The 57067-nt window shown below is 73.0% G+C and carries 49 protein-coding genes (1 of these 49 running past the window's edge); 28 read left to right on the top strand and 21 right to left on the bottom strand.

All coding sequences use genetic code 11. The features are described from left to right. Positions 1-32 precede the first annotated feature (32 nt). Positions 33-620, top strand: coding sequence for a DinB family protein (locus tag AB0H82_RS12855; RefSeq protein WP_362991824.1), 588 nt, complete (start codon positions 33-35; stop codon positions 618-620). A 24-nt stretch (positions 621-644) separates the two neighbouring features. On the opposite strand, the gene AB0H82_RS12850 is transcribed toward AB0H82_RS12855, so the two are convergent. From AB0H82_RS12850 to sph, 3 genes are read right to left on the bottom strand one after another with little or no spacing between them, the layout of a single operon-like run. Continuing rightward, the gene (locus tag AB0H82_RS12850; RefSeq protein ID WP_362991821.1) at positions 645-2207 is read right to left on the bottom strand and encodes a VWA domain-containing protein; all 1563 of its coding nucleotides are present in this window, start codon (positions 2205-2207) and stop codon (positions 645-647) included. Beyond that, on the bottom strand, positions 2200-3417 hold the full coding sequence (locus AB0H82_RS12845; protein WP_362991819.1) for an AAA family ATPase: 1218 nt from the start codon (positions 3415-3417) through the stop codon (positions 2200-2202). Before AB0H82_RS12845 ends, AB0H82_RS12850 begins: the two co-directional genes overlap by 8 nt. Positions 3418-3433: 16 nt before the next feature. After that, the gene (gene sph, locus AB0H82_RS12840) at positions 3434-4429 is read right to left on the bottom strand and encodes a sphingomyelin phosphodiesterase (protein ID WP_362991817.1); all 996 of its coding nucleotides are present in this window, start codon (positions 4427-4429) and stop codon (positions 3434-3436) included. Positions 4430-4761: 332 nt separating this feature from the next. Here sph and AB0H82_RS12835 point away from each other — a divergent pair, with 332 nt between their 5' ends. After that, positions 4762-5520, top strand: coding sequence for a methyltransferase domain-containing protein (locus AB0H82_RS12835; RefSeq protein WP_362991815.1), 759 nt, complete (start codon positions 4762-4764; stop codon positions 5518-5520). On the opposite strand, the gene AB0H82_RS12830 is transcribed toward AB0H82_RS12835, so the two are convergent. From AB0H82_RS12830 to AB0H82_RS12805, 6 genes are all read right to left on the bottom strand, one after another. Beyond that, on the bottom strand, positions 5517-6569 hold the full coding sequence (locus tag AB0H82_RS12830; RefSeq protein ID WP_362991813.1) for a cytochrome P450: 1053 nt from the start codon (positions 6567-6569) through the stop codon (positions 5517-5519). The two genes, AB0H82_RS12835 and AB0H82_RS12830, sit on opposite strands and share 4 nt — an antisense overlap. A 135-nt stretch (positions 6570-6704) precedes the next feature. Continuing rightward, positions 6705-6785, bottom strand: coding sequence for a tryptorubin family RiPP precursor (locus AB0H82_RS12825; protein WP_223828759.1), 81 nt, complete (start codon positions 6783-6785; stop codon positions 6705-6707). Between the two features lie 151 nt (positions 6786-6936). After that, on the bottom strand, positions 6937-7515 hold the full coding sequence (locus tag AB0H82_RS12820; protein WP_362991811.1) for a TetR/AcrR family transcriptional regulator: 579 nt from the start codon (positions 7513-7515) through the stop codon (positions 6937-6939). A 29-nt stretch (positions 7516-7544) separates the two neighbouring features. After that, positions 7545-8732 carry a Cmx/CmrA family chloramphenicol efflux MFS transporter gene (locus AB0H82_RS12815; protein WP_362991809.1) on the bottom strand — a complete coding sequence of 396 codons (1188 nt, stop codon included), beginning with the start codon at positions 8730-8732 and terminating at the stop codon, positions 7545-7547. Between the two features lie 155 nt (positions 8733-8887). Beyond that, positions 8888-10096 (bottom strand): class I SAM-dependent methyltransferase, encoded by a 1209-nt coding sequence (locus tag AB0H82_RS12810; protein WP_362991807.1) that lies wholly within the window; start codon positions 10094-10096, stop codon positions 8888-8890. A 173-nt stretch (positions 10097-10269) separates the two neighbouring features. Further along, the gene (locus AB0H82_RS12805; protein WP_362991805.1) at positions 10270-10788 is read right to left on the bottom strand and encodes a hypothetical protein; all 519 of its coding nucleotides are present in this window, start codon (positions 10786-10788) and stop codon (positions 10270-10272) included. A 153-nt stretch (positions 10789-10941) separates the two neighbouring features. Here AB0H82_RS12805 and AB0H82_RS12800 point away from each other — a divergent pair, with 153 nt between their 5' ends. The 10 genes from AB0H82_RS12800 to AB0H82_RS12755 all read left to right on the top strand — a co-directional run bounded on the left by AB0H82_RS12800 (position 10942) and on the right by AB0H82_RS12755 (position 20636). Next, complete coding sequence (locus tag AB0H82_RS12800) at positions 10942-11634, top strand: alpha/beta hydrolase (protein ID WP_362991803.1); 693 nt, start codon at positions 10942-10944, stop codon at positions 11632-11634. Positions 11635-11758: 124 nt separating this feature from the next. Continuing rightward, the gene (locus tag AB0H82_RS12795; protein ID WP_362991801.1) at positions 11759-12613 is read left to right on the top strand and encodes a polysaccharide deacetylase family protein; all 855 of its coding nucleotides are present in this window, start codon (positions 11759-11761) and stop codon (positions 12611-12613) included. Positions 12614-12623: 10 nt separating this feature from the next. Further along, a complete protein-coding gene (locus tag AB0H82_RS12790) occupies positions 12624-12821 on the top strand; it encodes a hypothetical protein (RefSeq protein WP_362991799.1) in 198 nt (65 codons plus the stop codon). 273 nt (positions 12822-13094) lie between these two features. Further along, the gene (locus AB0H82_RS12785) at positions 13095-13823 is read left to right on the top strand and encodes a peptidyl-tRNA hydrolase (protein WP_362991797.1); all 729 of its coding nucleotides are present in this window, start codon (positions 13095-13097) and stop codon (positions 13821-13823) included. Positions 13824-13954: 131 nt separating this feature from the next. After that, entirely contained in the window at positions 13955-14722 is a 768-nt protein-coding gene (locus AB0H82_RS12780; RefSeq protein WP_362991795.1) for a DUF4142 domain-containing protein, read from the top strand. A gap of 82 nt (positions 14723-14804) precedes the next feature. Continuing rightward, a complete protein-coding gene (locus AB0H82_RS12775) occupies positions 14805-16115 on the top strand; it encodes a DUF692 domain-containing protein (protein ID WP_362991794.1) in 1311 nt (436 codons plus the stop codon). Between the two features lie 4 nt (positions 16116-16119). Continuing rightward, the gene (locus AB0H82_RS12770; protein WP_362991792.1) at positions 16120-17196 is read left to right on the top strand and encodes a TIGR04222 domain-containing membrane protein; all 1077 of its coding nucleotides are present in this window, start codon (positions 16120-16122) and stop codon (positions 17194-17196) included. A 142-nt stretch (positions 17197-17338) separates the two neighbouring features. Then, on the top strand, positions 17339-18046 hold the full coding sequence (locus AB0H82_RS12765) for a DUF4142 domain-containing protein (protein ID WP_362991790.1): 708 nt from the start codon (positions 17339-17341) through the stop codon (positions 18044-18046). Positions 18047-18147: 101 nt separating this feature from the next. Next, the gene (locus AB0H82_RS12760) at positions 18148-19026 is read left to right on the top strand and encodes a TIGR04222 domain-containing membrane protein (protein ID WP_362991788.1); all 879 of its coding nucleotides are present in this window, start codon (positions 18148-18150) and stop codon (positions 19024-19026) included. A gap of 8 nt (positions 19027-19034) precedes the next feature. Next, a complete protein-coding gene (locus tag AB0H82_RS12755) occupies positions 19035-20636 on the top strand; it encodes an alpha/beta hydrolase (protein ID WP_362991786.1) in 1602 nt (533 codons plus the stop codon). Here AB0H82_RS12755 and hemQ read toward each other — a convergent pair. Both hemQ and hemG read right to left on the bottom strand, forming a co-directional pair. Then, entirely contained in the window at positions 20633-21361 is a 729-nt protein-coding gene (gene hemQ / locus AB0H82_RS12750; RefSeq protein WP_362991784.1) for a hydrogen peroxide-dependent heme synthase, read from the bottom strand. The two genes, AB0H82_RS12755 and hemQ, sit on opposite strands and share 4 nt — an antisense overlap. A 4-nt stretch (positions 21362-21365) precedes the next feature. Next, positions 21366-22832 (bottom strand): protoporphyrinogen oxidase, encoded by a 1467-nt coding sequence (gene hemG, locus AB0H82_RS12745; RefSeq protein WP_362991782.1) that lies wholly within the window; start codon positions 22830-22832, stop codon positions 21366-21368. 123 nt (positions 22833-22955) lie between these two features. Between hemG and AB0H82_RS12740 the strand changes: the two genes are divergently transcribed. The 9 genes from AB0H82_RS12740 to AB0H82_RS12700 all read left to right on the top strand — a co-directional run bounded on the left by AB0H82_RS12740 (position 22956) and on the right by AB0H82_RS12700 (position 34657). Then, positions 22956-23927 (top strand): DUF4349 domain-containing protein, encoded by a 972-nt coding sequence (locus tag AB0H82_RS12740; protein WP_362991780.1) that lies wholly within the window; start codon positions 22956-22958, stop codon positions 23925-23927. Positions 23928-23956: 29 nt separating this feature from the next. Next, complete coding sequence (locus AB0H82_RS12735) at positions 23957-25342, top strand: FAD-dependent oxidoreductase (protein WP_362991778.1); 1386 nt, start codon at positions 23957-23959, stop codon at positions 25340-25342. 497 nt (positions 25343-25839) lie between these two features. Continuing rightward, positions 25840-28002, top strand: coding sequence for a hypothetical protein (locus AB0H82_RS12730; RefSeq protein WP_362991776.1), 2163 nt, complete (start codon positions 25840-25842; stop codon positions 28000-28002). 217 nt (positions 28003-28219) lie between these two features. Beyond that, on the top strand, positions 28220-29743 hold the full coding sequence (pelF, locus tag AB0H82_RS12725; RefSeq protein WP_362991774.1) for a GT4 family glycosyltransferase PelF: 1524 nt from the start codon (positions 28220-28222) through the stop codon (positions 29741-29743). Then, positions 29740-31224, top strand: a complete 1485-nt coding sequence (locus AB0H82_RS12720) for a hypothetical protein (protein ID WP_362991772.1) — start codon at positions 29740-29742, stop codon at positions 31222-31224. The genes pelF and AB0H82_RS12720 overlap by 4 nt, the downstream gene beginning before the upstream one ends. 80 nt (positions 31225-31304) lie before the next feature. Beyond that, a complete protein-coding gene (locus AB0H82_RS12715; RefSeq protein ID WP_362991770.1) occupies positions 31305-32306 on the top strand; it encodes a GDP-mannose 4,6-dehydratase in 1002 nt (333 codons plus the stop codon). A gap of 47 nt (positions 32307-32353) precedes the next feature. Further along, positions 32354-33067, top strand: a complete 714-nt coding sequence (locus AB0H82_RS12710) for a sugar phosphate nucleotidyltransferase (RefSeq protein WP_362991768.1) — start codon at positions 32354-32356, stop codon at positions 33065-33067. A gap of 7 nt (positions 33068-33074) precedes the next feature. Beyond that, on the top strand, positions 33075-34001 hold the full coding sequence (locus AB0H82_RS12705) for an NAD-dependent epimerase/dehydratase family protein (protein WP_362991766.1): 927 nt from the start codon (positions 33075-33077) through the stop codon (positions 33999-34001). Further along, a complete protein-coding gene (locus AB0H82_RS12700) occupies positions 33998-34657 on the top strand; it encodes a spherulation-specific family 4 protein (RefSeq protein WP_362991764.1) in 660 nt (219 codons plus the stop codon). Before AB0H82_RS12705 ends, AB0H82_RS12700 begins: the two co-directional genes overlap by 4 nt. Before the next feature lie 60 nt (positions 34658-34717). On the opposite strand, the gene hemE is transcribed toward AB0H82_RS12700, so the two are convergent. After that, positions 34718-35791, bottom strand: coding sequence for a uroporphyrinogen decarboxylase (hemE, locus tag AB0H82_RS12695; RefSeq protein WP_362991762.1), 1074 nt, complete (start codon positions 35789-35791; stop codon positions 34718-34720). An 85-nt stretch (positions 35792-35876) separates the two neighbouring features. On the opposite strand from hemE, the gene AB0H82_RS12690 reads away from it, so the two are divergent. From AB0H82_RS12690 to AB0H82_RS12670, 5 genes are all read left to right on the top strand, one after another. Further along, positions 35877-36536, top strand: coding sequence for a DUF3000 domain-containing protein (locus tag AB0H82_RS12690; RefSeq protein ID WP_362991760.1), 660 nt, complete (start codon positions 35877-35879; stop codon positions 36534-36536). A gap of 296 nt (positions 36537-36832) precedes the next feature. Further along, positions 36833-37495, top strand: coding sequence for a response regulator transcription factor (locus AB0H82_RS12685; protein ID WP_016643199.1), 663 nt, complete (start codon positions 36833-36835; stop codon positions 37493-37495). Between the two features lie 78 nt (positions 37496-37573). Then, on the top strand, positions 37574-38851 hold the full coding sequence (locus AB0H82_RS12680; protein ID WP_362991757.1) for a ribonuclease D: 1278 nt from the start codon (positions 37574-37576) through the stop codon (positions 38849-38851). Positions 38852-39440: 589 nt separating this feature from the next. Continuing rightward, a complete protein-coding gene (locus tag AB0H82_RS12675) occupies positions 39441-40667 on the top strand; it encodes an acetyl-CoA C-acyltransferase (RefSeq protein ID WP_362991755.1) in 1227 nt (408 codons plus the stop codon). Next, the gene (locus AB0H82_RS12670) at positions 40664-42796 is read left to right on the top strand and encodes a 3-hydroxyacyl-CoA dehydrogenase NAD-binding domain-containing protein (RefSeq protein WP_362991753.1); all 2133 of its coding nucleotides are present in this window, start codon (positions 40664-40666) and stop codon (positions 42794-42796) included. The genes AB0H82_RS12675 and AB0H82_RS12670 overlap by 4 nt, the downstream gene beginning before the upstream one ends. An 87-nt stretch (positions 42797-42883) precedes the next feature. On the opposite strand, the gene AB0H82_RS12665 is transcribed toward AB0H82_RS12670, so the two are convergent. Continuing rightward, positions 42884-43954, bottom strand: coding sequence for a hypothetical protein (locus AB0H82_RS12665; protein WP_362991751.1), 1071 nt, complete (start codon positions 43952-43954; stop codon positions 42884-42886). A 67-nt stretch (positions 43955-44021) separates the two neighbouring features. Between AB0H82_RS12665 and AB0H82_RS12660 the strand changes: the two genes are divergently transcribed. Further along, a complete protein-coding gene (locus tag AB0H82_RS12660) occupies positions 44022-44393 on the top strand; it encodes an NTP pyrophosphohydrolase (RefSeq protein WP_362991749.1) in 372 nt (123 codons plus the stop codon). A gap of 65 nt (positions 44394-44458) precedes the next feature. Here the strand turns inward: AB0H82_RS12660 and AB0H82_RS12655 are convergent, their stop codons facing one another. The 5 genes from AB0H82_RS12655 to AB0H82_RS12635 form a co-directional block, all read right to left on the bottom strand. Next, positions 44459-45535: an NlpC/P60 family protein gene (locus AB0H82_RS12655; protein WP_362991747.1), complete on the bottom strand. Its 1077-nt coding sequence runs from the start codon at positions 45533-45535 to the stop codon at positions 44459-44461. A gap of 15 nt (positions 45536-45550) precedes the next feature. Beyond that, positions 45551-46033 (bottom strand): poly-gamma-glutamate biosynthesis protein PgsC/CapC, encoded by a 483-nt coding sequence (locus AB0H82_RS12650; protein WP_362991745.1) that lies wholly within the window; start codon positions 46031-46033, stop codon positions 45551-45553. Next, positions 46030-47625 (bottom strand): poly-gamma-glutamate synthase PgsB, encoded by a 1596-nt coding sequence (gene pgsB, locus AB0H82_RS12645; protein ID WP_362991743.1) that lies wholly within the window; start codon positions 47623-47625, stop codon positions 46030-46032. Before pgsB ends, AB0H82_RS12650 begins: the two co-directional genes overlap by 4 nt. A 6-nt stretch (positions 47626-47631) precedes the next feature. Beyond that, positions 47632-49869, bottom strand: a complete 2238-nt coding sequence (locus tag AB0H82_RS12640; protein ID WP_362991741.1) for a HAMP domain-containing protein — start codon at positions 49867-49869, stop codon at positions 47632-47634. 215 nt (positions 49870-50084) lie between these two features. Continuing rightward, entirely contained in the window at positions 50085-51287 is a 1203-nt protein-coding gene (locus AB0H82_RS12635) for a CapA family protein (protein WP_362991739.1), read from the bottom strand. Positions 51288-51310: 23 nt separating this feature from the next. Between AB0H82_RS12635 and AB0H82_RS12630 the strand changes: the two genes are divergently transcribed. After that, on the top strand, positions 51311-52306 hold the full coding sequence (locus AB0H82_RS12630; protein WP_362991737.1) for a hypothetical protein: 996 nt from the start codon (positions 51311-51313) through the stop codon (positions 52304-52306). On the opposite strand, the gene AB0H82_RS12625 is transcribed toward AB0H82_RS12630, so the two are convergent. The 3 genes from AB0H82_RS12625 to dxs form a co-directional block, all read right to left on the bottom strand. Further along, complete coding sequence (locus tag AB0H82_RS12625; protein ID WP_362991735.1) at positions 52303-53796, bottom strand: glycosyltransferase family 39 protein; 1494 nt, start codon at positions 53794-53796, stop codon at positions 52303-52305. The genes AB0H82_RS12630 and AB0H82_RS12625 overlap by 4 nt on opposite strands. A gap of 21 nt (positions 53797-53817) precedes the next feature. Further along, positions 53818-55347: an amino acid permease gene (locus AB0H82_RS12620; RefSeq protein WP_362991733.1), complete on the bottom strand. Its 1530-nt coding sequence runs from the start codon at positions 55345-55347 to the stop codon at positions 53818-53820. A gap of 128 nt (positions 55348-55475) precedes the next feature. Beyond that, a protein-coding gene (gene dxs / locus AB0H82_RS12615; RefSeq protein WP_362991731.1) for a 1-deoxy-D-xylulose-5-phosphate synthase crosses the window boundary here: on the bottom strand, positions 55476-57067 show its 3' portion. 340 nt of this gene lie beyond the right edge of the window; only the last 1592 of its 1932 coding nucleotides appear in the window; the start codon falls outside the window, past its right edge; it ends in the stop codon at positions 55476-55478.

Genomic DNA, 57067 nt, shown 5'->3' with positions numbered 1-57067 from the left:
GACCGGGCTCCGCACGGACGAACATGACCCGCATGAGTGACCAGAGCGGCGAGAGCGACCAGAGCGGGCAACCCGCGCGGTGGACCCGGGCGACCACCTACCCCGACATGTGGGCCGACCCGGACGACGACCCCCGCGACAGCGAGGGCGGCAGCCCGGACGGCGAGCTGCCGACCCTGCTCGACTTCCTGACGCACTACCGCATGACCCTGCGCATGAAGTGCGAGGGCCTGGACCCGGAGCAGCTGGCCCGCCGGTCGGTGCCGCCCTCGACGATGTCGCTCCTCGGTCTGGTCCGGCACCTCGCCGAGGTGGAGCGGGACTGGCGCAACTGGATCAGCGACGGCGACCCGACGCCCAAGCTGTACGGCGAGCGCGACGCGGACTTCCACGGAGCCGTCGCCGAACAGGCCGTGGTCGACGCCGCCTTCGCCGACCTGGCACGCGAACAGGCGGCCACCGACGCCGCGCTCGCCGGCCACTGCGACCTGGGCGAGCGGCTGGGGAAGGACAGGACGTCGGTCCGGGAGCTGCTGGTGCACCGCATCGAGGAGTACGCCAGGCACTGCGGCCACGCCGACCTGCTGCGCGAGTGCGTCGACGGCAGGGTCGGCCAGTGACGGGCCGCCAACGGCCGCGCCGCGTCAGATCAAGCGGAAGAGGTCGGCGGCGGCCCGGACGTCGGTGAAGTCCTCGACGGAGCGCAGGTTGTCGCAGAGGGCGTCCAGGACCGAGCCCTCCTCGGCGGTGGGCGGGGCGCCGATGGCCACGCCGAAGACGCGGAAGCCCAGCCGGCGTTTGGCGTCGTTCCAGCCGCGCGTCCACTCCTCGGTCACGCCGCATTCGTCGTCGGTGAGCAGCACGATGTCGCCGCGCCTGCGGGCGGCGTCGTCGAACTCCTCCGCCAGCAGGTCGCCCGCCGTCGACAGAGGTGTCTGGTAGCTGGTGCCGCCGCCGAGGAAGGTCTCCGCGAAGTCGAGCACCCGGGCGATGCCGGCGGGCCGGTCGGCCGGGAAGCGGAAGACCTGGATCTTGTCGGCGGCGGAGAACAGGATGCCGACGAAGTCCCGCCGGGCGTGCCGGGCCTGGTCCAGCAGGGCGAGGGCGCACGCCTTGGCCCAGGCCTCCCGGGTGACTCCGCCGGGCCCTTCCCTGTACATGGAGTGCGAGGTGTCGACGCACGCGATGACCGCGCCCCGGCCGGTGGCCTGCTCTCCCCGGCTGTCGTAGAGCATCAGCTCCCCGGCGGCGTAGCGCGCGGCGAACACGGCGCGCAGTTCGGGCAGGCCGAGGTTGGCCAGCTCGGAGGGGACGACGCGGGAGAGGTCGTCGCCGAGCGTGACGCCGACGAGTTCGCCGGTGGCGTTCTCCACCTTGCGGGCGCGTTCGCCGTCGGCCATCTGCCGGAAGCGGCCGATGAGTTCGGCCCACCGGGCGAGGCGGCCGGTGCGCAGCCGCTCGGCGAGCCGGGCGCGTTCTTCGTACGGCATCCGCTCCAGCTCGCCGGGGCCGACTCCCCATGCCCGCGTCAGCGTCGCCTCCTGCCGCGCGGCCCGTGCCGCTTTCGCCACCGCGTTCCGCGCGGCGGCACGGTTGCCGGGGGCCGCCGCGGCGAGGGCCTGCGCGGCGCCCCGGGCGGCCCGCCGGGCGTCGGCCGCCGCGCTCTCGGCGGCCTGGCCGGCGGTCTGCCGGAGTGCTTCGGCGGTGGCGGTCGCCGCGGCTTCGGCGGCCTGCCGGGCGCTGTTCGCCTGTTCGGCCTGGCGCAGGGCGTCCCGGGAGTGCTCAAGGATCTGGCGCAGCGCGGTGGCCTGGGCGAGTACGGCCACGGCGGCGGCGTAGGGGTCACCGGCCGTCTCGCGGCGCAGGTCGGCGAAGTCGGGTGAGTCCACCAGCGCGGTGATGATCTGGTGGTGGACCAGTCGGCAGGGGTCCATCTCCGCGGGCTCGCGCAGTCGCGGGGCGACTTTGTAGGCGGCGAGGAACGCGTCGGCCAGCAGGTCGGCGGTGTGGCCGTGGCGCTGGTGCAACTCGTCGGCCAGCTCGCGCAGTCCGGCCGACTGCTCGTAGGTGTCGCGCCAGGCGATCCGGTCGAACCGGTCCGCGACCACGGCCGTGGTGTGCCGCTCGGAAGCGGCGGCGGCGGCCGGGCTCGGCCACGTCCCGGCGCGGCTCGCCAGCTCGTCGTGCGTGCCCGGTGCCTCACTCACTGCCCTGCTCCCCCGGCCCGCCGAGCTGGTCCCGCACGGTGCTCGCGTCCAGTCCCAGGGCCTCGGTGAGGACGCGTGCGCGGACGGCCCGCTGGCGTCCCGTGACCCGTTCGACGGTGGCGGTGGAGCGGCCCGCGGCGGCCGCCTCCGCGCGCAGCCTCTCCAGCCGCTTGCCCGCCAGGGCGAGCTTGCCGTGGGCCTTCGTGATGACCCACTCGCTCAGCGCCTCGCGGGACTGCCCGGCCATGGCGTCGAGCTGGGCCTCCAGCTCGTCGATGGTGTCGGCCAGGTCGAGCGCCTCCTTGGCGTCGGGGCTGACCAGGTGCAGCACCTCGCGCTCGACGGTCGGGCGCTGGGCGGGTGAGTCCCACAGCACATGGGTCAGCACCGACAGGTCGGTCTCGGCGACCGCCGGGCGCCCTGCCAGGTACGCGGATGCCTGGAGCAGGCCCACCGCCTGCCGCCAGCGCCGGTCGGAGGCGATGAGTTCCTTGCGGCGCAGGGCGGCCCGGAGCGTGCACACCGCGTCCACGATCCCGTCGGGGACCTCCACGGCCGGGACGGCCCCGGTCACGGCGTGCCGCAGATCGGCCAGCTCGACCGTGGTCCGCGCCGGCGTCCGCGGGCGGCGGACGGCGGAGCGGACCAGCGCGGCGAAGTTCGCCGGGTCCTCCAGATATCCGACTTCGAGGCGGACGAGGAGCCGGTCGTAGATCGCGGCCGTACCGTCCCCTTCGGGCAGTTCGTTGCTCGCCGTGATGGCCCCGATGAGGGGGCAGCGGATGGGCTCACCGCCGCTCTCGGGGTGGTAGATCCGCTCGTTGAGGTAGCCCAGCGTCTCGTTCAGCGCCGCCGTGGAGCACTTGAAGATCTCGTCGATGAACGCGATGTGCGCGGTCGTGGCGCGGCCGTCGTAGACCTGGCGGTACTCGCCCCTGGCCAGCGCGGCGACGTCGACGGGGCCGAACATCCTGGTGGGCGCGGTGAACTTGGAGAGGAGTATCTCCCAGTAGGACGCGCCCACGACCCTGCCCGTGAGCTCCCGGGCCAGCTCGGACTTGGCTGTTCCCGGTGGGCCGAGCAGCAGCGAGTGCTGGCCGGCCAGCAGCGTCGCCAGCAGGGTCCGCACCACGTCGTCCCGCTCGTAGAAGCGGTCCGACAGCTCGTCGCCGATCGCCCGCAGTGTCGTGGCGGTGTCCTCCGCGCCCATCCAGGTCGTGCCTCCCCTAGTACCCCTGGTACGCCGTCACGGGGTAGTGGTCCGACAGGTTCGTGTACCTGTACTCCTTGCCCCAGCTGGAGACCGTCCAGGGCGCGCTCTGCTCCTTGATCACGTTGTTGTGCCAGGTGGCGGGCCGGGCATGGCCCTTGCGGTGGAGGATGTGATCGAGATCCTCGCGCGGGTCGTCAGGGTAACGCTCGGCGGCGATGGAGTTGTCGCGGGTGTCGAAGGAGTACGGGTGGCCGGTGCGGGTGTCGGCGGCGGCGAGGCCGCCGTCGGCGAGCATCGAGGCGTACTCGGAGCTGCGCGAGTCGACGTTGAAGTCGCCCGCGACGATGACCTGTTCGCCCGCGGGGATGTTCTTGGCGTCCAGGAAGGCGTCCATCTCCTTGAACTGCTTCGCACGGGTGGCCGCGGCCTCCCCGCTGCCGCAGCCGGGGTCGGTGGACTGGGCGTGGGTGCCGACGACGTGCGTCCTGGTGCCGTTCACGTCCAGCACGGCATAGACGAAGCCCTTGTTGGAGTGGGCGTCGGAGCCGCAGGCGTCTTTGTAGACGTACTGCTCCTTGCGCACGACGGGCCACTTGCTCAGGACCGTCACGCCGCCGTCCTCCGGCGTCACGGAGGAGTACGCGCCGCCGGTGGCGTCCCAGCCGCTCTTGCTGCGGCCCATCACGGGGGTCTGGTGCGGGTACTGGGCCGCCGCGTTGGCCTTCAGCGCGTCGGACGAGGAGTTGTCGAACGCCTCTTGCAGCACGACGACGTCCTGGCCCCGGAAGAAGCCGGCGGCCGGTATCGCCTTGGCGCGGTGGTCCTGGCCCCAGTTCGGGTAGAGCGACTTGCTGAACAGGAAGGCGTTGTACGTGAGCACCTTGAGCGAGGGAGGAGCGGCGGAGGCGTCGGCGGCGGTCGCGGACGGGGCGACGGCGGCGAGCGTGGCGGCGGCGAGCACGGTGGTGATCGCGGCCGCGTGGGTCCTGCGCAGCGCTGTGTGCGACACGGTAACTCCTGTTGGCGTGGGGGTGGTTGCTGTCGTTACGGCTGGTGCGGGTGCTGCCCTTGTCCGGGTGCTCGGACATCCAAGCAGCTGGGATTACTTCTGGGGATACGTCGCGTGAACAAGTGGCCCCGCCGCGGCGCCGGAAGGGCCGCCTGGGGCCTCCCGAGGGTGCGCGGACGCCTTTTGGGGCGGCGGGCGGGGGCGCGTACACCGCCCGCGCACGGGCTCCGCAGGCACCCGCCCACGCCCTCCGACGAGACCCCACTGGCCCCCGCTGACCTGCGGTTTCGTCAGGTCGACACCTACAATTGCCGTCTCGGGAAGGGGACTTGATGGACCGCAGCATCCGCACGATCGACGACGTGATGAAACTCCTGGACAGCCTGTTCGAGCCCGCGGCCGACCGCTGGACGGCCGACGGGGCCTCGTGGTGGGACGGCTTCTACGCGGACCGCGACAAGCCCGTGCCGTTCTTCGCGGCCAAGCCGGACGAGAACCTCGTCTCGTACGCCGAGCGGGGCCTCCTCACCCCGGGCCGCGCCCTCGACCTCGGCTGCGGCCCCGGGCGCAACGCGCTGCACCTCGCCGCCCTCGGCCACGAGGTGGATGCCGTCGACCTGTCGCCCGCCGCCCTCGACTGGGCCGCGGAGCGCGCCCGCGAGGCGGGGGCCGACATCCGGTTCCACCACGGTGACGCCTTCGCGCTCGCGGAGACCGCGCTGGCGGGGCCGTACGACCTGATCTACGACTCGGGATGCTTCCACCACCTGCCGCCGCACCGCCGCGTCAGCTACCTCGCCCTCCTGGACCGTGCCCTGGCCCCCGGCGGCCACCTGGCCCTCACCTGCTTCGCGGCCGGCGACGCGGGCATGGGGTCCGAGCTGCCCGACGCGGACTTCTACCGGCAGGCCCGGCTGCACGGCGGCCTCGCGTACACGCCGGACGCGCTGCGCGGGATCTTCTCCGGCCTGACGGAGGTCGAGCTGCGCAGGATGCGGGACGAGCCGTCCGAGTCGGAGCTCTTCGGCGAGCCCTTTCTCTGGACGGCCCTGTTCCGCCGCGAGGGCGGGGGTTCAAAGACAGGCTCTTAGGGCCTGGCGCGGACGAGCCGTACCTTGTCGACGCCGAGCAGGCCCGCAAGCGGGACCTTCGCGGTGGTCTGCCGGGGGTCGACCGTCACCCCGTCGGCGCGCAGGACGTCGAGCAGCATCCCGGCCAGCGGCATCACCATGTGCCGCCCCCAGCAGCGTTCGGAGGCGTGGCCGAAGGGGAGGTAGCCGGGGTGGTCGTCGGGGTCGAGGGCGGCCCAGCGCTCGGGGCGGAACGTGTCCGGGTCGTCCCAGAGCTCCGGGTCCCGGTGGCTGAGCAGCGGCAGCAGCAGGACGTCGTCGCCGGTGCCGATGCGGTCGTCGAGGGCGGGGTACTCGGGGGACGCGTTCCGCAGGATGTTCCAGGACGGGGGCAGCAGGCGCATGGACTCGTACAAAATGTGCTCGTTCGGCGTCCCGTCGTCGAAGGGCGCCCCGAGCCAGTACGCGTTGGCGACGAGCGTGGAGACGGTGAAGCAGACGGGTGCGGCGGCGCGCCGGTACAGGCCCATGGCGTAGCGGCGGTCGCTGTAGGTGGTGGCGTCCGCGGTCAGGCCCGCGATGCTCGTGACGGGTGCGCCCGGGCGGAGCCGGCGGGGCAGGGCGGCGCCGGTGGCGATGACCGTCCAGGTCAGTTTGGGCGTCAGTTCCAGGGTGCGGTCCATGAGGATGCGCAGCCGGTACGGGTCGGCGCCGAGGATCAGGTCGCGCAGGTGGACGTGGCCGACGTGCGGCCACTCCCCGGTGAGGTCGGTGTCCCCCGGCAGCGGCTTCTTCAGCGCCGCCCGCACGTCGCGGCCGATGGCCCGCATGACGGTGGACGCCTCGGTGCGCGGAATGGAGCGCCCGTGGAGCGGCTTGAAGGTGGGGCGTTCGCGTTCGGTTGCGGGTCGCGCGGCGAGGATCTGGTCGGTGAGGGCGGGCCCGGCGACGCCGACGGTGTCGGCGTCGAGGCGGAACACGTCCTGGCCGCGGTGGTCGCGCAGCAGGGCGTGGAGTCGCGGCGTGAAGAGGGTGGTCCGCGCGAGCCGGTCGGTACCGGGCATGGGCATCGGGGATCTCCAGGAGCGGGAGCCCCGGGCCCGGCGGGCCGGTTGGGGGCGGCCTGCCGGGCACGGGTCTCAACGGCGCATTACGTCCCTACGGGATGCGCATCCGCGCGGGATGCGCGCGGTGACCGGTCCGACCTAGTACCAGTGGTACCAGGCGTAGGCCTTGAGGCTCTTCTCGCCGGTGATCTTCTTCTTGAGGGAGCGGACAACCTTCATGTGCGTACCTCCGGTGGGTTCCGTCGGGCCATGCCGTACATGGGCGACATGGACCCGTGGAGCGTCGCGCCACCCGATCAACACCCGATAAACGGACAGCCGGAGCGCGTGAGCGGAACGTGAGCGCGCCGCGAGACCGCCCGCCCGGGGGTCACAGGTCGGCGAGCGCCCCGTCCACCGTGGCGAGCAGCGTCCCGCGGTCGTCCTGTACGCGGCTGAGGACGCGCAGGCCGTAGTACGTGCTCTGCACCCGGCGGGCCACGGTCCTCGCGTCACCGGTGGACCGGATCTCGCCCGCGCGCCGCCCCTCCTCCACGACGGCGCACAGCTCGTCCTCGACCCGGTCGAAGCTGCGCCGCACCGCCTCCCTGACGTCGGGGTCGAGCCCGGCGACCTCGATGGCCGCGTTGATCGCGAAGCAGCCGCGCACGCCCGACTCGTCGAGGTCGGCGTCGACGGCGTGGACCATCATGGCGCGCAGCCGCTCCTTCGCAGGTCCTTCCCCGCGCAGGATCTCGACCTGCTCGGCGGTGGCGGTGTCGTAGTACCGCCGGAGGGCGCGGAGGTAGAGCTGCCGCTTCCCGCCGAAGGTGTTGTAGAGACTCGAAGGGCCGAGACCCGTGCTGTCGCACAGATCGCGCGTCGAGGTGCCCTCGTACCCGTGGCGCCAGAACGTCTCCATGGCCGCGGTGACGACCCGGTCCTCGTTGAACTCTCGTGGTCTGGCCATGCGCCCACGGTAAACGTTTTGGAACGCGCTTACAAAACAGCCACCTCCGGGGTGCGGTCCCGGTGTCCGGGGGTGGTCCTCTGCAGGCGCGCCGCCCACAGCACGCCCGCCGATCCGGTGGCGGCCAGCGCGGCGCCGACCCAGGCGACCGAGGCGTAGCCGTGCCCTGCGTCGATGGTCATGCCGCCGAGCAGCGGGGCGACGGTGTTGCCGACGTTGAACGCGGCCGTGTTGGTCGCGCCGACGAGCGTCGGCGCGCCCGGTGCGAGGGTGAACACCCGGGACTGCAGGGCCGGGTTGGTGACGTACCCGGCGAGGCCGAGCAGGAAGACGAGGGCGATCACCACGGCCGTCACGTGCGCCGTCAGCGCGAGCAGCGCGGAGAAGACGGCGAGTGCGCCGAGCCCGAGGCCGAGCGTGCCGAGGGGACGCGTCTGGCCGGTGCGGCCGCCGATCACGATGCCCGCCATTCCGCCGGCGCCGAACAGCGCGAGGACGGCGGGCACCCACCCCTCGGACACCCCGCTCACCTCGGTGAGCAGCGCCCCCAGATAGCTGAAGGTGACGATGACCGCCCCGAAGGCGAAGGCGGTGACGGCGTACGAGAGCCACAGCTGCGGTCGCGCCATGGCCCGCAGTTCGTCCCGGACCGAGGGGCGGGGGCCCTCGCCGCGGCCGCCGGGGACGAGGAGCAGCGTGCCGATCAGGCTCACCACGGTGGCCGCGGCCACCGCCCAGAACGCGGCGCGCCAGCTGGAGAACTGGCTCAGCACCGTACCCGCGGGCACGCCCACGATGGTGGCGAGCGTGAGCCCGCCCGCGACCACGGCGACGGCCCGCGCCTTGGCGTCGGCCGGTACGAGCGCCACCGCGGTGGCCACGGCGACGCCCCAGTACCCGGCGTAGGCGAGGGCGCTGACCACGCGCGTCACGAACAGGACGGCGTAGCCGGGGGCGAGGGCGCCGATGACGTGGGCCACGACGAAGGCCGCCTGCAAGGAGACGAGCGCCGTGCGGCGCGGCCAACGGAGCGTGGCGACGGCGAGCAGGGGCGCGCCGACGACCATGCCGACCGCGAAGGCCGAGATGAGCAGTCCGGCGTCGGGGACGGACACGCCCAGGTCGTCGGCCATGCCCGGCAACAGGCCGGACAGCATGAACTCCGAGGTTCCCTGGGTGAAGATGCCCAGCCCGACGATGTACACCGCAAGCGGCATGCAGCGGCCCTCCCGGTCGCATGCGGCCGCCCCCGATTTTGGAGCGGCCGCTTCAGAACTGACGAGCAACGACGCTAGCATGTTCTGAAACGGTTGCTTCAAAAAGGGTCGGCCCACTCGGCGCACTCGGCCGACCCGGTCAGGTCACGCCCAGGTCACGCCGGGGCAAGCCGCCACAGCGAGGTCACCTCGGCCGCGCGGGCGGCGTGCAGCGGGTCGGTGGCGTCCGCGGCACGCGGATGGCGCGGCGCGATGTCGTGGCGGTCGACCACCCGCAGCCCGGCCGCGTCGAAGGACGCCAACAGCTCTTCCCGCGTGCGGAGTTCGAGGTGTTCGGCCAGGTCGGAGAGGATGAGCCAGCCCTCCCCCGCGGGCTCCAGGTGCTCGCTGAGCCCGTCCAGGAAGCCGTGCAGCATCGCGCCGCCCGGGTCGTACACGCCCTGCTCGACGGCGGAGGTCGGCCGGGCGGGCAGCCACGGCGGGTTGCACACCACGACCGTGGCGCGGCCCGCCGGGAAGAGGCCCGTGTCGACGACCTCCACCCGCCCTTCGAGCCCGAGCCGTTCGACGTTCTCCCGCGCGCAGGCGAGGGCGCGCGGGTTGATGTCGGTGGCCACCACCCGGTCGACGCCCCGGCGGGCGAGGACGGCCGCGAGCACGCCGGTGCCGGTGCCGATGTCGAACGCCGTACGCCGCGGGGCCGCGCCCCGCCCGGCCGCGTCCGGCAGCGGAGCCTGCGCCACCAGGTCGACGTACTCGCCCCTGACCGGGGAGAACACGCCGTAGTGCGGGTGGATCCGGTCGTCGAGAGCGGGCACGTGCACGCCCTTGGACCGCCACTCGTGGGCGCCGATCACGCCCAGGAGTTCGCGCAGGGAGACCACCATCGGCCCGTCGGGCGGTCCGTACGCCTCATGGCAGGCGGCGCGCACGTCGGGCGCCCGGCGCAGCGCCAGGCCGTGGTCGTCCTCCAGGCGTACGAGCAGCATGCCGAGCACGCGGGCGCGGTGGCCGCGGGCGCGACGGTACAGGTGGAAGGAGTCGGCGGCCGTAGCGCCGGACGCGGCCGCCCTGCCCGAAGCGGACGCCTTGCGCGGCGCGGCCGCCTTCCGGTCCACGCGGCGGCCCAGGGCGCTCAGCAGCTGCCGGGCGCCGTGGAAGTCACCGCGCCACAGCAGAGCGGTGCCCTCGCAGACGAGCCGGTAGGCCACGTCGGCCTTGGTCCGGTCGTCGGCGACGACGACGCGGCGGGGCGCCGGGGCACCGCTCTCGGAGTGCCAGGTGGCCCCCTGAACGGGAGCGTCCGGGCCGGCGCCCGCGTCGGGGCCGGTGGGGTCGTTCTCGGTCCACTCGATGCGGGGCATCAAGGACTCCTTGTGGTCGCGGGGCGCTGGGGCACGTAGAGAGCACGTAGAGCGCTGCGACGCGGGAGACCCTCACGGTCTACCGGGCGTACCGACGTACCGGATGGACTGGACGTACCGGAGACGAGGATATCCCGGGCCAAGGCTCGACCCGGGCCCCGGACCGCCTGGACCTACACCAGATAGAGGCCTGCGAAGTTGTTCCACCCCTCCGGCACCCAGTCGTCGGACGTGCGCGAGGGGTCGTAGTCGAGGAGGCGGGCCAGCAGCATCAGCTCGTGCCAGGCCGCGTCGGTCTCGCGGGCCCAGGCCGCTCCGGCGTTCTCCACCAGGTCGAGCGCCATGGCCACGCGCAGCTCGATGGTGGCGAGTTGTTCGCGGGCCCCCTCGGGCAGCAGCTCGCCGCGCCGGTCCATCATCGCGCGCAGCTGCCCGGCGCAGTCCGCGAGGTGCCCGCGCATGGCCCGGATGTTCGCCTCGGAGGGGCGGGGCGGCACGGACTGCTCCAGGAAGAGGCCGGACGCGAGCGTGTGCCAGTAGTGCGCCTCGCGGAACAGGGGGGCGCGCTGCTCGTCGGGCACGCTGCGGAACTCGGGCGGCGGCTCCTCGCCCCTCTCCAGCGCGTCGGCCCTGGCCTGGTCCACCCATCTCTTCGCCAACTGCCGTACGTCGTCGCGGAGTACCGGACGCATCGTGGTTCCTTCCGTCGTCTTCGGCCCCAGTCGGCCGGGGCCCGTTGCGTGCGTCACATCGCGGAGCCCGCCGCCGGAGCGCGCGGGTCCACCCCAGAAGATCTAGGTGTACCGCCCGCCTCTCCCGCCCCGCACCAGAAAGGCACCACCTCGATGAAGCTGCACACCCATGAGTGGGGCACCGGCGACCGCGTGGCGCTCCTGGTGCACGGAATCATGTCGGACCACCGGACGTGGCGTCGCGTGGGCCCCGCCCTCGCCGACAAGGGCTACCGCGTGATCGGCGTGGACCTGCGCGGGCACGGGGCGAGCGGGCGCGGCGCGTACGGCGCGGAGGTCTTCGCGGACGACCTGGTCGACACGCTGCCGACCGGCGCGGAACTCGCGCTCGGGCACTCGCTCGGCGGTCTGGCGCTCGCCCTCGCGGCCGAGCGGCTCGCGCCCGCGCGGGCCGTGTACGCCGACCCCGCGTGGGCGCTCGGCGGCGAGAACGCGGTCGATCCCGCGGTGTTCGTGGAGTTCCAGCGGGTCCCACGCGACGTCATAGCGAAGTTCAATCCGCGCTGGGAGCCGATCGACGTGGACATCGAGGCCGCCACCCTCGCCGTGTGGGATCCGGAGACCGCACTGTCGCTGTCCGGCGCCGGCGCGGTCGACCGCACTCCGGCAGCGCCCGTCGTGCCCTCGCTCGTACAGGTCGCCGACCCGAGCCCCGTCGTCGGGGACCCGCTCAAGGAGGAGCTGGCGCGGCGCGGTTTTGAGGTGCGCACGGTCCGGGGCGCCGGGCACACCATGCACCGGGACGACTTCGACGCGTTCATGGCGTCCCTGGACGGGTGGATCTAGCGGGACCATCTGGATCCAGCCGCACTCAGGGGGTGGACGCCGGACGGGTGGCGGCACGGAGCATTCGGTGCACGCCACACCCCATTTTTCCTATTTTCCGGTTTTACCCCCATATCGTCATCGGGTGATCACTCTCGTACGGAGATGCGCCGCGCTCTGCGCCCTCGGCACCCTGGCCACCGTCCTCGCCGGATGCGCCGGCGACACCGTCGCACCCGGTCACCCGGAGCGCCCCGCCCGGCCCCCGGCGACCGCCCCGCCCACGCTCGCGCCGGGGCCCTCCGGCCTCACCCCCGTGTTCACGAACGGGTCCCGGACGCGCGGCCGTACCGTCGCCCTCACCTTCGACGCCGACATGACCGCGAACCAGGGCCCCCGCGCGGCGGCCGGCGAACGCTTCGACAACCCGGAGCTCGTCGCCACGCTGCGACGCCTCAAAGTGCCCGCGACGTTCTTCATGACGGGGCGGTGGGCCGAGCAGTACCCGGCCCAGGCCAAGGACATCGGCCGCGACCCCCTCTTCGAGGTCGCCAACCACTCGTACAGCCACCACGCCTTCACCGGCAGCTGCTACGGCCTGCCCGCGGTCCCCGCGGCCCGGATGCGCGCCGACATGGAGCGCGCCTTCACCGCCTTCCGCGCGGCGGGCGTCGAGCGCCCTGTGCCGTACTTCCGCTTCCCGGGCGGCTGTTACGACCGGCGGGCCCTGCGCGCGCTCGCGCCCGGCGGCGTCACCGCGGTGCAGTGGGACGTGGTCAGCGGCGACGCCTTCGCGACGGACCCGGCGGCGGTGGCCCGGCAGGTGCTCGACGGGGTGCGGCCCGGCTCGGTGGTCGTCATGCACTGCACGCGCAGCGCGGCGCCCGCGACGGAGCGTGCCCTGCGCACGATCGTCCCCGAACTGCGGGAACGCGGGTTCCGGTTCGTCCGGGTCTCGGAGCAGATCGGGACGGCGGGAGCCGCGAGGGCGCGGAGCTAGGCTGGCCCGTATGGCGGATGAGGACTACTGCGGGACGGACGGCACGGAGGGCCCGGCTCCGGTGGGCGGCTCGGCGGCGCCGGACGAGCCGCGCGCCGAGTGCGTGCTGTGCCGCGAGCCCACCGAGCACCCGGCGTCCCGCAAGGGCAGCACGCTCTGCCCGGCGTGCGAGTGGCAGGAGGCACAACGGTCGGCCTGCTCCGGCTGAAGGCCCGCCGGGCGGCAGCGGTACCGTGCCCTCCCTCGAACCCGGCAGCGCCTGCGCCACGGCGGCCCCTCCAGCGACGCCGTGGCCCGCGCGCGAAGCCATGGACGCGGCCTCCGTGCGTGCGGCAGCCCACCGCGGTGAACGGCGCGGCGGCCGGGAAGCGTATGGGCACGAAGCACGAACACCGGGCGGGCCGCCCGGCGGCCTTGCCCCCTGCCCCCTGCCCCCTGCCCCCTGCGGGCCGTCCTCCCCCTCGCTGGCAGACTGGTGGCCGTGACCAGTGACGAGACGACCACGCCCGACGTGCGGGACAGCCCGTTCCGCCACGAGAGCACCTCGCGCGACGAGGCCCCGCAGTATGTGCTGCCCCTCGTCGCCCGCATCGAGCGCGCCGCTCCCCCGGCCCGCACGGACGCCCTGGAGACCGCGGCCCGCGCCGTCCTGGTGATGCTGAGCGACGAGCGGTCCCTCGGCGACGGGGAGTGGGCGCAGGCGATGCGCGACTGGCAGGACGCCCGCATCCGCAAGGTGGTGCGCAGGGCGCGCGGCGCCGAGTGGCGCAGGGCGGAGGCGCTGCCCGGCATCACGGTCACCGGCAAGTCGGCGGAGGTCCGGGTCTTCCCGCCGGTCCCCCTGGACGGCTGGCCCAAGGACCTGGCGCGCCTCCAGGTGTCGGGCACGGACCTGGACGACCCGGAGCCCCCGGCCGGCGCCGACCCGGCGCACCCGGTCCTGTGGATGAGCCCCGAGGTCGACATGTCGGCGGGCAAGGCGATGGCCCAGGCCGGCCACGGCGCGCAGCTGGCCTGGTGGGAGCTGCCGGCCGAGGAGCGCACGGCCTGGCGCGATGCGGGCTTCCCCCTCTCCGTCCGCACCCCGGAGGCCGGGCACTGGCGCACTCTGACCACGAGCGGCCTCCCTGTGGTGCGCGACGCGGGTTTCACCGAGATCGCCCCGGGCTCCTGCACCGTGGTGGCCGACCACCCGGCCCTGCGCCGCTGAAAGCCTGTCTTTGAACCCCGCGCCGGAAGGCGACTCCGCCCCGTCCGACATCTCGCGCGGTTGAACGCCCCGCCCGTATCTTCCGTACTCCCCGGTATCACCGGCGACACGGGAGCACCTCGGGAGGCACCTTGCGGCGCGTCAACGGCACGGCTCTGATCATCGCGGCACTCGTCGCCACACTGGGCGCGATCGCGTTCCCCGTGTGGTCGTACGCCGACCGCTCCAGTACCGGGCCCGCCAATCTGGCCGCCGGGTCCGTGGCGACCCAGTGGGGGCCGCTCTCCGCGGCCGACCGGGATCTGCTCGTGAAGGTGCGGCTCGCCGGGCTGTGGGAGATACCCGCGGGGCAGCAGGCCGTCGAGCGCGCGCCGACCGAGGCGATCAAGGAGGCGGGCGACCACCTCATCGTCGGGCACACCGACCTCGACCAGCGGGCCAGGACCGTCGCCGCCCAGCTCGGCGTGGAGCTGCCCAACCAGCCGACCGAGCAGCAGCAGGGGTGGCTGGAGGAGCTGTCGGCGGCGAGCGGTGAGACGTATCAGCGGAAGTTCGCGAACCTGCTGCGCGTCGCGCACGGGAAGGTCTTCAGCGTCGTCGCGCAGGTGCGCGACAGCACCCGCAACTCCCTGATCCGGCAGCTCGCCACGGACGCCAACCAGACCGTCCTCGACCACATCACGATGCTGGAGGCCACCGGGCTCGTCGACTTCGACGGGATCGCGAACGGCGCCGCGTCGACCGCGACCGCCAGCCCCACCGGGCCTCCCCCGCCCTCCGGGGCCGCTCCCCCCGAGCCCGCGCCCGCCGGACCGAGCGGCGACGTCTCCACCACGTCCCGTCCCTCGCCCGCGCCGCCCGGCCGGGTCAACACCGCTCGGCCGGAACCTCAAATGTAGCTCTGAACGTCTTCACCCGAGGGTTCGCCCGCTCCCGGCAGGGCCATGACCTGGGGACGCAGGGGGACGAAGGGGGAACGACATGGAGCGACTTGAGGAGCCGGGGCGGCTGGGGACCGGGATCGGCTGGCGGCCCGAGATCGCGGACGCCGTGGAGGCGATGCCCGGCATCGACTGGGTGGAGGCCGTCGCGGAGAACGTCTGCCCGGGGCATCTGCCGGACTCCCTGGTGCGGCTGCGCGAGCGCGGTGTGACCGTCGTGCCGCACGGTGTCTCGCTCGGGCTCGGCGGCGCGGACCGCCCCGACGAGGGGCGCCTGACCGCGCTCGCCGAGCGGGCCGTCGCGCTCGGCTCGCCGCTGGTCACCGAGCACATCGCGTTCGTGCGCGCGGGCGGCGCACTCACCGCCACGCAGCCGCTGGAGGCCGGTCATCTGCTGCCGGTGCCGCGCACCCGCGACGCGCTCGACGTGCTCTGTGAGAACGTCCGCGTCGCGCAGGACGCGCTGCCCGTGCCGCTCGCCGTGGAGAACATCGCGGCGCTCGTCTCCTGGCCCGGCGAGGAGATGACGGAGGGGCAGTTCCTGTACGAGCTGGTCGAGCGCACGGGCGTACGGCTCCTCATCGACGTCGCCAATCTCCACACGAACCACGTCAACCGCGGCGAGGACCCGGCCAAGGCCCTCGACGAACTGCCCGTCGAGGCCATCGCGTACGTCCATGTGGCGGGCGGCTTCGAGCGGGACGGCGTCTGGCACGACAGCCACGCGCACCCGGTGCCGGAGCCGGTGCTCGCGATCCTCGCCGACCTCGCGTCCCGCGTCGCCCCGCCCGGCGTCCTCCTGGAGCGGGACGAGAACTTCCCCGAACCGGCGGAGCTGGAAAGGGAGTTGGACGCCATCCGGGCCACCGTGAAGGCGTCCGGCGAGCTGCCCGCCGAGGACACGGCCGGCCGCCGCGCGGTCCCGCCCGCCGCCGCGGCCGCCCGGCAGCGCACCGCCGTCGCCCAGGCCGCCCTGCTCTCCGCGCTCGTCGCGGGCACCCCGGCGCCCGAGGGCTTCGACCGCGCGCGCCTGAAGGTGCAGAGCCACGCGCTGGCCGCCAAGCGGGCCGACGTCGTCGCGAAGGTCGCGCCGGAACTGCCGGAGATCCTCGGCACGGCGTACCGCGCCGAGTTCCTCGCGTACGCCAGGGCCCGGCCCATGACCGGCGGCTACCGTCACGACGCCCTGGACTTCGCCGAGCACCTGCTGCTCGTCCGGCGCCCCGAGGGCGCGGAGGCCCGGCGGCGGCTGAGCGACTGGTGGCTGGAGCGGTCGGGTCCGGCACCGCTGTCGCGGCGGCCCGCCGCCAGACTGCTGCACGCCACCCGCCGCGTCCTGCTGGGGCGGTGACGGCATGAGCATCATCGTCACGGTGTACACGGTCGTCGTCTCGCTCGCCGCCGCCGAGCTGATCCGGGGCGTGGTGGCGGCCCGCCGCGCCAGGTCCCCGCACGCGGCGAGGCAGCCGCTCGACGCCGAGCACGGCGCTTTCGTCCGGGGCACCCTGGAGGCCGCCTTCCTCTCCGGCGGGCCCGCGCGCGCCGCGGACTCGCTGATCGCGGGCCTGCACGAGGACGGCCGCCTCGTCGTCGCGGGGCCCGGCGTCGTCGGCATCACCCGCCCGGTGGCCAGGAACACCGGTGAACAGGCCGTCATCGACGCCCACACCGCGGCGCCCAGTGGGGCGCTGCACTGGCTGCGGGTGGCGGCGATGCGGAGCGCGCCGGTGCAGGAGACGGGCGAGGCGCTCGCCCGGCGCGGTCTCCTCGTGCGGCCCGGGCGGCAGCGGAAGTGGCGGCGCTGGGCCGGGGCGCAGATCTTCCTGACCTTCCTCGGGTTCATCGTGTGCGCCATCCTGACCGTGGCGAGCTTCGCGGACAGCTATCCGGAGCCGGGAAGCGCCGACTCGCCGTTCGGCGACGTCGTGGCGCTGCTGCCCGCCACCGCCTTCGGCATGGTCAGCGGATTCGTCTGCCTCGCGGTCACTTCGCGGCAGCTCACCGTCGCCGGGCGGTACGCGCTGCGCGAGTACGTCGCCTCGTCGGGCCACCTCACGGGCGCGGCGCACCTGGTGGCGACGCGCGGCCTCGCGGCGGCCCACCCGGATCTGCGGGACCAGCTGATGGCCGCCGCCCGCGTCCGAGTCCCTGCGCTGTCTCCCGCCGGCCCGCACCCGGCCCCGTACACGCACTCGAACACGTGGAACGCGGGGAGCGGCACGCCCGTGTGGTGCGGGTCGGGCAGCAGCGGCGGGGGTGGCGGCTTCTGCTGCTCGGGCGGCGGGGGCGGGGGCGGCGGCGGGTCGTCCTGTTCCGGTGGCGGGTCCTCCTGTTCCAGCGGCGGAGGCTCGTCCTGTTCGAGCGGGGGCGGCTCGTCCTGCGGTGGCGGGGGCGGCGGCTCCTCCTGCGGCGGGGGCGGTGGGTCGTGTTGAGCAGCCCGCACTCCTTCGTCTGAGGGCGCACGCCGCGACGGTCGGCTCATGGTCCCGGTACGGCAGGTGACGTACTCCCGGCCGTATCGGGCCGTGCCCCGTCCGGGGCGCACTAACGTGCGGTGCCGCAACAGGAGGCACCATGCGACTGCGAACCGTCAACGGCACCGGCCTCATCGTCGCGGGGCTCGTCGCGACCCTGGCCGCGCTGATCTTCCCCCTCTGGTCGTACGAGGACCGCTCGGGCACCGCACTCGACAGACTCCGCGCGGACACCGTGTCCACCGACTTCGGGCCGCTGTCCGCGCTGGACCGGGACTTCATCAGCAAGGTGCGCCTCGCGGGCCTGTGGGAGCTGCCCGCAGGACAGCAGGCCGAGGAGCGCGGCACCACCGAGGCCGTGCGGACCGCGGGCGAGCATCTCGTCGAGGGCCACACGTTCCTGGACGCGCGCGTACGCGAGGTCGCGACCCGGCTCGGCCTCGCACTGCCCAGCCGGCCGAACCGCCAACAGCGCGACTGGCTGGCGGAGTTGAGCGGCGCGCGCGGCGGGACGTACGACGAGAAGTTCGCGAACGTCCTGCGCCGGGCCCACGGCAAGGTCTTCTCCGTGGTGGCCGAGGTGCGCGCGAACACCCGCAACTCCCTGGTGCGCGCCCTGGCCGACGACGCGAACACGACCGTCCTCGACCACATCAAGGTCCTGGAGGCCACCGGCCTCGTCGACTTCGACGGGCTCGCCCGGGACGCGGCGACGACCGGCCCGGCCGAGCCGGTCGCGCCGTCGCCCACGTTCCCGCTGCCGCCCGCGGCCTCCCGGCCGAACCCCGCGACGGAGAGCGAGAGATGACATCCGGCGCCAGAGAAACGGAACGTTATCCACCCGTCACCGAGTGTCCACATAGTGAATAAGGCGTGGCGCCATGCGACGCCTTCGCATAGAAAACCGCCATGTTCTGGGTACCCCTGCTCCTCCTCGCCTGGGCCGCGGCCGGTCTCTCCTGCGGTCGGCTCTGCGTCGCCGCGAGCCGCGCCGCCGCGCAGGAGAAGGCCGTGACGCCCGGGCACGAACTCACCGTCTACGAGGCGGCGTTCCTGTCCGGCGGCCCCGCGCGCGTCGCCGACGTGACGCTGGTCGCGATGGCCAGGGCGCGGCGGCTGCTGATCGCGCACACCGGCTGGACGACCGTCGTCGACCCGGTCGGCCGCGACGACATGGAGCGTTCGGTGCTCGGCGCGATCGGCCCGGCCGGGCAGTCGCGGATAGCGCCGGTACGCCGGGGCGCGGCCGCCGCCGACCCCGTGCGGGCGCTCGCGGACCGGCTCGTCGCGGCGGGCCTCGCCGTCCCGGACGGCATCGCCTCGGGGGTCGCGGCCGCGGTGCGCCAGGTGCGGGCCGCGACTGCCGTGGTCCTCGGCCTCGGCGCCGTCGCGGCGCTGATGCCGGCGCAGGAGCGCGGGGCCGCCGGGCAGGGGGTGCCGGTCGCGGTCTGGTTCGGGCTGCCGCTGCTGCTGTGCACGGCCTGCCTGCTCATCGCCCGCATGGAGATCCACCCGTACACGCGCTGGGCGCCCCCCCGCGGGCCAGCGGCTCCTCGGCGCGCTGCCGGCGCGCGGCGAGGAGCTCGTCGCCGTCGCCGTGCGCGGGGTGCGCGCGGCGGGCGATCCGGGGCTGCGGGCCGCCTTCTCCGAGCGGCCGCACCGCGGGGCGACGCAACGGGGTCATTGAGCCGACACCGGCAGGCCGGTGCTTTACTTCGCAAATTACCGGACGAATCATCACTTTTGTTCGAGCAGTACCCGGAACGCACGGCCGGACAAAAGAGGTAAAGAGCGCGATGAGAGCAGCAGCCGCCCGCTACGGAACCGCCGGATCCCTGGTCCTGACCGCCCTCGTCGCCACCCCCGCGGGCAGCGCGAGCGGCAGCCCGCCCTCCCCCGAGATGTCCGGCACCACCGTCGCCGCGCAGCGCGCCGAGGCCGCAGGCATCCGCTGGGGCGCCTGCGCCGAGGCCGAGGGCCTTCCCCCGTCCGTCCGGTGCGGCACGGTCTCCGTACCGCTCGACTACGCCCGCCCCGAGGGCAAGCAGATCAAGCTGACCGTCAGCCGCGCCAAGGCCACAGGGAAAGCGGCGAAGAGGGCGGTCGGCCGGCAGGGCGCGCTGGTCTACAACCCGGGCGGGCCCGGCGCGTCCGGCACGTACTTCCCGCTCGTGGGCGCCCTACCCGAGTGGAAGCGCATCGCGGCGGCGTACGACCTGGTCGGCTACGCCCCGCGCGGGGTCGACCGCTCGGCGCGGCTGTCCTGCCAGGACCCGAAGCGGTTCGGCAAGGCGCCCTCGCAGGCGCCGACCCACCCCGACGCCTCGTACAAGCGGGAGCGCGTCGCGCGGGCCAAGGCGTACGCGCGGGGGTGCGCGGACCGCAACCCGGGGCTGCGCCACTACACGTCGCTGAACAACGCGCGGGACCTGGAGGTGCTGCGCGCGGCGCTCGGTGAGCGGAGGCTGACGTTCATGGGTGCCTCGTACGGCACCTACTTCGGTGCCGTCTACGCGACGCTGTTCCCTTCGCACGTGCGCCGCATGGTCTTCGACTCGGCGGTCAACCCCGATCCGACGCAGGTCTGGTACGGCAACAACCTCGAACAGTCGCTGGCGTTCGAGCGGCGGTGGGCCGACTTCCGCACCTGGGTGGCCAAGCACGACAAGACGTACCACCTCGGCAAGACACCGGAAGCCGTCCAGCGCAGCTACGAGAAGGTGCGCGCCGAGCTGGCCCACGAGCCCGCGGGCGGCAAGGTCGGCCCCGGCCAGCTGCAGGGCGCGTTCCTGCAGGCCGGTTACTACGACGACTACTGGCCGATGCGCGCGTCGGCGCTCTCCGCGTATCTGAAGGGCGACCCGAAGCCGCTGATCGAGCAGGCCGCTCCGGAACCGAGGGCGGCCGCAGAGAACGAGAACGGCAACGCCGTCTACACCGCCGTCGAGTGCAACGACGCCCCTTGGCCCACCGACTTCGAGACCTGGGACCGCGACAACTCACGGCTCGCGCGCGTGGCCCCCTTCGAGACCTGGGACAACGCCTGGATGAACCTGCCGTGCGCCTACTGGCCGGCGCCGCGGCAGCGGCCCGTCGACGTGCGCACGGCCCCGGGCGAGCTGCCGCCGACGCTGATCCTGGCGGCCGAGCGGGACGCGGCGACCCCGTACGAGGGCGCTCTGGAGCTGAACCGGCGGCTCTCCGGCTCGGCCCTGGTGACCGAGGAGAACGCGGGCACACACGGCATCGCGGGCGGTCCCAACAAATGCGTCAACGCCCACTTCGAGGCGTACCTCCTGGAGGGCAGGCTCCCTGTGCGGCACGCGTCGTGCGCGCCGCACAAGGAGCCCGCGCCGTCGTCCGGAGCACGGGCGGCGGAGCTGCCGCGCGAGCGTTAGGCGAGGCCGGCCACGAGCTCCGCCACGGACTTGCGGCGGCCGGTGAAGAACGGCACCTCTTCGCGGACGTGCATGCGGGCCTCGGAGGCGCGCAGGTGACGCATGAGGTCGACGATGCGGTACAGCTCGTCGGCCTCGAAGGCGAGCAGCCATTCGTAGTCCCCGAGGGAGAACGAGGCGACCGTGTTGGCGCGCACGTCGGGGTAGCCGCGGGCCATCTTGCCATGGTCGGCGAGCATGCGGCGGCGGTCCTCGTCGGGCAGCAGGTACCAGTCGTAGGAGCGCACGAAGGGGTAGACCGAGACGTAGTTGCGGGGCGTCTCGTCGGCGAGGAACGCCGGGATGTGCGACTTGTTGAACTCGGCGGGGCGGTGCAGCGCCATGTTCGACCAGACCGGCTCCAGGGAGCGGCCCAGCTTGGTGCGGCGGAAGAGGTTGTAGGCCTCCTGCAGCTCGTCGGCGGTCTCGGCGTGCCACCAGATCATGACGTCGGCGTCGGCGCGCAGCCCCGAGACGTCGTAGGTGCCGCGGACGGTGATGTCCTTGGCGGCGAGCTGGTCGAAGAGGTCCTGGACCTCTTCGGCGTAGCCCGCGCGGTTCTCGGGGAGCACGTCGCGCAGCTTGAAGACGGACCACAGCGTGTAGCGGATGACCTCGTTGAGGTCCTTCGCCTTCTTGCCGGCGTTCGGGGTCTTGCCGATGACTTCGGCGGGAGCGTCACTCATGCGGCTATTCTCCTCCGCCGCCGTGCAGGCTCTGCACCGGGTTGCGGGTGAGCTCCTGCACACCCGCCGCGTCGCCTGCCAGCTGGTCGACGGCGGCGTTGGCGCTCGCGACGCAGGCCGGGATGCCCACGCCGTCGTACGCCGCCCCGCAGACCGCGAGGCCGGGCAGCTCCGCGACGTGGGAGCGGATGCGGGCCACGCGCGCGTGGTGGCCCACCGGGTACTGCGGGAGGCCGTCGTCCCAACGGGTGACGCGGGTGGCGACGGGGGCGGCGGTCAGGCCGGTGGCCTCGCGCAGGTCGTGCCGGGACAGCTCGACGAGCTCGGCGTCGTCCCGCTGCAGGATCTCCGTCTCGCCGCACCGCCCGACGGAGGTGCGGAGCACCAGCAGGTCGGGGTCCTGGCGGTCGATCCAGCCCCACTTGCGGCTGGCGAAGGTCGACGCCTTGATGGTGTGCCCGTCGACGGGCGGCACGAGGAAACCGCTGCCTTCGGGGAGGTCGGTCTCGCTCCGGCGGTAGACGAGGGTCATGAGGGCCATGGAGGCGTACTCGACGGTGCGCAGCTCGGCGGCGGCCGCGGGCGACTCGGCGTCCAGGAGCTTCGCGGCGGCGGGCGCGGGGAGCGCGAGGACGACGGCGTCGGCTTCGAGGACCCCGCCCCCGGTGACCACGTGCCATCCTTCGGCCGTCCGCCGCAGCTCCGTGACCGGCGTGTCCGTCAGGATTTCGGCGCCACGCGCGCGTACCGCGTCGGCGACGGCGAGCGGCAGCCCGCCGACGCCGCCGTCGATGCCCATGAAGACGGGCCCGGCCTGCGGGCCCTTCGCGGCGGCGCGCGCCTGGATGGCGCGGACGCCCTCGGTGAGGGAGGCGTGGGTGCGGGCCGCCTCGAAGAGCTGCGGGACGGCCGAGCGCATCGAGATGCGGTACGCGTCTCCCGCGTACACCCCGCCGAGCAGCGGTTCCACGAGGCGGTCGACGACCTCACGGCCCAGGCGCGCGGCGACGTACTGGCCGACGGCGACGTCGTCGCCGACTTCGGTGGGCGGCAGCTCGCGGTCCCGCCCGATGCGGCGCAGGCCCTCTTCGGAGAGGACGCCCGCCAGGGCGGACGCGTCACCGGGCACGCCCATGACGTGGCCCTTGGGCATGGGGCGCAGGGCGCCGCGGGTCCAGATGGCGGCGGTCGCGGTGGCGGGCGGCTGGAGCCGGTCGGCGAGACCGACCTCGCGGGCGAGGGCGACGGCCTCGGGGCGGCGGGCGAGCATCGACTCGGCGCCGAGGTCGACGCGGACCCCGGCGATCTCGGCGGCGTGCAGCTTGCCGCCGAGCCGGCCGGACGCCTCCAGGACGGTCACCCGCCGGTCCGGGCCGGTGGCGAGCAATCGGTGCGCGGCGGCCAGCCCTGCGATACCGCCCCCGATGACGACGACATGGCCGTTCCCCGTACGTGTGTCCGTTTCGCGCATGCCTCCACTCTCTCAGACAGGCGAGTCCCGACCGTGACCGCATCGGAACCGGTCGGCAACCATCGTTCCTGCCCTCTCCGGCGTCGAAGGAGCATCAGTTCACCGTCCCCGGGGGGTACGCCGATGCACGCGTCAGGGAAGTCCGCTCACCGCACCGTCCAGGCCCTCGCGGGCCTTCTGCTCGCGATCGCGCTGGCGCTCACGGGGTGCACCGCGGGCAGTGGCGGCGACAGTGACAGCGGCGGCGACGGCAAGGCCGCGGGTCTCGCTCCCGAAGGGCAGGAGAAGGGTGTCGGCGGCGGGCAGGCCGACCAGTCCGGGAACTCCGCATCCGGCGCCCGCGACGGCGGCAGGCGCAAGCCGCCGAAGCCGACCGGCACCCACGTCATCCGCACCGCGAAGCTCACCGTCCGCGTCAAGGACGTGCCCGAGGCGCTCGACGAGGCCCGGCGGGTCGCCGAGGAGGCCGGCGGCATCGTGGGGGACGAGAACACCTCCCGCGACGGCGAGGGGCGCGAGCGCTCCCGTGTCGTCCTGCGCGTGCCGCAGGACGAGTACGCGGACACCCTCGCTGCCCTCGAAGGCACCGGCAAGCTCGTCGGCCGGGACGCGAAGGCGCGGGACGTCACCGACCAGGTCGTCGACGTGGAGAGCCGCATCAAGTCGCAGCGCGCCAGCGTGGCACGGGTGCGGGAGCTGATGGACAAGGCCACGAAACTGAGCGATGTCGTCACCCTGGAGGGGGAGTTGAGCACGCGTCAGTCCGACCTGGAGGCGCTGCTCGCCCAGCAGGCCTCGCTGAAGGACCGGACGAGCATGGCCACGATCACGCTCTCGCTCACCGAGAGCCACGCGAAGCCCGAGGCCAAGGACGACGACCCGTCGTTCGTGGACGCGCTCGCGGGCGGCTGGGACGCGTTCGTGACGGCGCTGCGCTGGGTCGGGATCGTCCTCGCCGCGGTGCTGCCGTTCGCGGCGGTGGCCGCGCTGCTGCTCGCCCTGTGGCTGTGGGTCGTGCGTCCGCTGCGCTCCCGCCGCCCGGCCACGGCTCCCGCGGGTCCGGGTGTCCCGGCGCGTGAGGGGGACGACGACTGAAAGACTGCCGCGCGTCGTAGCGTGTCCGTATGAGCAGCACACGTGAGCGACTTGTGGTCATCGGGGGCGACGCGGCCGGCATGTCGGCGGCGTCGCAGGCGCGCAGACTCAAGGGCCCCGACGAGCTGGAGATCGTCGCGTTCGAGCGCGGCCACTTCACGTCGTACTCCGCCTGCGGCATCCCCTACTGGGTGGGCGGCGCCGTCGGAGAGCGGGACGAGCTGATCGCGCGGACGCCCGAGCAGCACAGGGAGCGCGCCATCGACCTGCGGATGCGCACGGAGGTGGTGCGGCTCGACGTGCCGGGCCGCCGCGTCCTGGCCCGCGACCTGGCGGCGGGCGAGGAGTACTGGACGTCGTACGACAAGCTCGTCATCGCCACCGGCGCCCGGCCCGTCCGCCCGCCGCTGCCCGGCATCGACGCCCCCGGGGTGCACGGCGTGCAGACCCTCGACGACGGGCAGGCCCTGCTCGACACGCTGACGGGGACGCCGGGCCGCCGCGCTGTCGTCATCGGCGCGGGCTACATCGGCGTGGAGATGGCGGAGGCGCTGGTCGGCCGCGGCTACGAGGTGACGGTCGTCAACCGGGGCGAGGAGCCCATGTCGACGCTCGACCCGGACATGGGCCGCCTCGTGCACGACGCGATGACTGGCATGGGCATCGGGATGGTGAACGACGCCGAGGTCACCAAGGTCCTGACGGGCGACGACGGGCGGGTCAGGGCGGTGGCGACGGAGGACGCCGAGTACCCGGCGGACGTGGTGGTGCTCGGCCTGGGCGTACGTCCCGAGACGACGCTGGCCCGCGAGGCGGGGCTGCCGCTGGGCGAGCACGGCGGACTGCTGACCGACCTGTCGATGCGGGTGCGCGGGCACGACGACATCTGGGCGGGCGGGGACTGCGTGGAGGTCCTGGACCTGGTGTCGGGGCGCGAGCGGCACATCGCGCTCGGCACGCACGCCAACAAGCACGGGCAGGTCATCGGCTCGAACGCGGGTGGCGGTTACGCGACGTTCCCCGGTGTCGTCGGCACGGCCGTCAGCAAGGTCTGCGACCTGGAGATCGCCCGTACCGGACTGCGCGAGAAGGACGCGCGGGCCGCCGGGTTCCGGTTCGTGACGGTGACCGTCGAGTCGACGAGCAGGGCCGGTTACTACCCGGGCGCGGCCCTCATGACGGTGAAGATGCTGGCCGAGCGGCGCACCGGGCGGCTCCTCGGTGTGCAGATCGTCGGCCGGGAGGGCGCGGGCAAGCGCGTCGACGTGGCGGCCGTCGCGCTGACGGCGCAGATGACGGTGGAGCAGATGACGGCGCTCGACCTGGGGTACGCGCCGCCATTCTCCCCGGTGTGGGACCCGGTCCTCGTCGCGGCGCGCAAGGCGGTGGCGGCGGTGCGGGCGGACCGGAGCTGAGCGCCCCCGGCGCGCCCCGAACGCGCCCCCCTTTCGCGCCCCCCTGCCGAGCCGGAACACACTTGCCGCGCAGGTCAGAACGCGCTTGCTACGAAAGAAGGGCGGCAGGGCGCCGCGCTCCGCATGGCCGATTCAGGAGGTTCGGGCCGTTCGGACTTCGCGCTCCCCGGGAGCGCGCCCACGGCCACCACATGTAACCAGCACCCAACGGCGCCGCCGAGGACCGCAACCCCCCTGAGCGGCCACAGCTCTCCCAAGCAGCCACTTCCAAGGGGCGCCACCCGCCCCACTCCCTCCCCGCACGCACCTCTAACGGAACGCCGTCTCTTTTCCGCCACCTTTCACAGAACCGGCACAGACCCCACAGGTGGGCCGCACTATGTGACGCGTCAGAGCGGCACGGACACACACGGCGACGTGTGAACCTGCCGTTGGGGGGCGGGCCTCGGGGTGGGACACACCCCCGCGGCCCGACCGTGGAGGGGACCACACACCGCATGAACCACACCGCACGAGCGGCGGCTCTCGGCGCCGCCGCTCTGCTTCTCGCGCTCTCGCTGCCCGGCGCCTCACCAGCCGCGGCAGCCGGTGCGCCCCGCGTGGACCTACGCGTCCTCGTGGTGACCGACGGTGGCCCCGCCACCACCGCGATCACCGCCGAACTGGACGGCCAGGGCACGCCGTACACCACGGTCGACCTGCGCCGGAGCGAGCGCCCGGCGATCGACGACGCGTTCCTCGCGGACACGGTGAACGGCCGGGCGCGGGCCAGGTTCCAAGCCGTCGTCCTGCCCAACGACAACCCGTTCGGGGCGGGCTCGGCGGAGATGGCCGCCCTCGCCTCGTACGAGCAGACGTATGCCATCCCGCAGGTGGACGCGTACACCTACGCCCGGCCCGAAGCGGGCCTGCGGGCACCGAAGTTCAGCGGATCGCTCGACGGCGTGCGGGCGCAGGTGACCGCGGCGGGCAGGGGAGGCCCGTTCGGCTACCTCGCGGACCAGGTGCCCTTCGAGAACAACTCGCCCTCCACCAGCGAGAGTTACGGCTTCCTCGCCGATCCTGCGCCCGGGGCGGACTTCACCAGTTACGTGGACGCACCGGTCCCCGGCGGCTCCGGGCGCGGCTCGCTCGTCGGCGAGTACCGCCACGACGGCCGGCGCGAACTGGTGGTCACCTTCGTCTACAACGAGCACCAGCAGCAGTTCCGGCTGCTCGCCCGCGGCATCGTCGACTGGCTGACCCAGGGCGTCCACCTCGGCTCGTCCCGCAACTACTTCGCCGTCCACGTCGACGACGTCCTCGGCGCCGACGACCGCTGGGACGAGGACCTGAACTGCACGCCGGGCGACGTGGACTGCCCGCGGGACCAGGGCACGCCGGACCCGATCCGGATGACGGCGGACGACGCGGCCCACGCCACGCAGTGGTCCAAGGACCGAGGCTTCCCGCTCGACATGGCCTTCAACGGCGGCGGCAGCGAGCTCCACCGCGAGCAGAACGGCGGCTCGGACCCGCTCGCCGACCGGCTGATCGCCGACCGGGCCGGCCACCGCTGGATCAACCACACGTACAACCATCCATTCCTCGGCTGCGTCCAGGACGTCGCCACCGTGCCGTGGACGTGCGCGAAGAACACGGACGGCAGCACCCGGTACGTCTCGCGCGCCGACATCTCCCAGCAGATCTCCGACAACCGCGCCTGGGGCCAACGGGCCGGACTCCCCCTGGACAACGGCGAGTTGGTCACGGGCGAACACTCGGGCCTGAAGCTCCTGCCGCAACAGCCCGACGACAACCCGAACCTGGGCCCGGCACTGCGGGACAACGGCATCGACCGGCTCGGCTCGGACAACTCCCGGGACAGGAACCAGCGCCCGGTGGGCCCCGCCCTGACCGTGCCGCGCTTCCCGATGAACGTCTTCTACAACGCGGGCCGCACCGCCGAGCAGATCGACGAGTACAACTGGATCTACACCCGCAAGGCCGACGGCGGCAGCGGCACCTGCGAGAACTCCTCCGTCGCCACCTGCCTGGACGAGCCCCTCGACCTCACGACCGGCTACGAGGACCACATCGTGCCGGTGGAGTCGACGATCGCCCTCGGCCACACCCTGGCGAACGACCCACGACCGCACTTCATCCACCAGTCGAACCTCGCCGAGGACCGCATCGCGTACCCCGTCCTGGACCGCGTCCTCGACACGTACGACGCGCTGTACGCGGAGAACACACCCGTGGTCAACCTGCGGATGTCCGACATCGGCGACGAGCTGCGCTCCCGCGCCGCCTGGGACACGGCGGTCCGGGCGGGCCGCGTGACCGCGTACCGGATCGGCGACACCGTGACGGTCCAGGCACCCGCGGGCGTCACCACCCGCGCCACCATGCCGACCGGCACGGTGCAGCAACAGCTCATCGGCACGGCCAAGTTCGGCACGGCCTACGCGGGCAGAACCTCCGGCTGGACCGCACCGCCCCTGCTCCAGGACAGGGTCACGCTCACCCTGCCGACCACTCCGGCAGCGGCGGCCACGCGAGACGGAAGCCCCGCCCGCACCGCACCCGCACAGAAACAGCCGGTACCTCCCGGCACGACGCAGCACGTGAAACCGGGCACGGCGGGCCACACCCCGAACACAGTCCCGACGCACGGCTGACAGCAACTCGCACCGCATACGCCCCACCGGTGGTCGGAGGCCGACGAGACCGGAGGGGACGTGGGGGTATGTGCGAACGGAGCACCGAGCGCACATCGGCGTCTTTGTCCGTGTGCCGCGGCGCAGGGATGGCGAGTACGCACATACCCCCGCGGCCCCGCCCCACCACGCACCTCAAGCCACCCGGCCGCAAGCATCTCACCCGCGGAGCCCACCGATGCTCGACCCAGCCATACCCCCACCCCACCGCCACCCGCACTCCCGCCCCCGCGTGACCCTCCTGACCGAAGGCACCTACCCGCACAGCCACGGAGGCGTCAGCGTCTGGTGCGACCAGCTCGTCCGCGGCATGCCCGACGTGGACTTCGGCGTGCTCGCCGTCACCGGCACCGGCGCCGAGAGCCCCGCCTGGGAACTCCCGCCGCACGTCGCCGAGCCCGTCTGCCTGCCCATGTGGGGCCCACCCCCGCCAGGCGCCGTCCCGCACGGCCGCCGCAGACGCCAACTCCTCGCTTCCTACGAGCAGTTCCTCACCGCTCTGCTCGACCCGGCCGCAGAGGACGGCTTCGCGCCCGCTCTGCACGAACTCGCCCGGCACGCCCGCGACGGCGCCCTGAGCCCGGCCCTGCGCACGGACCGGGCGGTGCGGGTCCTCTCCTCCGTGTGGAACGCGCCGGGCCGCGCCACCGCCGGGGCGCGACCGACGATGCACGACGCCGTCACCGCGACGGCCCTGCTCGAACACGCGCTGCGCCCGCTCGCCGCCCGACCGCCCGAGCACGGCGTGTGCCACGCGGTCAGCGGCGGCATCGCGGCACTGCCGGGCCTCATCGCCCGCGAACTCCACGGCGTTCCGCTCCTGTTGACCGAGCACGGCGTCTACCTGCGCGAGCGCTACCTCGGCTACCGCACCGGCCCGTACAGCCGGCCGGTCAAGACCGTGCTGCTCGGCTTCTACCGGCTGCTCGCCGAGGAGACGTACCGCAGCGCCGCCCTGATCACCCCCGGCAACCGCTACAACCGCCTCTGGGAGGAGCGCGGCGGCGCCGACCCCGCCCTCATCCGCACCGTCTACAACGGCGTGGACCCCGCGGCGTTCCCGCCCGCGGGCCCCGAGCCGGAGACCCCGACCCTCAGCTGGGCGGGCCGGGTCGACCCGATCAAGGACCTGGAGACGCTGATACGTTGCTTCGCCCGGGTCAGACGGGAGTTGCCGGCCGCCAGGCTGCGCCTGTTCGGCGGCACACCGCGCGGCGGCGAGGCCTACCGCGAGCGCTGCGAGGCGCTGGCCGCCGAGCTCGGCCACGGCGACGCGGTGGTCTTCGAGGGCCGCGTCGAGCACATCAAGGACGCCTACGCGGCGGGCAGCGTCGTCATGCTGTCCAGCATCAGCGAGGGCTTCCCCTTCACGCTGATCGAGGCGATGTCCTGCGGCCGGGCCACGGTCTCCACCGACGTCGGCGGGGTGCGGGAGGCGGTGGGGCCGACCGGGCTCGTGGTGCCGCCGCGCGCGCCGGACGCCATGGCGCGGGCGGTGCTCGAACTGCTCCGCGACCCGGCGCGCCGCGCGGCGATGGGCGAGGCGGCGAGACTCCGCGTGATCGAGCAGTTCACGCTCCGCCAGACGGTGGACACCTTCCGCGCGATCTACGAGGAACTCACCACCGCACACCACCGACGCAGCCCCCACATACCCGAGTTGTCCGAGCGCGGCGACCTCCGAAGCGAGGTGGCGGGATGAGCGGCCCCCTCCCCCTGAGACCCCATAGCCCCCTGAGCCCTCCGAGGCCCCTGAGGCCCCGCACTCATGACCCCAGGCACACCGACGACACCCTCACCCTGCGCCTGGCCCGCCCGCCGCGCCCCGCCACGGGCGACGACGCCCGGTCACGGCCGCGTCCACGCGCCTCGCTGCGCCCGGCCAGGGCGGACGACCCCGTCGACCGGCTCGCCGCCGAGCTCGCGGAGGACGCCGGGGCGGCCGTACACCCCTATGAGGTCGCGGCGCTCCTGGAGTCGCAGGGCATGACCGGCGACCGCATCCAGGAGACGTACGGGCACCCCGATCTGTTCTCGCTGGCCGACGCCGTCTTCCGGCGCGTGCCGCGCAGCCACCCGGAGCCGCCGGCGCCGCCGGACGCGTGGCGGCCGGACCACCTGCGCTGCGCGCTGCGCGGCCTGCTCTTCGCGCTGCCCGGCGCGGCGTACCTGCTGATGGCGGGCGCCGGACACACGGGCGCCGGGCAGCCGGGCGCCTGGCAGTCGGGGGCCGGGCTGCGCGGCCTCGTCGCCGCCGCCCTGGTGTCCTGGGCCTGGTCCCAGGCGCTGAGCCACCGGGCGTACGTACGGTTCGCCGCGGGCCCGCACGAGGCCGGGCGCGCGCTGCTGCTTGGCGCGCCCGCGGGCGCCGCGGCCGCTTCGGGGGCGGGGCTGCTGGCCGCGGGCCCCGGCGCCGCCGCGCTGTTCGCCGTGGGGCAGTCCTGCTATCTGGCGGCGGCCGGGGTGCTGCTGGTGCTCGGCCGCGAGAAGGTGCTGGCCGCCACGCTGCTGCCGGTGGCGGCGGGCGCCGCCGCGCTGCCCTGGTGGGCGCCCCCGGGGCTCCTGCGCACCGGCCTGCCGCTGCTCTCCGTCCTGCTCGCGGTGGCCGCCGCGGGGCTCGCCCTGCGCTCGGCGCTGCGGGCCGCCCCGGTGCCGGGCCCCGTCCCGGGTCCGGCGAGTTCGGTCCCGTACGGCCTGTTCGGACTCGCGGCCGGACTGCTGACTCTGGTGTCGGGCCGTCAGGACCCGTACGGGGTGGTGGTGTTGACGCTGAGCATGGGCCCCGCCGAGTGGCTGCTCTACCGCTTCCGCGGGCTCGCCGTGACCGCCCTCCACGCCTCGGCCACCCCACGGGGTTTCCTGCTGCGCGTCTCCCGCGCGCTGACCGTGTGCGGTACGGCCTATCTCGTCGCGCTCGCCCTGGGCGCGGCCCTCGTCGGCGCCGAAGTCTCCCAACTCATCCTGCTCGGTGCGGTGTTGTGGCTGGCGTTGCTGCTTCAGGCGTTCGGTGTGGGGTGGCCGTCCGCCGCGCCCTGCCTGGCCGCCGCGGCCGCCGCCACGGCGCTCCCCCTGACCGGCGCCCTGTCCGCGCCCACCGCACAGCTCATCGGCTGCACGGCCGCCACCCTCGCCCTCGCGGCCGTCACCGTCCACCACCTGGGCAGGCCGACGGCGCACGCCTGAGCCTCCCCCCTACGCCGCGCGACACCGGACCACCGCACCACGCCGCCCCGCACCACGCCGTCCCCGCACCAGGAGGAACCATGACATCCGCACCACTCGTCGCCGTCACCGGAGCCGAGGGCTTCATCGGCTCGCACCTCACCGAGGCCCTCGTCGCCGCCGGGCACCGGGTCCGCGCGATGGCGCAGTACAACTCCTTCTCGTCCTACGGCTGGCTGGAGACCCTGAGCCCGGACGTGCTCGCCGAGGTCGACGTCGTCCTCGGCGACGTCCGCGACCCCGGCTCGGTGCGCGGACTCGTCGAAGGCACCGAGGCGGTCTACCACCTGGCCGCCCTGATAGCGATCCCGTACTCGTACCAGGCCCCGCACAGCTACGTGGACACGAACGTGACCGGCACGCTCAACGTCCTCGAAGCCGTTCGCCACCTGGAGACCCCCCGCCTGGTGCACACCTCCACCAGCGAGACGTACGGCACCGCGCAGACCGTGCCGATCACCGAGGACCACCCGATCAACACCCAGTCCCCGTACGCCGCTTCGAAGGCGGGCGGCGACCGGCTCGCCGACAGCTACCACGCGAGCTTCGAGACGCCCGTGGTCACCCTGCGACCCTTCAACACCTTCGGGCCGCGCCAGTCGATGCGCGCCGTCATCCCGACCGTCATCGGCCAAGTGGCGGCCGGATCACGGGAGATCACCCTCGGCGACCTGCGGCCGACCCGCGACTTCACGTACGTCGCGGACACCGCGCAGGCCTTCCTCGCCGTGGGCACCGCGCCCGCCGAGGCCGTCGTGGGCCGCACCTTCAACGCGGGCACCGGCGGCGAGATCTCGGTGGGCGACCTGGTGCGGCTCATCGGCAAGGTGATGGAGGCCGACCTCGACGTGTGCGAGGACGAGCGGCGCATCCGGCCCCCCGCCTCGGAGGTGATGCGCCTGGTCGCCGACGCGACCCGGTTGCGCGCGGCCACCGGCTGGGCGCCCGGCCACGACCTGGAGCAGGGCCTGGCCCGCACCGTCGAGTTCTTCCGCGACCCGGTCAACCTGGCCCGCTACAAGACCGACATCTACAACATCTGACGCCCCGACACCTCGCCACCCCCCTCTCCACACAAGGGAGTTCTGCCATGCACGCAGTCATCCTCGCCGGCGGCAAGGGCGTCCGGCTCCGCCCCTACACCACCGCGCTGCCCAAGCCGCTCGTCCCGATCGGCGACCAGCACGCCATCCTGGAGATCGTCCTGCGCCAGCTGGCGAGCGCCGGCTTCACCAGCTGCACCATCGCCATCGGCCACCTCGGCCACATCATCCGCGCCTACGTCGGCAACGGCTCCCGCTGGGGCCTGCGCGTCGGCTACTCCACGGAGGACAGCCCGCTCGGCACCATGGGCCCGCTCCTGACGATGATGGACCGGCTGCCCGAGCACTTCCTCGTGATGAACGGCGACGTCCTCACCGACCTCGACTACGCGGACGTCCTCACCACCCACAGCGGCTCCGGGGCGCCGCTGACCATAGCGACGTACGCGCGCGAGGTGCGCATCGACTTCGGCGTGCTCACCACCGACTCGGAGCGCGTGGTCGCCTTCACCGAGAAGCCGAGCATCGACTACCGCGTCTCGATGGGCGTCTACGGCGTGTCACGCGACACCCTCGCCTCCTACACGCCGGGCCTGCCGCTCGGCTTCGACGAGCTCGTCCTCGACCTCCTCAAGTCCGGAACACCGCCGCACGCCTACGACTTCGACGGCTACTGGCTCGACATCGGACGCCCGGACGACTACGACCGCGCGAACGCGGAGTTCACCACGCACCGCTCGCTGCTCCTCAAGGGAGCGTGACGGGGCCGTGCGCATTCTCGTCCTTGGCTCCACCGGGTACCTGGGCGGCGCCGTCACCGAGCGGCTGCGCGCCCTGCCGGGCCTCCGGCTGCTCCGCGGCGGCCGTGCCCCCGTGGACGACCTCCGGATCGACCTCGCCACCGTCACGCGGGGCGCGCTCGCCGAGCAGCTGACGCGGGCCGCGCCCGACGCCGTGGTCAACTGCGCGGGCGCGGTCGGCGGCAGCGCCCTGACCCTCGCCGAGGTCAACGCCCGCGGCCCCGCGGTGCTCTGCGAGGCTCTGTGCGCGGCGGTGCCGACCGCGCGCCTCGTCCACCTCGGCTCGGCGGCCGAGTACGGGCCGACCGGCATCGGCGAGCGGACTTCGGAGGACTCCCCCGCCCGCCCGGTCGCGCCGTACGGAGCCACGAAACTCGCCGGCACGCTGGCCGTCGTGGACTCCGGGCTCGACGCGATCGTGCTGCGGGTCACCAACCCGGTGGGCCCCGGGGCGTCCCCGGCCGGGCTGCCGGGCCGTCTCACCGCCGAGCTGGGCCGGGCGGTCGCCCGGACCCCGCACGGCACGGTGCGGGTCGGCGACCTGTCCGCGCACCGGGACTTCGTCGACACGCGCGATGTGGCGCAGGCCGTGGCGCAGGCGCTCACCCTGCCGGGGCGGCTGCCGCGCCTGATCAACATCGGCAGCGGCCGGGCGGTCCCGGCCCGCAACCTGGCGCACGGCCTCGTCGTCGAGGCGGGCTTCACCGGGCGCGTCGAGGAGTCCCTCGGCAACGTGGGGCGTTCGACGGCGGTGCCCTGGCAGTGCGCCGACGTCGGCGCCGCGGAGTGGGAGCTGGGCTGGCGGCCGCGGTTCACCCTGCGGGAATCGCTCGCCGCGCTCTGGGCGTCGGACGGCGCCCCGCACCCGGCGCGGGCCGTCGGGGAGCCCGGGTGACCCTGCTGGTGCCGCTGTACGTCCACCCGGCCGTGGACCCCGCGGCCTGGCGGGCGCTCGTGGCGGCCGCGCCCCGGCTGTACGGCGTCGTCCTGAACGCCGCCGACGGCCCGGGCGCGGCCCGCGACCCCGCGTTCGCCGACGCCGCGCGGGCGCTGCGGGATGCGGGGGTGCGGGTCCTCGGGTACGTCGACACGGCGTACGGGGAGCGGTCGCCGGACGCCGTCGCGGAGGATCTGGCACACCATCGCGCCTGGTACGACGTGGACGGCTGCTTCTTCGACCGGGTGGCCCCGGGCCGGCGCGAGCTGCGGCAGTGCCGGCGCCTGGTCCGCACGGCGCGCGGCAGGGGCGCGCGGACGGTGGTGCTCAACCCGGGCGTGCACCCGGCGCCGGGGTACGCCCGCGTCGCCGACCTGCTCGTCACCTTCGAGGGGCACTGGTCGACGTATCTGCGGTCGTTCGAGGCCCCGCCCTGGACGGCCCGGTACTCCCCCGAGCGCTTCTGCCACCTCGTCTACGGCGTGCCGCCCGCGCTGGCGCGCCTCGCCGGGCGCACCGCCGTGCGGCGCGGCGCGGGGGTGCACTGCGCGGTACCGGGCTCGGGGCCCAATCCCTGGATGCTGCCGCCGCTGCCCCCGCTGTCGCTGCCGTAGAACAGTCCCTGCCCGGGCAGGCAGGGACCGTTTTCGGACTTTCTCGGACGGCAGACTTTCTCAGACAGCGGTGCGCGTGTGCACGTACTCCACGAGGCGGGTCAGCGCCTCGGGGTCCGTGGTCGGCAGGACGCCGTGGCCGAGGTTGAAGATGTGGCCCTCCAGGTCCTTCGCGGCGGCGAGCACCTCGTCGGTCTTCGTCTCGACGGCCTCGCGGGTGGAGAAGAGGACGGCCGGGTCGAGGTTGCCCTGGATCGCCTTGCCGGGGCCGACGCGGCGCGCGGCCTCGTCCAGCGGCACCCGCCAGTCGGCGCCGACGACGTCCGCGCCCGCCTCGCCCATCGCCCCGAGCAGCTCGCCCGTGCCGACGCCGAAGTGGATGCGGGGCACGCCGTACGACGCGACGGCGTCGAAGACCTTCGCGGAGGCGGGCATCACCGAGCGGCGGTAGTCGGCGGGCGACAGCGCGCCCACCCACGAGTCGAAGAGCTGCACGGCGCTGGCGCCCGCCTCGATCTGCACCTTCAGGAAGGCGCTCGTGATCTCCGCGAGCCGGTCGAGGAGGTCCGCCCAGAGCTGCGGGTCGCCGTACATGAGCGCCTTGGTGTGCTCGTGGTTGCGGCTCGGGCCGCCCTCCACGAGGTAACTCGCGAGAGTGAAAGGCGCGCCCGCGAATCCGATGAGCGGCGTCGGGCCGAGCTCGGCGGTGAGCATGCCGATCGCCTCGGTGACGTAGTGGACGTCGTCGGGCGTCAGGTCCCGCAGCTGCGCGAGGTCGGCGCGCGAGCGGATGGGGTTCTCGACGACGGGTCCGACGCCCGGCTTGATGTCGAGGTCGACGCCGATCGCCTTGAGCGGAACGACGATGTCGCTGAAGTAGATCGCCGCGTCGACGCGGTGGCGGCGGACCGGCTGCAGCGTGATCTCGGTGACGAGGTCGGGGCGCATGCAGGACTCCAGCATGGCCGTGCCCTCGCGCACCTTGCGGTACTCGGGAAGTGAGCGCCCCGCCTGCCGCATGAACCAGACCGGCGTGTGCGGCACGGCCTCGCGCCTGCACGCCTTCATGAAGGGGGAGTCGTACGTCGCTGTGTTCTGCCGGCCCTCGGGGCGACGGCTGTCATTGGCACTCACGCGGAAAGTCTCGCACGTTGACCGGGGACCCCCTCACGGGTGTCTCTCCCTGCGCGAAGGCGCCGTTCCCCTTAACCTTCCCCGCATGGCTGCGGCTCAGGGACAACGGTCGGACGGCGCTGGCGAGATGGAGAGTTCGGAGGGGAAGGTGGCGGATTCGGCTCCGTTGCCCTTCCGCGCGGCGGTCGACGCGCTGCGGGGGGCCCGGCTGCGGCCGGAGATCGAGATCGATCCGACGCGGCCGCCGCAGCGGCTCGCGCCGTACGCGTACGCGTTGGAGGCGGCGGTCGTGGACGGCGAGGAGGACCTCGCGGACGGGCGGCTCGTCCTCCTCCACGATCCGTCCGGGCACGACGCGTGGCAGGGCACCTTCCGGCTCGTCACGCTCGTCCGGGCGGAGCTCGAACCGGAGATGGCGGCGGATCCGCTGCTGCCGGAGGTGTGCTGGTCGTGGCTGACCGGGGCGCTGCACGCGCGCGGGCTCACCGCGGGCGAGGCGAGCGGCACGGTGACGCGGGCGGCCTCGCACTACTTCGGGGGCCTTTCGGAGCGCCCGCCCGCCTCGCAGATCGAGATCCGGGCGTCGTGGACCCCTCGGGAGGGCTCCGGCGGGGTGCCGGACACGGGGGCGCACCTGGCGGCCTGGTGCGATCTGCTCTGCCAGGTCGCGGGGCTGCCGCCCGCCGGAACCGGTGACGGGTCCGTGGTCTCGCTGCCGCAGCGGCGGGGCCCGCTCTCCCCTTGACCGGTCGAGACCCCTCCTACTGTCGAATATTCACTGAACCGTCGAACACCCCTTCCCCCCGCGGCCGCGCGCCGTGGGGGTTTGCGCTGCTGGGGTCACCCGGAAGGGGGCGCGTTCGGTTTGATCTTCGGATGATCGAGTGCGTGTCCGAATTGCCCGAATTATTGCTCACCAAATCGTGATCATCCCCTAAAGGCGGCAGGGATTGGTGCCGAAGAGGTTTGTGACCTTGAAAGCACGGATTCGTCCCGGCTTCACCCCCGAGCCGGCCCCGTCCCGCCACCCCAGGAGGCCTGGTGTCCGTTCTCCTCGAGCAGCCCGCAAGCCTGGTCGCCTACCGCCCGAACAAGCCGACCGCCATGGTCGTCGTGGCCGACCCCCGCGTCCGTTCCACCGTCACCCGCCACCTGTGGGCGCTCGGTGTACGCGACGTCATCGAGGCCTCGTCCATCGCGGAGGCTCGTCCCCGCATCGGCAACCCCCGGGACATCTGCGTCGCAGACGTCCACCTCCCCGACGGCTCCGGCCTGACGCTCCTCTCCGAAACCCGTGCCGCGGGCTGGCCCAACGGCCTCGCCCTCTCCGCCGCCGACGACATCGGCGCCGTGCGCAACGCCCTCGCGGGCGGCGTCAAGGGCTACGTCGTCACCGGCACCCGTACGAACGTCGGACTCCCCACCCGTCCCGGCGCCGCCCCCATCGGCTCGGCCGCCGCCCGTATGCACCGCCGCCCTCCGGGCACCCCGAGCCACCCCGGCGGCTACCGCGAGCTGTCGGGCCGTGAGGTCGAGGTGCTGCGCCTGGTCGCGGAGGGCCAGTCCAACAAGGCCATCGGCGTCTCGATGGGCCTGTCCGCCCTGACCGTGAAGAGCCACCTCGCCCGGATCGCCCGCAAGCTCGGCACGGGCGACCGGGCCGGGATGGTGGCGGTCGCCCTGCGCACCGGCATCATCCACTGACTGATTTACACCCCCCGCGCGCCCGTCGACGGAACGTTCCGTCGACGGGCGCTGTCCATACACAGATACCCTTGACAGGTGACCGACGCCCAAGAGACCGCAGCAGACAGCTCACTGCGAACCACCGGAGGCGGCCCTCCGGACGACGACGGCCTCGCACCCGAAGGGCTGCCGATCCCCCTGCTCGAACCGCGTGACGGCATTCCGCCGGTGATCGAGGACGAGGAGTCCCTCGCCGCGACCGTCGCCGCCTTCGCCGCGGGCACCGGACCCGTCGCCGTCGACGCCGAGCGCGCGTCCGGCTACCGGTACGGCCAGCGGGCCTATCTCGTCCAGCTCCGCCGCGAGGGCGCGGGCACCGCCCTCGTCGACCCCGTCGCCTGCCCCGACCTCTCCGGCCTCGGCGAGGCCCTCGGCGACACCGAGTGGGTGCTGCACGCCGCCACCCAGGACCTGCCGTGCCTGCGGGAAATAGGCATGGTCCCGTCGAGCCTCTTCGACACGGAGCTCGCGGGCCGGCTCGCCGGGTTCCCGCGGGTCGGGCTCGGCGCGATGGTCGAGAGCGTCCTCGGCTACGTCCTGGAGAAGGGGCACTCCGCCGTCGACTGGTCGACACGGCCGCTCCCCGAACCCTGGCTGCGGTACGCGGCACTCGACGTGGAGCTCCTCGTCGACCTCCGCGACGCCCTGGAGAAGGAGCTCGACCGGCAGGGCAAGCTGGAGTGGGCCCGCGAGGAGTTCGACGCCATCGCCTCCGCCCCGCCCGCGCCGCCCCGCAAGGACCCCTGGCGCCGCACCTCCGGCATGCACAAGGTGCGCCGACGCCGGCAGATGGCGGTCGTACGAGAGCTGTGGACCGCCCGCGACCGCATCGCGCAGCGCCGCGACGTGTCACCGGGCAAGGTGCTCAGCGACGGGGCGATCGTCGAGGCGGCGCTCGGCCTGCCGCCCAACGTGCACGCGCTCGCGGGCCTGACCGGCTTCGGGCACCGCATGGGGCGGCGCCAGCTGGAGCAGTGGCAGGCCGCGGTGGACCGCGCCAAGGCGCTGCCCGACTCCGAGCTGCCGCAGCCCGGCCAGACGGTGAGCGGTCCGCCGCCGCCGCGCTCCTGGGCGGACCGGGACCCCGCCGCGGCGGCACGCCTCTCCGCCGCGCGCGCGGCGATCTCCACGCTCGCCGAGCAGCTGAACATGCCCCAGGAGAACCTGATCACTCCGGACACGGTCCGGCGCGTCTGCTGGGAGCCGCCGGCTCAGGTCACCGAAGAATCCGTGGCGACGGCTCTCGCCGGCCACGGGGCGCGGCGCTGGCAGATCACCCAGGTAACCCCGGCCCTGGTCACCGCCCTCTCCTGACCCCCGCTCCCCACCTCGCCCCACCCACTCACCCCACCGCACGGCGGACGGGGCGGGTGGGTGCTTGCGTTCACCTGCGGGCCCCTGCCCTGCCCCTGTCCCGCCGCTGCGCGGCGGATACCTTCCCACCCACCCGCCCGTGCACCCCGCACCGCCCAGTGGCCGCGACGGCCGGATGGGGCGCGCGCCCCGGCCGCCCCTACCTCGCCCACTCGGTGCGGGGCAAACGGGTGGGCGGGTGGGGACATTCCGCCGCGCAGCGGCGGGCCTGCTCCTACCGAGCCTCGCGGTGCGGGGTAAACGGGCGGGTGGGTGGGAGGCATCCGCCGCGCAGCGGCGGGCCTGCTCCTACGGTGCTTCGCGGTGCGGGGTAAACGGGTGGGCGGGTGGGAGGCATCCGCCGCGGAGCGGCGGGTCTGTTCCTACTGCACAGCTACGTGCGGGGTGCTCAGGCGACCGGGCAAGAGCCCCCGCGGGCAAGTGTGACCTTCGCCTCCCCGAGGCGGCCCTTGGCCGCATAGTTACCGGCAAGTAGGGTGGAGTCGGAAACGCGCCGCGCAGGCGCCCCGCACCCTGGAGGAGAGCCATCGTGCCTCGTACCGTCAGGGACGTCGTCTTCGTGGACGGCGTCCGCACCCCGTTCGGCAAGGCGGGTCCGAAGGGCATCTACCACGAGACCCGTGCCGATGACCTCGTCGTGAAGGCCATCCGGGAGCTGCTGCGCCGCAACCCGGACCTCGACCCCGCCAAGATCGACGAGGTCGCCATCGCGGCGACCACGCAGATCGGCGACCAGGGCCTGACGATCGGCCGCACCGCCGGCATCCTCGCCGGGCTGCCGCAGTCCGTGCCCGGCTACTCCATCGACCGCATGTGTGCGGGCGCCCTGACCGCCGTGACCTCGGTCGCGGGCAGCGTCGCCTTCGGTGCGTACGACATCGCCGTCGCCGGCGGTGTCGAGCACATGGGCCGCCACCCCATGGGCGAGGGCGTCGACCCGAACCCGCGGTTCGTGAGCGAGAAGCTCGTCGACGAGTCGGCCCTGTTCATGGGCATGACCGCGGAGAACCTGCACGACCGCTACCCGACCATCACCAAGCTGCGCGCCGACGAATACGCCGTGCGCTCGCAGGAGAAGGCCGCCAAGGCGTACGCCGACGGCAAGATCCAGGCCGACCTCGTGCCGATCTCCGTACGGCGGACGAACGCGGAGGCCGGTGAGACCGGCTGGGGCCTCGCCACCGCCGACGAGCCGATGCGCCCGGGCACCACCCTGGAGAACCTCGCCGGGCTGAAGACGCCGTTCCGTACGCACGGCCGCGTCACCGCGGGCAACGCCGCCGGTCTCAACGACGGCGCCACCGCCTCCCTCATCGCGTCCGAGGAGTTCGCGCGGGAGAACGGGCTGCCGGTCAAGATGCGGCTCGTGTCCTACGCCTTCGCGGGTGTCGAGCCGGAGGTCATGGGCTACGGCCCGATCCCGGCCACGGAGAAGGCCCTCGCCAAGGCCGGCCTCGGCATCGGCGACATCGGCCTCTTCGAGATCAACGAGGCCTTCGCCGTGCAGGTGCTCGCCTTCCTGGAGCACTACGGCATCGCGGACGACGACGCCCGCGTCAACCAGTACGGCGGCGCCATCGCGTTCGGCCACCCGCTCGCCTCCTCCGGCGTACGCCTGATGACGCAGCTGGCGCGGCAGTTCGAGGAGCAGCCCGAGGTGCGTTACGGCCTCACGACCATGTGCGTCGGCTTCGGCATGGGCGCGACGGTCATCTGGGAGAACCCGAACCACAAGGACGCCGGAGGCGACAAGTGAGCACCACGACCACTGAGCTTCTGAAGGGTGCGGCCGAGCTGTTCCCGGACGAGGTCGTCACGCAGGCGCACGTACGCCACCTCGACCTGCCCCAGGGCGCCGGGCGCTTCGCGCTCATCACGCTGGACAACGGCTTCGACCACACCAAGCCGACCACCTTCGGCCCGCAGTCCCTCGCCAACCTGAACACGGCGATCGACCAGGTCGAGAAGGAGGCGGCCGAGGGCGGCATCGTCGGCGTCGGCATCACCGGCAAGCCGTTCATCTTCGCCGTCGGCGCCGACCTCAAGGGCGTCGAGCTGCTCAAGCACCACGAGGACGCGCTCGCCATCGGCAAGGGCGGCCACGAGGTCTTCAAGCGGCTCTCCGGGCTCGCCGTGCCGACCTTCGCGTACTACAACGGCGCCGCGATGGGCGGTGGCGTCGAGGTCGGTCTGCACTGCTCCTACCGCACCGTCTCCAAGGCGCTGCCCGCCTTCTCGCTGCCCGAGGTCTTCCTCGGCCTGGTCCCGGGCTGGGGCGGCTGCGCGCTGCTCCCGAACCTGATCGGCGCCGACAAGGCCGTCTCGGTCATCATCGAGAACTCGCTGAACCAGAACCGTCAGCTCAAGGGCAAGCAGGTCTTCGAGCTCGGCATCGCCGACGCCCTCTTCGAGGGCGCGGACTTCCTGGAGCAGTCGCTGATCTGGACGGCCTCCGTCCTGAACGGTTCGGTCGAGGTCGTGCGGCCCGAGATCGACCGCGGTGAGGGCTGGGACGCCGCCGTCGCGCGCGGCCGTGCCATCGCCGACTCCAAGGTGCACGGCGCCGCTCCGGCCGCCTACCGCGCCCTGGAGATCATCGCGGCCGCCAAGGACGGCGACCTGCAGCAGGGCTTCGACGCCGAGGACGTGGCGCTCGCCGACCTCATCATGGGCGGCGAACTGCGCGCGGGCATCTACTCGTTCAACCTCGTGCAGAAGCGCGCGAAGCGGCCTGCCGGTGCGCCCGACAAGAATCTAGCGCGCCCGGTCACCAAGGTCGGCGTCGTCGGCGCCGGTCTGATGGCCTCGCAGCTCGCGCTGCTCTTCCTGCGCCGCCTTGAGGTGCCGGTCGTGCTGACCGACATCGACCAGGAGCGCGTCGACAAGGGCGTCTCGTACGTCAAGGAGGAGATCGACAAGCTGCTCCTCAAGGGCCGCGTCAACCAGGACAAGGCGAACCGCCTGAAGGCGCTCGTCTCCGGTGTCCTGGACAAGGCCGAGGGCTTCTCCGACGCGGACTTCATCATCGAGGCCGTCTTCGAGGAGATCGGCGTCAAGCAGCAGGTGTTCGCCGAGGTCGAGGCGGTCGCCCCGGCGCACGCGATCCTCGCCACCAACACCTCCTCGCTGTCGGTCACCGAGATGGCGTCGAAGCTGAAGCACCCCGAGCGGGTCGTCGGCTTCCACTTCTTCAACCCGGTCGCGATCCTGCCGCTCCTTGAGATCGTGCGCGGCGAGCGGACGGACGACGCGTCGCTGGCCACGGCCTTCGGTGTCGCCAAGAAGCTGAAGAAGACCGCGGTGCTCGTGAAGGACGCCCCGGCGTTCGTCGTGAACCGCATCCTCACCCGCTTCATGGGCGAGATCCAGAACGTCATCGACGAGGGCACCCCGGTCGCCGTCGCCGAGAAGGCCGTCGAGCCGCTCGGTCTGCCGATGTCGCCGCTGGTCCTCCTGGAGCTGGTCGGCCCGGCCATCGGTCTGCACGTCTCCGAGACCCTGAACCGCGCCTTCCCGGAGCGCTTCACCGTCTCGCCGAACCTCGCGGCCGTCGTCAAGGCGGGCAAGCGCGGCTTCTACGTGTACGACAGCGGGAAGCCGGAGCTCGACCCCGAGGTCGCCGCGCTCCTGAAGCAGGGCGACAAGGTCCTGACCGAGGAGCAGGTGCGGGACCGCGTGCTCGACGCGGTGGCGCAGGAGATCGGGCTCATGCTCGACGAGGGCGTCGTCGCCGAGGCGCAGGACATCGACCTCTGCCTGATCACCGGCGCGGGCTGGCCCTTCCACCTGGGCGGCATCACGCCGTACCTGGACCGTGAGGGCGTCAGCGAGCGCGTGAACGGGAAGCGGTTCCTGGCGCAGGGCGTGGCGAGCGTCCCCGCGTAACACGGAACGCGCGGCGCGCACAGCAACGGCGGTGGGCCGTACGGGAGTTTTCCCGTACGGCCCACCGCCGTTCGTTCTGGATCCGGCTCACACCCGGGTCCACGCCGCCAGCGCGAGGCCCGGCTCCGCCTTCTGCCGCGCGAGCCGCAGCGTGCCGTCGAGGCCGATCGCCGCCATCACCACGCGGTCGCGCGCGTCGAGCGCCAACGCCGGGGCGCCCAGGCACGGTTCGCCGGTCTCGGCCCACCACAGGCCCGCCCCCTCGTCCTCCGTGGGGAACGCGGCGAGCGCGGGGCGGCCCGTGCCCGTGCGGTGCGCGAGCACGGTGCAGTCGTGGCCTTCTATGGTCGTCCGCAGCGCCGCCGTGGGCCCCGGGCCCGGGGCGCCGCCGAGGGGCAGCGCCGGGCCGCCGCTCTCCGGGCGGTGGCCGAGGACGCCGTCGCCGAGCGCGTCGGCCGCGTAGTACGTGAGGCGGTCGGGCGCGGTCTCCAGGGCGGTGCCGGAGCCGGGGGCGGCGACGACCGGCACGTCGTCGGCGCGCTCCAGTTCGCCGCCCCGCTTCTCCTGGGCCCAGCGCAGGGTGGCCTTGCCCGCGGGGGCGAGGACCTCGACCCGACCGGTGGACGTGGCGACCGCGGCCATGCCGTCCAGGGTGTCGCGGACCTTGAAGTCCTTCCACCCCTCCCACTTGCCGCCCTTGCCCTCACGGCGCATCCGTACGCTGCCGACCGCGTCCCGCACGAAGACGTGGACGGTGCCGGCGGTGTCCACGGCGGCGGCGGGCGCGCCGAGGTGCGGGGCGCGCTCGACGAGCTTGGTGTGCGGGTTGCCGAGCGTGCGCCAGTCCATGAGCGGCCGGCCCGGCTGGTACTGGATGGAGTGCACGAGGTCGACGACGGCCTTCCCGTCGTCCCCCGGCCGCTCCCGCCGCCCCACGAAGTGCACGTAGCCGTCGACGCCCTGGGCGAGGGTGAGATAGGTGAGGTCGGGCGCCTCGAAGAAGTCGGGGCCGCTCCACTCCGGTCCGCCGGGCCTCGTCTCCGTCCAGCGCAGGAGGCCGCCCTCGGCGCGGGCGTACGCCGTGAGGCGGCCGTCGTGACCGCGCAGCAGCCAGCGGGCGGTATCCGGCGCACCGGTGCTGGTGGTCCTCGACGGCATGACTCGGCGCCAACCCTTCCACGTTCACGGACGCACAGCGTTTTGCCTATTAGTTTACGTTTGCCTCATGAGAACTCTCGTCGTCGTCGATGCCGCGAACGTCGTCGGATCCGTGCCCGACGGGTGGTGGAAGGACCGCCGCGGGGCCGCGGAACGGCTGCGGGACGCGCTCGTCGCGTACGCACAAGAAGGTGTCGCGGGGCGTCCGGGGCCGGTGGAGATCGTCCTCGTCGTCGAGGGGGCGGCCCGGGGTGTGGAGTCCGTGCCGGGCGTGCGCGTGGAGAGCGCGCCGGGCAGCGGCGACGACCGCATCGTGGAGCTGGCCGCCGAGGCGGCGGGCCGGCCGTGCCTGGTGATCACGGCCGACCGCGAACTGCGCCGCAGGGTGGGCGAGGTCGGCGCCGAGTGCGCGGGCCCAAGGACGGTCCGCGCCCCGTAAGGGGCGCGGGGAACTGCGCGACCAGCCCCCACCGACCCGCAGGTCGCATAACCAACCCAGCGAAGCTAGAGCCGCTTCGCGCTGCGCAGCGTCGACGCGTAGTACCCGTTGCCGTCGAGGCGCGACGTACCGCCCTTGTCGCCGATCGTCGGGCCGTTGACCTCTTCGCGGCTGGAGATGAAGATCTTGTGGCCGTCGGCGTCGTGGCCGAGGAAGATGCCGACGTGGTCAAGGCGCTGCTTGGTGCGGGCGTCGAGCTTGAAGAAGACCAGGTCGCCCGGCTGGACGACGTCGATGGACTTGGGCCGGTCGGCGGCGCCGACGCCCTTGAGCTCGATGACGTCCGTGCCGACCTTGCCGCGCGCCATGCCGTTGGCGGTGCGGGGCAGGCCGTCGCCGGCGCCGTCGGCGGCCATCAGGGGGTAGCGGGCGCGGTAGCCGAAGACCGTGCGGATGAAGCCGGAGCAGTCCATGGAGCGGGCGCGTGCCTTCTCCGGCTGGAGGGTGGTGCCGTTGCGGAACGTGTACGGGATGCCGAGGTAGTCGAAGAAGTCGGACTGTTCGAGGCGCAGGTCGTTGCCCGCGCTGCCGTCCGGGTTGAGCGGCCCGAAGTTGGCGTCGCCCGCGTAGGCGATGCCCTCGTCGTCCTTCTTGACCGGGGCGCCCTCGACGTACTGGAAGGCCATCGCGAAGATGTCGTCCTCCTCGCTGCCGGAGAACTCCTTGTACCAGTCCTTGAACCACTTCTCCTTCTCCGCGCCCTCGCGCCAGATCTCCGGCATCAGCCGCACCCAGTCGTTGGTCACGACCCGCGACTTGGTGTTGGCGGGCTCGGTGAAGGTGCGGCTGGGGCCGGTGAGGGTCGCGGTGCGGGCGCCGTCCGTGAAGGTGGCGAGGACCTTGCCGCCGTCGGTGCGCAGGACGGAGCGCTCGGGGTTCTTCAGGCGCTCCCACTTCTGCTTGCCGCTCGACTCCTGGCCGGTGCTGCTGTGCAGCCCGCCCGGGGTGTCGGTGACGGCCTGCACCTTGGGCGCCTTGGCCTCCTCGTCCTTGCGCAGCTCGACGGTCAGGTACGCGCTGCCCGCGAGGAGGGCGAGCACGGTCGCCGCGTGCAGGACGGGGCGCTTCTTCTTGGGCGGCATGAATGGCTCCTGGAATCAGGCGGACGGCATGAAGCCGAGGAGGATCCCGGCGGTGAGGACGACGTAGGCCATGAGCGTCACCGAGCCCGTGGCGAGGAGGGTGGGGCCCTTGGGCTGGCGCACCAGCTGGTAGGCGATCAGGCCCGGCACGATGAAGCCGAGGGTCTGGTTCGCGTACATCAGCGGGAACTCGATCGACAGGATGATCATCACGGTGGCCTGCAGCGTCACGCCGAGCAGCACGACCGCGGCGAAGAGCCGCTTGCCGTAGAGGATCACGAACTTCTGCATGAGCAGCGTGCCGGCGTACGTCAGCACGGTCACGCCGACCACCATGGCGGCGCGCTGGAGGTCCTCGACGAGGGTGAGCGCCAGCCAGCCCGGGGTGATCATGCCGCCGGGCGAGAGGTTGGTCGTCAGATAGCAGACCAGCGAGAAGAGCAGCCCGAGTGCGATGCCGACCGCGGCGATCTCGGGGGTGAGGACGGAGGGAATCAACGGTGCTCTCCTGGGCTGTGCCACTGCTGGGTGTCGTCTGCGGCGGGCGGTGCGGGCGGCACCCGCGGCTCGAACAGGCCGCGGGGGGCGGGGGGCTGCTGCGTGGGAACGTGGGGCTGCTGGGGGATGTACGGCTGCTGGGGCGCGTAGGTCTCCTGCGGCGCGTACGTCTCCTGCGGCGCATAGGTTTCCTGCGGCGCGTACGACCCGTACGTCTCCTGGGGTGCGTACTCCTGGTGCTGTACGTACTCCTGGTGGGGCGCGTACGCCTCGTACTGCTGGACCGGGGCGTGCTGGACGGGGGCGTGCTGGGCCGCGTACCGCGTCTCGTACGCCTCCGGGTAGTGCTGGTACGGGTCGACGTGCGGCTCGTAGAACGGAGCGGGCTCCTCGGGGGCCTGCTCCTCGCTCTCGTCGGGCGGGAGCTCCGCGAGGTGTTCGAGGAGCAGCTCGCCCTGGCCGTGGATGTTGCCGATCGCGACGAGCGAGGAGTCGGCGCCGAGCTGCCCGAGCATCTCGCGCATGAACTCCTCCGGGTCGCGCCGGTCGCCGCCGAGGTCGACGGCGCGCGAGCGCCACTCGGCGGGGATGGCGTCGATGGCGGACTTCGCGGGGTGGCCGATGACGAAGACCTTGTCCGGCTGCAGGTCCGGGATGATCTCGCCCATCTGGCCGTTGCGCTCGACGCGGTCGGGGCGGCAGTTGATGACGACGTTGAGCGGGCGGTGGATGGCGCCGAGGTCGAGCAGCTGGTTGATGTTCATCAGCGTCGACTCGGGGTCGTTGGCCGCGAAGACGTTGGCGAAGCGGAGCTTCTTGCCGTCCTCGGTGGCGTACCGCTCGACGGAGAGGACACCGGGGTCCGGCGGGGCGTCGTACATGCCCTGGAGGGCGACCTCGCGGCCGACGCCGAGGAGTTCGGCGACCTTCAGCGCGATCGCCACGTTCTCCTTGAAGGTGAACCAGCTGAAGCCGCGCAGCTCGTCGTCGGTGACCGTCTCGGGGTCGGCGTAGATCAGCCGGCAGTTCCGCGCGTCGGCCTCCTCCTTGAGGATGTCGAAGCGGTCCTTCTCCGCGGTGACGCAGATGCCGCCCTCCGGCATGGAGCGGGACAGCGAGCGCGCCACGTCGTCGAGGGTGGGGCCCATCTCGGCGAGGTGGTCCTCACGGACGTTGCAGAGCACGCCGATGGTGGAGCGGATCAGCTTGGACTGGTTGATCTCCTGGAGCGCCGGCATGACCGCCATGCACTCGATGACCAGGGCGTCCGGGTCGTACGCGGCGGCGCGCCGCACGATGCCGATCTGCTCGACGACGTTGGCGATGCCGAACTTGCGGTAGACGGGCTCCTCGGTGGCGTCCGGGTGGATGAACCGGGCCGCGGTGCCGGTGGTCTTGGCGACCGTGGTGAGCCCGCCGCCGCGCAGCGCGCCCGCGCACAGGCGGGTGATGGAGGACTTGCCGCGGATGCCGTTGACGAGGACCCGCGAGGGTATGTGCTCCAGGCTGGCGAAGTGCCGCCGCTGTTCGACGACGCCGGCCGCCAGCAGGATGGCACCGCACACCACGAGCACGGTGTAGAGGAAGAGCACGGGGGTTCAGTTCCTTCCGGCGAGGCCGGCCGTGACGCCGTCCCGCTTGCGCTGGGTGCCCGTCGGCAGTTGCTGCCTGATGAGTTCCAGGCTGCGGGTGACGGCGCCGACCTCGTCGTGGTGGCGCGGGTAGAGGACGGTCTTGCGGTCCCCGTCGGCGAGCGCCTCGGCCTGGTCGGCGAGGTGCCGCAGCGGTCGGACGACGACGATGTGCAGCCAGCCGAGGCAGGCGGCGGCCGCCGTGATGCCGAGCATGCCCGCGAGGACCGTGCGGTTCTGGTACGTGTACTCGGGGATGGCGAGGCCCGAGGCGGGCTGCCAGCTGAGCACGGACCAGCCGAGCGATCCGGCGGCGCCGCCGCCGACGAACGGTGCCGCCGCGGCGATCTGGATGTCGTCGCCGTCGCGGTAGAGGACACCGCTGGGGCGCGGGCTGAGGCCGACCTTCTGGCCCGTGCCCTCGGCGAGCGCGTCGAGGCGGCCGCTGGGCAGCCCCTCGAACTCGCGGTAGCCGGTGTTGGCGCCGATCACCTTGCGCTGGTCGTCGACGACACGGACCTCGCCGAGGCCGGGGCGCTTGAGCAGCGAGTTGAGGAAGTCGATGCGGAACTCGCCGACCACGGCGGCGCCCGCGCGGCCCGGCACCTCGGCGGTGCCGAGGATGACGGGCTCCTTGCCGCCCTCGTCGAGGACGCGGATCGGCTTGTCGGAGGGGCCCTTGCCGGACGGGCTGCGGGGATCGTCGCCCGCCTCGGCGACGATCTTGCCCTTGGCGTCCAGGACGTACAGGGACTGGTAGCGGGCGTGCTGGTTCAGGGTGCTTTCGAGGACCCTGGCCATGTCCGACGGCTCGGTGCGGTCGCCCATGAGGGAGGCGACCGAGGTGAGGTCGGCGTGGCCTTCGTTGAGGGCGCGGCGGACCCGGTCGGTGAGGGTGTCGGTGCGCTCGCGCTGGTCGTTGACCATCTGCTGCGGTACGACGACGGTGTCGCCGGCGCGGTTGAGCAGCAGCATGAGCGGCGCGGACCAGGCGAGCAGCAGGACCGCGCAGACCGCGATGAGGGTGCGGCTGCCGAACCTGCGGCGGCGGGCGGGGGCCGCCGCCGTGTCCGCGGGCGCGCCGAGCAGCTGGCGGCGCAGCCGTTCGAGGGCGGCGCCGATGCGGGCGGCCTCGCCGGACTTCGGCACCGAGACGGGCCGTTCGAAGTCGCCGCGGCTCAGCCGGCGGCCCTCCAGGAAGAGCCGGATCAGCGGGCGCTGCACGGTCCGCAGGAGCAGGAAGATCGTGACGCCGCCGATGACGAGCAGGGCGGCCGCGGCGAGCAGTCCGAAGGCGGAGCTGCTGGTGGCCGTGGGGTCCTCGGCGACCGGGACCATCGCGACGACGGTCAGGCCGAGCCGGGTGGCCACGGTGGGCTCGCCCGCCTCGGGCCCTGCGAGGCCCGCGTAGCCGGCGACGGCGCGCTCACCGAGGTAGCGCTCGCCGGTGAGGTGCCCGCTGACGCCGAGGAAGCCGCCGGAGCCGGGCTCCTTGGACATGAGCGGGTGGGTGCGGGCCCTCTTCGCAGCGGACCTGGCGAACGACTTGAGCTGCTTGTTGGACTGCTTGACTTCCTCGCGCTGCAGGTCGGTGAGGACCTGCTCGGGCTCGGGGATGCCGTCGGTGCTCAGGACGTGCCCGTCCTGGCCGACGACGGCGATGGAGCGGAACTTGCCGAGGCTGATGCCGGGGAAGCGCAGGCTGCTGGAGGCGACCAGGAGCTGCTGCGGCTGGCCCTTCCAGGTGAGCAGGGAGAAGGAGAGCAGCCGGGTCTCGCCGTTCTCCAGGCGCACCATGCGCGGCGCGAGACCGTCCTTGTCCGCGAGCTTGCCGCGGTCGATGGCGGTGAGCGGCAGGTTCTCGCCCCGGGCGGCGAGGAGCTTGCCCGAGGAGATCTCGACGACGGCGGTGCCCATCCACTTCTGGTAGACGCTGCCGATCTTGTCGAGGACGGCGTCGGCGGGCACCGGGTCGCCCGCGCTGAAGAGTTCGGCGGTCCGGTTCAGGTCGGTGACGGACTCGTCGATGGAGGCGCGCAGCGCGATGGCGCCGTCCTCGGCGAAGTGCTGCTGGGACAGTTTGACCGCTTTGGGGACGGCTTCCTGTCCCGCGCGGCCCAAGGTGAGGGCGGTGATGCCCGCGAGGGCGAGGAGCAGGACCGACAGCACGGCGATGGGGGGACGTATGCCACCCAGCAGGGACATGTCGGTCCTTCGGCGGACCTTGTGCCGCCGCTTCGAACGCGAAGCGGCCAAGGGGTGCTCCTCTCATGGAGTGACGCGGGGATCGAAAGCGCACAGTGATGCGTTCCGGAAGGCTTTGACCCGCGATACCCCCGGAGGGATGTACGAAGTAAGCCGAATGTGAGCCAGATCGCGTTGATCGGGGGTTTGCCGCCCGGTCGGGCAGCCGGAAGGACTCAGTCCGCGGGCAGTTCCTCCAGCGGTTCGAGGCCGTCCTGGCTCGCGCCCCGGTTGAGGAGCGTGCCCTGGGTGCGCTCGAAGGCGAGGCGGTAGCGGGAGCGCTGCTGCTCGCTGAGGTTCTCGCCGTCCCGCAGCGTGGCGGCGACGTCGAGGAGCCGGTGGTCCTTGACCGCGCCCTTGGGCAGGGCGCCGGTCTCGTCCGGGTCCGGCGGGATGTCCACGAAGGTGGGTACGTACTTGGCGTCGACGTCCCACTCCCCGTCACGCTCGACGAACTCGAACCAGCCGATGACGCCCTCCTCGGTCAGCCCGCTGGGCACGTCGTGCCGGGCGATCTGGTTGCCGAGGCCGTACGCGATCCAGGTGCCGTCGACCTTCTCCATCGGCTGGACGACGTGCGCGTGGTGGCCGAGGACGAGGTTGATGCCGGTCTCCCTCGCGATCCTGCGGGCCAGCTTGAGCTGCGAGGCGCTGGCGTTGGGCTGGTTCTCACGGCCCCAGTGGATGCTGAGGATCACGACCTCGGCGCCCGCCGCGCGGGCCTTCTTCTCGGCGGCGGCGATCGCGTCGAAGCGGTTCTGGTTGACGATCCACGGCTTGTCCTTGGGGACCTCGCGGCCGTTGAAGCCGAAGGCGAAGGATATCTGACCGACCTTGACGCCCTTCACCTCGGTGATGAGCGGTTTGTCCGCCTCTGCCTTACTTCGTGCCGAACCGGTGTGCCGCAGGCCCGCCTTGTCCAGCGCGTTCAGGGTGCGGGTGACGCCGGCCGGGCCGTGATCGAGGGTGTGGTTGGACGCGGACGAGCACTGGTCGTAGCCGACGTCCTTGATCGCCGTCGTGATCTGCGGCGGCACGAGGAAGTCCGGGTAGCTCTGGAAGGGGCCGCCGGGCTTGCCCACCACCGGCTCGAAGTGGCAGATGCCCAGGTCGGCCTTGCTGATGACCGGCTTGACCCCGGCCATCATCGGGCGGAAGTCGATGCCCTTCTCGCCCTTGCCCGTGACCTTGGCGTCCTTGCGGGCCTGGTCGGTGAGCTGGGGGTGGATCAGGATGTCGCCCGCGGCGGCGACGGTGAACGAGGGACCGCCGTCGGCGGCTTTTTCGTCGTCGCCGAAGGGGCCGCAGGCGGCAGTGGCGAGCAGCAGGAGCGCGGAGGCCGCACAGGTCACGAGATGCCTGCGGGAGGGACGTGTCATCACAGGGCTATCTTTATACAACCATGATGAACTCCCGCACCCGGCCGGTAGCAGTCGCAAAGAAGCTCGGGCTGATCGCCGTCGTGACCGCCTGCGTCCTCACGCTCGCCCAGTGCGGGTCCGGTTCGTCCGGGGAGGACGAGAAGTCCTCGGGAGGGCGCCGGGGCCCCTCGTCCACGGCTCCGGGCGACCGCACCGGCGACGGCCTTGAGCAGACGGTCACCGACTACACCGCCGCCTTCGGCGAGGACACCGGATACCGTCCGCCCTCGCGCACCGACCGGCGGACGGTCGCCGAGGGCGTCGGACTGCTCCTGGACGGCCGCCGCAAGGAAGCCGAACACCGCCTGGCCGACGTGGACTTCGCGGTCCGCACGGTCACCGACACGGCCACAGGCCGGCGGTACGCGGAGATCGCCGACCGCTCCGAGGGCGGCGCGGCCCCGCGCGGCTGGGGGCGCGTCTACCTCGACCTCGACTCCCCCGTCCGCTGGGCGGTCCAGATCCCGCACCCCGTCGCCGACCGGTACACCGAACGGCTTGGCGCGGAGCTCATGACCCGCGCCTCCGGCGGCGTACTCGTCATCGCGGGAGCACATCGCAAAGCCGGGCGCGGAGACGAGGCGGACGTGGCGCACCGCCGGGACACCGTTTTCCACGCCGTCTGCGACGCTCTGGTGCGGCGCGGACTCCCCGGTGTGCAACTGCACGGCATGGCGGACGACTCGGCTCCGGATCACGACGTGGTCGCCTCGACCGGCAAGGGCAGGGAGGCGCTCGCCGAGGGCCGCGACCTCGCCGACGCCCTGCGGAAGCGGGGCTTCGACGTCTGCCGCGCCTGGGCCAGATCCTGTCCCCTCGCGGGCCGCACCAACATCCAGGGCCGCACCGCCACCGCCCACGACGTCCCGTTCCTCCACATCGAGTTCGGCCCGAAGATCCGCGAGGACCGCGATCACGCGCGGGAGGCGGTGGGCGCGCTGACGGACCTCACGCGCACCTGGCAGCGGCGCTCCTAGGCCCCCACCCGCGCATAGACCACCGCACCCCCCACCCGCGTCACCGGCTCGTACCCGGACGCCAGGAGCCGGCGCAGCGACGGGACGCGTTCGGGGGTGTACGGCTTGCCCCGGGAGTCGTCGATCACGAGGGCCGGGGGGTGGCTGCGGAGTTCCTCGCGGAAGGTGGGCCAGGCGCCGTCGACCGCGTACTTCTCGCCCACCTGCGGGCCGTTCCTGCCGCCGCTGTAGTTGGTGAGGAGGCCGGCCGTGAGGTAGCGGCTGGCGGGGGCGCGGTCGGCCAGCCAGTACGTCTCCGGGTGTATGCCCCAGAACAGCACCCGGTCGTCCGGGGCGGTGCGGGCCCTGACCGTGTCCGCGAGGCGGGTGGCGTGGGCCAGTTCGGGGCGGGGCGCGAGCAGGCCCCAGGCCAGGAAGACCGCGCACGCGCAGCCGGAGACGGCGATCGCCCGCGCCGTCCGCTCGCGCGGCAGGATCTGCAGGGCCGCCGCGCCCAACAGGGCGATGGGCGGCATGAGTTGCAGGTAGTAGTGGCCGAAGAAGTGGAAGCCGAGCAGTACCGCGGCGAACGACGAGGCGAGCCAGAGCCAGAGCTCCGCCGCCCCGGTGCGGGCGATGCGCAGGACGCGGACGACGGGGGGAACGATCCCTGCGCAGGCCGCCGTGAGGACCGCCGCGTTCACCGAACCCCGGCCGAGTACGTGGAGTTCGGAGCCGGTGAAGGAGGCGTACGCGCCCGATCCCGTCACCGTCCAGAAGACGAAGCCCGAGGGAGTCGTCAGGAGGGCCGCGGCGAGGACGGGGGCGCCGAGCCCGGCCGCCAGGCGCACCGTGTCCCGCCGGGCCGCGCCGCCCCGCCACAGCAGCCAGACCACCGGGACCAGCACCGCTCCTCCGGTCTGCTTGGTGAGGAAGGCGCAGGCCACCGCGGTGCCCGCGGCGCCCCATCGGCGGCGGTCGGCGCACCGCATGGCGGCCGCCGTGCACGGCAGCATGAAGACCTCGAAGGCGGCCGCCTGGGTGTCCTCCGGGTGCAGGCCGATGGAGATCAGGAGGTACAGGACGCCCGCGGTGCGGCCCGCGCCGTCGCCCCAGCGGCGCCGGGCCAGCGAGACCAGGAGGACCGCCGTCAGGAGCTGCGCGGCCACCGCGAGGACCTTCAGCGGCAGGAGGGTGCCGTCGCCGAAGAGCGCGAAGGATCCGGCGTAGAGCCAGGGGACGAGCGGCGGCTTGCGGTCGACGACGGTTTCGTAGAGCGCGCCGCCGTCCGCCAGCATCCGCGCCTGGACGGCGAGATAGCCCTCGTCGGGGTTCCACAGCGGCCACCGGAAGGACGGCAGCCGGGTCACGCAGGCCAGGGCGGCGAGCAGCGGGAGCAGCCGGACCCAGTAGGAGCCGCGCGCGCCGCCCTCGGGGACGTACTCCTTGCGCGGGCCCGGCACCCGGAGACCGCGTACGGAGCCCGGTGGCGCGGAGGGCGACGCGAGCATGCGGTGCACGGAAAGGGCTGACTACCGTGCGTCGCCGCCGGCGTGCGGGTCACGCGCGTGCAGGCGGCTGTGCGAACGCCCGTACGCGAAGTAGATGACGACGCCGAGCACCATCCAGACGCCGAACCGGATCCAGGTCTCCGCCGGCAGGTTCAGCATCAGCCACAGCGACGCGAGCACCGAGAGGACCGGCACGAGCGGCACCAGCGGGGTGCGGAAGGCGCGCGGCAGGTCGGGGCGCTGCCTGCGGAGCAGGATGACGCCGAGGGCGACGACGACGAAGGCGAACAGCGTGCCGATGTTGACGAGTTCGGCGAGCTCGTCGATGGAGGTGAAGCCCGCCACGACCGCCACGATCACGCCGAGCAGGACCGTCGAGCGGTACGGCGTGCCGTACTTGGGGTGGACCTTGGAGAACGTCAGGGGCAGCAGTCCGTCCCGGCTCATCGCGAAGAACACCCGGGTCTGGCCGAGCAGCAGGATCATGCAGACGGAGGTGAGGCCGACGGCCGCGCCGAAGCTGATCACACCCGCCCAGAAGGGGTGCCCGACGGACTTGAAGGCGTCGGCGAGCGGCGCGTCCGTGGAGAGCTCGCTGTACTTCTGCATGCCGGTGACGACCACTGACACGGCGACGTACAGGATCGTGCAGATGAAGAGCGAGCCGAGGATGCCGCGGGGCACGTCGCGCTGCGGGTTGCGGGTCTCCTCCGCGGCGGTCGCGACGATGTCGAAGCCGATGAACGCGAAGAAGACGACGGCCGCCGCGGTGAAGATGCCCATCACGCCGAAGTTCGACGGCGTGAACCCGAAGATGAGCTGGACCAGCGGCGCGGCGACGCCCCCGGCGCCCTCGCTGTGCTCGCTGGGCGGGACGAACGGGTCGTAGTTGGAGCCGGTGATGAAGAACGCGCCGACGATGATCACCAGAAGCACCACGGTGACCTTCACGGCGACGATGACGCTGGTCACGCGTGACGAAAGCTTCATGCCGAGGACCAGGATGCCGGTCAGCGCGAGCACGAGGAGGCAGGCGAGCAGGTCGAAGCCGAAGGTCCCGTCGTGCGTCCCGCTCAGCGACTGCGGCAGATGCATGCCCGCGGTGTCGAGCAGCGACCGCAGATAGCCGGACCAGCCGACCGCGACCACCGCGCAGCCGAGCGCCAGCTCCAGGATCAGGTCCCAGCCGATGATCCAGGCGGGGAACTCCCCGAGGGAGGCGTACGAGAAGGTGTACGCCGACCCGGCCACCGGCACCGTGGACGCGAACTCGGCGTAACAGAGGGCGGCCAGCCCGCACACGAGTCCGGCGACGACGAAGGCCAGCGCCACCGAGGGGCCCGCCGTCTCCTTGGCGATCTTCCCGGTCAGTACGAAGATGCCGGTGCCGATGATGACGCCGACGCCGAAGACCGTGAGGTCGAGGGCGGACAGCGACTTCTTGAGCGCGTGCTCCGGTTCCTCGGTGTCCTTGATGGACTGCTCGACGCTCTTCGTCCTGAAGAGGGTGCTGCTCACGGGCGTACCTCCCACGCTTGTCGTCCCCGACATGATCGAGAGAGCGAGTACCCCGGAAGCCCCGGCGCGGGCCCATTCACGCGAATGGGCCGGTCCCACCACCCGTACAGGGTGCTGAGACCGGCCCTTCGGCGGCGCGCGTTGACGCCGGAACCCGTCCGTCAGTCGCGGGCGGGCTCCACCGAGTCCACCGCGCCGGCGGTGCTGCGCTCGAACCGGCCGTCCAGCTTGGCGACCAGACCCGTCACCTGGCGGGCGATGTCCGGGGCGGTCAGGCCGATCTCGGCCATGATCTCCTTGCGGGACGCGTGATCGAGGAAGCGCGGCGGGATGCCGAAGTCGCGCAACGGCACGTCGACGCCCGCGTCGCGCAGGGCCTGGGCGATCGCGGAGCCGACGCCACCCGCGCGCGAGTTGTCCTCGACGGTGACGACGACGCGGTGCTGCTCGGCGAGGGGCGCCATGGCCTCGTCGACCGGCTTGACCCAGCGCGGGTCGACGACGGTCGTGGTGATGCCCTGCTTGTTCAGCAGGTCGGCGATCTCCAGGCACATCGGCGCGAGCGCGCCGACGGAGACGAGCAGCACGTCCGGGCGGTCGGCGTCCGGCTTGCGCAGCACGTCCATGCCGCCGACCGTGCCGACGGCCTTGACGGCGGGGCCCACCGCGCCCTTGGAGTAGCGCACGACGGTCGGCGCGTCGTCGACCTCGACGGCCTCGCGCAGCTGGAGGCGGACCTGGTCGGCGTCGCGCGGCGCGGCGATCCGCACGGTGGGCACGCACTGCAGGATCGACATGTCCCACATGCCGTTGTGCGAGGCGCCGTCCGTGCCGGTGACGCCCGCCCGGTCCAGGACGAAGGTGACGCCGCACTTGTGCAGGGCCACGTCCATCAGGAGCTGGTCGAAGGCGCGGTTGAGGAAGGTCGCGTAGACGGCGAAGACGGGGTGCAGGCCGCCGGTGGCGAGGCCCGCCGCCGAGACGGCCGCGTGCTGCTCGGCGATGCCCACGTCGTACACGCGGTCGGGGAACGCCTTGGAGAACTTCTCCAGGCCGACCGGCTGGAGCATGGCGGCCGTGATGGCGACGATGTCCTCGCGCTCGTGACCGAGCTTGACCATCTCCTCGCCGAAGACGGACGTCCAGTCCATGCCGCCCGCGGCGATGGGCAGGCCGGTGTCGGGGTGGATCGGGCCGATGCCGTGGAAGTGGTCGGCCTCGTCCTCCTCGGCGGGCTTGTAGCCGCGGCCCTTCTCGGTGAGGCAGTGCACGATGACCGGGCCGCCGAAGCGCTTGGCGCGCTGCAGCGCGGACTCCAGGGCCTCGATGTCGTGGCCGTCGATCGGCCCGACGTACTTCAGGCCCAGGTCCTCGAACATGCCCTGCGGGGCGATGAAGTCCTTCAGGCCCTTCTTGGCGCCGTGCAGGGTCTCGTAGAGCGGCCTGCCCACGACGGGCGTGCGCTCCAGGATGTCCTTCCCACGGGCCAGGAACCGCTCGTAGCCGTCGGTGGTCCGCAGCGTCGCCAGGTGGTTGGCGAGGCCACCGATCGTCGGCGCGTACGACCGTTCGTTGTCGTTGACGACGATGACGAGGGGGCGGTCCTTGGCGGCGGCGATGTTGTTCAGCGCCTCCCAGGCCATACCGCCCGTGAGCGCGCCGTCACCGATGACGGCGACCACGTGGTCGTCCTTGCCGCGCACCTCGTTGGCCTTCGCGAGGCCGTCGGCCCAGCCGAGGACCGTGGAGGCGT

Origin of the sequence: Streptomyces sp. NPDC050732, assembly GCF_040654255.1 — a bacterium.
Lineage (GTDB): Bacteria > Actinomycetota > Actinomycetes > Streptomycetales > Streptomycetaceae > Streptomyces.
This window is presented reverse-complemented; position numbering and strand designations above follow the sequence as displayed.

Coding starts and splice junctions, on each gene's coding strand:
- AB0H82_RS12825 (WP_223828759.1), bottom strand. CDS start 6,785: ATGAAGGTTGTCCGCTCCCTCAAGAAGAAGATCACCGGCGAGAAGAGC.
- AB0H82_RS12755 (WP_362991786.1), top strand. CDS start 19,035: ATGAGAGCAGCAGCCGCCCGCTACGGAACCGCCGGATCCCTGGTCCTG.
- AB0H82_RS12635 (WP_362991739.1), bottom strand. CDS start 51,287: ATGACACGTCCCTCCCGCAGGCATCTCGTGACCTGTGCGGCCTCCGCG.
- AB0H82_RS12730 (WP_362991776.1), top strand. CDS start 25,840: ATGAACCACACCGCACGAGCGGCGGCTCTCGGCGCCGCCGCTCTGCTT.
- AB0H82_RS12665 (WP_362991751.1), bottom strand. CDS start 43,954: ATGCCGTCGAGGACCACCAGCACCGGTGCGCCGGATACCGCCCGCTGG.
- AB0H82_RS12835 (WP_362991815.1), top strand. CDS start 4,762: ATGGACCGCAGCATCCGCACGATCGACGACGTGATGAAACTCCTGGAC.
- AB0H82_RS12735 (WP_362991778.1), top strand. CDS start 23,957: ATGAGCAGCACACGTGAGCGACTTGTGGTCATCGGGGGCGACGCGGCC.
- AB0H82_RS12845 (WP_362991819.1), bottom strand. CDS start 3,417: ATGGGCGCGGAGGACACCGCCACGACACTGCGGGCGATCGGCGACGAG.
- AB0H82_RS12710 (WP_362991768.1), top strand. CDS start 32,354: ATGCACGCAGTCATCCTCGCCGGCGGCAAGGGCGTCCGGCTCCGCCCC.
- AB0H82_RS12770 (WP_362991792.1), top strand. CDS start 16,120: ATGAGCATCATCGTCACGGTGTACACGGTCGTCGTCTCGCTCGCCGCC.
- hemG (WP_362991782.1), bottom strand. CDS start 22,832: ATGCGCGAAACGGACACACGTACGGGGAACGGCCATGTCGTCGTCATC.
- AB0H82_RS12800 (WP_362991803.1), top strand. CDS start 10,942: ATGAAGCTGCACACCCATGAGTGGGGCACCGGCGACCGCGTGGCGCTC.
- AB0H82_RS12775 (WP_362991794.1), top strand. CDS start 14,805: ATGGAGCGACTTGAGGAGCCGGGGCGGCTGGGGACCGGGATCGGCTGG.
- AB0H82_RS12805 (WP_362991805.1), bottom strand. CDS start 10,788: ATGCGTCCGGTACTCCGCGACGACGTACGGCAGTTGGCGAAGAGATGG.
- AB0H82_RS12720 (WP_362991772.1), top strand. CDS start 29,740: ATGAGCGGCCCCCTCCCCCTGAGACCCCATAGCCCCCTGAGCCCTCCG.
- AB0H82_RS12715 (WP_362991770.1), top strand. CDS start 31,305: ATGACATCCGCACCACTCGTCGCCGTCACCGGAGCCGAGGGCTTCATC.
- AB0H82_RS12655 (WP_362991747.1), bottom strand. CDS start 45,535: ATGCCGCCCAAGAAGAAGCGCCCCGTCCTGCACGCGGCGACCGTGCTC.
- AB0H82_RS12760 (WP_362991788.1), top strand. CDS start 18,148: ATGTTCTGGGTACCCCTGCTCCTCCTCGCCTGGGCCGCGGCCGGTCTC.
- AB0H82_RS12740 (WP_362991780.1), top strand. CDS start 22,956: ATGCACGCGTCAGGGAAGTCCGCTCACCGCACCGTCCAGGCCCTCGCG.
- AB0H82_RS12630 (WP_362991737.1), top strand. CDS start 51,311: ATGATGAACTCCCGCACCCGGCCGGTAGCAGTCGCAAAGAAGCTCGGG.
- AB0H82_RS12640 (WP_362991741.1), bottom strand. CDS start 49,869: ATGTCCCTGCTGGGTGGCATACGTCCCCCCATCGCCGTGCTGTCGGTC.
- hemQ (WP_362991784.1), bottom strand. CDS start 21,361: ATGAGTGACGCTCCCGCCGAAGTCATCGGCAAGACCCCGAACGCCGGC.
- AB0H82_RS12820 (WP_362991811.1), bottom strand. CDS start 7,515: ATGGCCAGACCACGAGAGTTCAACGAGGACCGGGTCGTCACCGCGGCC.
- pelF (WP_362991774.1), top strand. CDS start 28,220: ATGCTCGACCCAGCCATACCCCCACCCCACCGCCACCCGCACTCCCGC.
- AB0H82_RS12830 (WP_362991813.1), bottom strand. CDS start 6,569: ATGCCCATGCCCGGTACCGACCGGCTCGCGCGGACCACCCTCTTCACG.
- AB0H82_RS12855 (WP_362991824.1), top strand. CDS start 33: ATGAGTGACCAGAGCGGCGAGAGCGACCAGAGCGGGCAACCCGCGCGG.
- AB0H82_RS12810 (WP_362991807.1), bottom strand. CDS start 10,096: ATGCCCCGCATCGAGTGGACCGAGAACGACCCCACCGGCCCCGACGCG.
- AB0H82_RS12660 (WP_362991749.1), top strand. CDS start 44,022: ATGAGAACTCTCGTCGTCGTCGATGCCGCGAACGTCGTCGGATCCGTG.
- AB0H82_RS12815 (WP_362991809.1), bottom strand. CDS start 8,732: ATGCCGCTTGCGGTGTACATCGTCGGGCTGGGCATCTTCACCCAGGGA.
- AB0H82_RS12790 (WP_362991799.1), top strand. CDS start 12,624: ATGGCGGATGAGGACTACTGCGGGACGGACGGCACGGAGGGCCCGGCT.
- AB0H82_RS12625 (WP_362991735.1), bottom strand. CDS start 53,796: ATGCTCGCGTCGCCCTCCGCGCCACCGGGCTCCGTACGCGGTCTCCGG.
- AB0H82_RS12690 (WP_362991760.1), top strand. CDS start 35,877: ATGGCTGCGGCTCAGGGACAACGGTCGGACGGCGCTGGCGAGATGGAG.
- AB0H82_RS12765 (WP_362991790.1), top strand. CDS start 17,339: ATGCGACTGCGAACCGTCAACGGCACCGGCCTCATCGTCGCGGGGCTC.
- AB0H82_RS12620 (WP_362991733.1), bottom strand. CDS start 55,347: ATGTCGGGGACGACAAGCGTGGGAGGTACGCCCGTGAGCAGCACCCTC.